This is a genomic window from Fictibacillus halophilus (assembly GCF_016401385.1).
GTDB classification, from domain to species: Bacteria; Bacillota; Bacilli; order Bacillales; family Fictibacillaceae; genus Fictibacillus; species Fictibacillus halophilus.
This window is the reverse complement of record NZ_JAEACF010000003.1, coordinates 1-57671: the sequence shown is the minus strand read 5'-3', so window position 1 is coordinate 57671 and position 57671 is coordinate 1. Positions and strand designations below refer to the sequence as shown.

The window sequence follows — 57671 nt, the reverse complement described above, 5'->3', positions numbered from 1 at the left end:
GACGACTCCTATGTCCAACTGGTCAAATTCTGGGACATCACTGAGTAGTAGCGTCTGCTGCATGCTCGCGGCAACTTCAATCTCTGATTCAAGCTGTTGTTGCTTATCACGTAAACTCTGATGCTCACGATAAGCAAATCCGTAGCCGATCATCGCTTCGAGCAGAAAGTCAAAAGAGTCTCTCATTTCTTCAGACATATCCGGAAACAGCTGATCCATCACTTGGATGTGTAAGCTGACAAGATCTTCTGGTGAGATTTGCTGTTCTAATAACTTTCTGCTGAATTGTTGTCCTTTATAGAGGGTCGTCTCTGTTTTGGCTTTTAGATAGACCGATAATAAATCTTGGTAACGTTCCGTTAGTGCGTCTTTTGCGGTCAAGAGCTCTCCTCCTAACGAAGCCATTTAGTAGCTGATATCTCCGTTCCCACATCAACCGTGGATTCAATTGAGAATTCATCCATTAAACGCTTCACGCCTGGTAATCCAGCTCCTAATCCGCCAGAAGTGGTATATCCATCTTCCATAACTTTTCGGATCTCTCGAATTCCAGGACCATTATCTAAGGCTACGATTCGCAGTCCTTTTCTTCCTAATTGATCAATTGGTTCGATGCAAATCTTACCTCGTCCTGCGTATAAATAAATATTACGGGCGAGTTCAGATATCGCTGTTGTTATTCTTGCTTGATCAACGTTTCCGAAACCTAGCTCTTTCGCCATGTTTCTTCCGAGTTGACGGGCACTTACGATGTCCCACTCGTTGCGTACTTCCACACAGGATTGGATGTCCATAATCATCCCTCCAGTTCCAGACGCAATTTATCAAGCCCCTGTTCTAAGTCAAGTGCTGTCGAAACTTCCCTCATTGAAATTCCAAGATCAATTAAAGTAATAGCAACTGCTGGTTGTATTCCTGTTAATACAACTTGAGCTCCCATTAATTTTGACATCCTCACCACATCTCCAAGAACTTTAGCTATAAAGGAGTCGATCATATCTACTGACGTTAAGTCAATAACAACTCCTTTCGCACCTGTATCGTGAATTTTATTTAGCAAGTCTTCTTGAAATTGAAGAGCTGTCTGATCATCCATTTCAACTTGGATGGTGATCAATAAATATTCGTGCAATTTCAAAATAGGAATTCTCATTTTTTTACTCTCACTCCCTATTTATTGCTAATTAACTGCTGGTTTGTAATTTCAAGAGCGTTTTCCATACCCTTTTGAAGCGTACTTTTCGTAGGGAACAAGCTTAGATCGATTCCTAAGCTTACGATTGTTTGAGCGATTTCAGGACGTATTCCTACTAGGATACACGTAGAACCTAATAAACGCACAGCATCTGCTGCTTGAATAATATGATGAGCTACCATCGTATCCACGACCGGTACACCCGTTATGTCAATGAGTACTACTTCTGAGCGGTATTTAATCACTCCGTTCAAAAGGTTTTCCATAATCAGTTTCGCGCGTTCTGTATCAATGGATCCGATAAGAGGCATAACACTAATGTTTTTGAAAACTGGAATCAATGGAGCGGAAAGCTCTAATAATGCTGTCTTTTGTACGGAAACCGTTCTCTCCCAAATCTGAGATGAGTTTTCTACAACACGATTCAGAATCGGGTCTAACCAGCGATCGATCTCGCGGTAAACAGCCGCTACTTTCTCTTTGTCGTTTTCCGTCTCGACTAAAAGATTTAACACGACACGACGTGCCGCTTGAAGTCCTTGCGTTAAATAACTTAATGGTAAACCTGTATGAAGAACTTGATCAAAAAAATCATCAAGTGTTCCGTCTTTAGAAATATCGTGAAAATTGATGTGCTTGATTAACATAGCAAAAAACTGTTGGTCCGTTTCTTCACTAAACTTTAAAGTTGTTCCAATCAGTTCTTTTTCTTTAAAGAGCTTAACTTCATTAAGCCAATTATTTTTTAGGGTTTCTTGATTTTCATTGATCATCTGTACAATCAAGTTGTCCAATTTTTCTTGCACCCCCACTACATGTAGTCTCAATTTCTATTATTTCACTTCTGAATATATTGTGCAATGTTTACTCTTTTACTAACTTTGGATATATAACCCAAGATTCAAATAGTTAAACATGAATTTTTTTACAAAAATATTTAAATAAGTATTCGTATACTTGTTCCCATTAAAAGGGGTTGAATGTCTTGCTGAATGGCAAATGGGAAATATAAAGCTTAAAACTGAAAAAATCCCCTTCTTTCATTAAATACCTGATCATGCTCTATAAACCTCATAAAGCCTTTCTGTGTATTAGGGTAAAATATACCTATTCTTCCATCTATCCTTCTAAATCCTGAAATAAAATAAAAAACCGCCAGACATCCCCGTCAGACAGTTTCCTAAATGATGTTATAAAATTAAAAATCAACCAGACCAGTACTGATCTGCAATGCGTCGTCTACCCTGCGCATCATGTCTTCATCCAGTTGTGTTATTTTATCTGTTAATCTTTGCTTGTCAATCGTCCTGATCTGTTCAAGCAAAATAACTGAATCCCGTTCAAAGCCGTATTTTTTCGAATCTATTTCAACGTGTGTTGGAAGCTTAGCTTTCTGAATTTGAGCTGTGATTGCTGCTACGATAACAGTAGGGCTAAAACGGTTCCCGATATCATTCTGAATGATCAGGACAGGCCGAATTCCGCCTTGTTCTGATCCAACTACCGGTGAAAGATCTGCAAAGTAAACGTCTCCGCGTTTGACTATCAAGGACTACACCCCGCTAACTAAGCGGTCCAAGGTATGATCGGCTTCCTCCTCTAACATAAATGCTTCTGAAGCAATCGTTAGATTGATCTTAGCCATTTCCATGTAACCCTGTTTCATCTCATCACGAAACTGACGCTTATTCTTCCGCTCACGAAGAAACATCTCAGTAGCTTGATGGATAAATTCGCTGCGGTCCAAATTCTCTTTTTTTATGACGCGATCTACCTCACTAAGTAATTTCTGAGGAAGACTAATCACTATTCGTTTTGTGTTCAATTCGGACACAACATACACCTCCAGCGCAAAGCTATACTACGATCAAATTCCTTTTAACCACATTTAATCTTATCACTTCAATAATCCATTTGCAAAGCGATTTCAAAGTATTTATTCTACAAAATTTTCAATAGTCCTTCTAATATTCTGCTAAAAATTTAGAATTACATTCATATTTTCTAAAATTCGACCCTTTTTCTTATAAACTCTCGGCACTCGAGCAGAAATGAGGCACGGAATTTCATAATTTATCGTTTTCGCGATACGCGCGATCTCATCCATTTCTATTGTTTCTGTCTGCTGATTTCCTATTAAAGTAGCAACTTCACCAACATCCATTCTCTTTGGCAGCCTAACCATGCATTGATCCATACAGATTCTGCCGATGATTGGCATCCGTTCGCCCTTTATAAGCACCGAGGCTCCTGGAGAAAATCTTCTTTGCCAGCCGTCCGCATAGCCGATTGGAAGTGTACCTACCCACTCTTCTTCTGTTGCTGTATAAGTAGCTCCATAGCTTACAGTATCCCCAGGCATCAGTTTTTTAACATGAATGACCCTGGAATGAAGGCTGAACGCCTCTTCTAGAGAAAAAGGCAAGTCTTGTTTTAATTCAGTAGATGGCGCCAAACCGTACATGCTGATTCCTAGGCGAACAAGATTGAATGGCCCTTTCACTTTCCTGAGAGCTGCTGCGCTATTGGCACTGTGAACGAGAGGTGGATTCAATCCCCATGATTGCAGCAAGTCTATATATTTATCAAACCTTTTTCTCTGTTTCTCAAAAAGTTCTGATTCCCATTCATCAGCTGTTGCAAAATGGGTAAATACCCCTTCTGCTTCAAAGAGAGAAGATTGTTTGATGAAGTGCGCTACTTCTTGCAGCTCACTTTCTTCTCTAAATCCAACTCGCCCCATACCCGTGTCGATCTTCAGATGAACCTTTACACGTTGATTTGTTTCTTTCACATATGATTCTGCCTCAATCAACCATTCTTTTTGAAAGACTGTAAGGCTTATTTCATTTTCTGCCGCAAGATTAGCATATTCCGGACGTACCCGGTTCATAACTAAAATCGGTGCTGTGATTCCTTGTTTACGCAGAGCTAATCCTTCATCAAGCATCGCAACAGCTAGCCACTCTGCTCCTGATTTTAATGCCTCTTCTGCAACTTGAAAAGCTCCATGGCCGTATCCGTTCGCTTTTACGACAGCCATAATTTTTTGTTCAGGGAGATGTCTCTTAAAAGATTTTATATTTTGACTGATCTTGTCTAGGTCGATTTCCGCCCAAGTGTCTCGATAATAATGATGTTTATCCATGATGATGGCCTCCCTGGTTTAGATTACTGCCTTCTATTTTAACCTCTTACCGCCATTTATGTAAGCATCCTATCGCTTCAATCCATAAATTTGTGTGTGCAATCCAAAAGTTTTAAGAGTCTATCCACGAGTTTTCGTTCTTATTCCAAAAGTTTTGGCATTTTATCCACGAGTCTACAATTCTCGACAATTTACGGACGTGTTAAATCCATCATACCCGCTTTCAAAACAAAACAGGCTAGCGTCTTCGCCAGCCTGCTCTATCAATTCTATATATATATAATGTAGAAATTATTTAATCGCCTCTCCGCTCACAGAGCGCGCAATCGCCATCAACTCTTCTTGACCGAGATTATTAGAGACAAGCAAATAATCTACACCGTTGAAATTCCATGTGATCGATTGATCTGTCATCGCGCCTACGGTAAAGCCGAGATCAACCGGTTCTCCACTTGACATCGTTAGGCGGGAAGCTGTTTCTACCGCTGTGTTCTTCTGCTGCATGAGTGTAAATGATTTATCTTCGTTGGCATAGTTCAATACCACTTTGGAATCATCTTCGCCTTCTGCGACTTCTCTTTCATTTACAATGTTTAAGTTAGCAGTATAAGTCGGATACAGCACTTCGAACTCTTCGCCAGCACCTGAGAACGTAGGAACCTCAAATTGAGCACTGCTCATGTTCGACTCCATATCGAAAGAGTTCTTATCGAATTTCGCGTTAAACTTAACTTTTGAGAAATCCAGTCTAACAAGCTCTTTTTGGTCTTGATCCATAATTCGTACTTGTTGCGGATCAAGATCTTTATTTAATGTAATCTCTTGTTGATATAGATTTTTGTTTTGATAATTTGTTTTTGTATGGAAAACATAGCTTTTCTCTTTTGACTTAAACCCTCGATCTGTATCATTTAAAATATCTGAAATGAGCGATTGGAACAAATAGACTTGGCTGTTGTTCTCTGGCCAGTCGCTTTGGAATCGAAAACTTTTATTCAGAGCTGGCGTCAGAACGAAAACTCCGTCTTTGTTACGCAGTATCATCTGACTTTGATCTTTTTCAGCATTTTTTAAGCTAACTCGGTAAAAATCTGGCTTCTTGTGCCAAATTTCTAAATCGTAAGTCAGTGGCTTCTCTCCTGTGCTCAATGTCATCTTGGCTTCCGCTTTATAGCCCGTCATGGATTCCATTCTTTCTTCTAATGAATCCAAAACATCGTTCTGGCTTTGTGCACCACAAGCCGACAGAACCAACACGATCATGAACGCCATCAACATCATTGACAGTGTTTTCTTCATTTTTTGCCATCCCCTTTGTCCCAAAGTAATTTCGACATTGAAGGGGGACCAACTCTCTGCATCTTGCAAAGGACTACCCCTTCTACCGCATTACAATATATGAGACAACCCTGGACAATATGCAGACTAGCTTGACGAGCTTTCTAAAACCACTTGTGCGATCGCGTATTCCTTCGTATGAGTGATAGAAAGATGACATAGATATGGATAAGGGGAAGTAAGAAATGGCTTACCTTTTTCATCAGATTTAATTTCCATGTCCTGCCACGAAAGTTCAGCGCCGATTCCAACACCGAGCGCTTTAGCCATTGCTTCTTTTGCGGCAAAACGTCCGGCAAGATATTCATATCTTCTGTTCCCATTTAAAGAATGAAATCTTTTTTGTTCGAACGGTGTTAACACCCGTTCTAGAAAACGAGGTTGATGGGAAACAACCTTTTTGATTCGTTTTAGTTCGATCATATCGATGCCTGTTCCTACAATCATTAATAAAAGCTCCTTTGCAGCTATATCTTTCGCCCTATCTACCAACACATGGTAAACTTAATAAAGATGAATGAGTTTAGTTAAAACTTTGGCTGTTTTTTAAAAACTTTGTTGCTCTTCTATGAAGTTGATTTCGTTTTTGGCACCTCGCTTTCCGCGGGGCAGTCGTTAACTACATTCAACGAAAAAACAGCCTACACTTTATTTAAAAAGGGTGATATTATTCGATGTTTATAAGAGATGAAAGCTTTCAGACCTTTATCAGGCGCTATCCTATCGTTACTTTTTTAGTAGCTGCACATATTATCGTGTTTCTTCTTATTAATTTTACCCCTTTTTCTACCTCTTTGTATCATTTTATGGTCGGGTCAAATTACTACATCACCGCTGGAGAGTATTGGCGTTTATTTACTCCTATTATTACTCACGAAGCTGCAGGTCATCTGATCTTCAACTCGTTCTCACTTGTGTTGTTCGGTCCTGCACTCGAAGGGATCCTTGGAAAAGCAAGATTTATTATCGGGTATGTAGGTGCTGGGCTGATAGCCAATATTGCGACGTTAATGCTGCTTCCCCTTTCATATGCTCATATCGGTGCATCCGGTGCTATTTTCGGTTTGTTCGGTATTTACGTTTACATGCTTTACAACCACCGTCAATATATTGACCAAGCAAACACACAGATCCTTCTCGTTGTGCTAGGTATAAGCTTAGTAACCACGTTTATGAATGCTCGGATCAACGTCATGGGTCACCTGTTTGGATTGATTGGTGGCGCGGCCCTTGCTCCGATCATTTTTGCTTCCCTTCATCGTAAGAAAAAACGCTGGTAAACCAAAAAGCACCTCACGATTGAGGTGCTTTTCCTATTTGAAGATGCTCGATCAGTACATCTTTTAATGAAGTTTCAAAATAGACTGGCCAATCCACATCCAGAGCGGTCAGCTGCCTTGCATGTTTCGGCTTTACTCCAATAATTTTGACTGGTTTCCCATTCATATATTGAAGCATACGGAAAAGCTCACTTAACTTTTGCACGCCACCTTCATCAATTTCTCCTGTAGCAGATAAATCAAAGAAAATTTCTTCAAATTGACCTTCGTACGCTGCTTTTAATGCATTACCTGTAACGGTAATCATTTTGCTCTCATTTACGTCACCGAACAGGGGGACAAACGCCATTTTTTCAGAGATCGGAATGAACGGTCCAGACAATTCATCGAGACGTTTCATCGCTTCTTCTAAGGCTTCTTTCTTCTCAAACAACTCAAAATCTGTTGAAGATAATCTAAGTCTAAGTTCTAAAAGCTTTTCTTCAAGCCCCTGAACGTGTTTTCCAATCGGAATAAATACAATGTGCGCAAATTCGCCTTCCCAACAAATAGAGATGTCACACAGCAAGAAGGGCTGATTTTTCGCTTTGATGTTTGCTTCAAATGTCTTTTCTCCTTCAAAAGGCATCATAAATTTCATTAACTTGTTATGACTTTCTTCATCAAAACAATCCCGAATCGTTTCAGTCTGCAAGTCCAACAACTCAATGGCTTTTGAAGATCTATTGAGAATAACTCCATGTTTGTCTATCTTTACGTATGGTACGGGTAGGACACAGCTCATTTGTAGGCGTTAATCCTCTCTTCGGTATATTCATCCAGCCATTTTTCTGCTTGTTGGAGGTTTTTAATAATAATTCCTTGTTTATTTACGTATGGTTCAAGATCGTATTTTTCGGTAAGTCTTCCGCCTACTAATATATCAGGCTTATTTGGTAGAGCAGCTAAAGCCCGAACATAATTTTTTAGCACCGGTAGATTATAAACGATGGAAACGGATAATCCGATGACTTCTGGCTTCCATTGGAGTGCTGATTTCAATGCATATTCCAGCGGCAGACTTGCTCCATAATATTTTGTTTCCCAACCTTTTTCTTCAAAGATACTGTTGATCATCTTTATTCCTAGGTAATGCTGTTCACCCTGCAAGCACAAAAACATGGCTTTCTTTTTATTACGTGTTGTTTCATCTGCTGATACTTGAAACAGCCTAGAAAGAACAAAGTCACAAACTCCCGTCGCTAGATGTTCATCTGCGACTGAAATCTCATTATTTTCCCAGAGGTCTCCGATCATATACATTGCAGGAGTAAACAGGTCTCTAAACAAAACCATTCGATTTTGATCTGGCTGCTGTTTAATGAAACGTAATGCCTCAGCATGATTACCTTCTAAAAACAGACGCGCCAGTTTTTCAGCTTCTGAAATAGCCATGGATGGGACCTCTCCTTTATTCTAGTGTGATTCTACTTTACTCCGTAGAACATCCTTCGCTTGTTCCAAATAATCGATATAATTACCGACACGGGTATTTTCTATCGTTTGCTTTTCTTGTTCTTCTAAAAGAACTTCTATAATGAAGTCGAAATTATCTAATAAAAGCTGTGTATCCATCCCAAACTTTTGTAAGATACCATCTAACCAGATCGCATAGTCAATAAAAAACGCGCTATTTTCAAGATCATATGCTGTTTCTAAATGTTTAAAATGATGATGGTTATCTTCAATACACTTTACTCTTCCCTTGTCACCATACCTTTCGACAAGGGAAGGATCTTTTTGGTAAATTTTTTCTGTTACTCTTTCTACCATAACATTTATGTTAAATTCCGTCATTTGGCAACCACCTTATATTGCTTTACAGTGGGTATGACAGCTGCTAATTCTTGATCAGGATACTTCTTTTCTAGATCATGGATCTTCTTAAACTCCTCACTTCTTACCCACTTTAAATAAGCGTCTTTAGAATCAAAAAGGAGTTGAACGGTCAGCTCACCCGCCCGTTTATCATTCTGAAGCAATAAAAAGTCAACAAAACCATCGGCTTTATCTACTGATCTAGAACGGTTCTTATATATATTTATAACTTCGTCAGCTTTTTCATTTGGAACGTCAAACGTAGAAAAGACGGTATACATGAAACATCACCTCTTGGATGTAATTTAAACGACAAAATGTTTATTTCATAAAAGATTCAATAAAGACTCTATTTTTCCTGCTAGCCAATTCCGCTTACAGCATCTTTTTAAATAGAACCACTCATGATACAGGAAATTTGGACAGAAGTCGAATCTTAGTGACAAAACACCTAGAGGAAAAAGCTCATCAATAATAAAAACATTAAGGTAGCAGAACGTTTACACATAGAAAAAAGGATAGACCCACCTCGATTTACAGTTGGTTCTATCCTTTGGCTTTTTACTTTAGTATAAATCAAACATATTCACATCGTGATTAGTCTGTTTTAGATAAGTAAACAACTGCCCACGGTGATGATAACTATGGGTGACAATTTCAACTAGCCATTTTGCTTGAGTAGCACCCTTCTCAGCATAAAACGCCTTCGTTTCTTTCTTTAAAAAATCTTCCTCGGAAAGAGACAAAAAATAAGATTTAGCTAAATGGTAACCTTCTTCTAATACATGAGTTAATTCTGTTACATTCTCAGCAGCTAACTTCTTTTCGAGCTGACGAATTTCTTGCTCCGATTTTTCCTGTAAAATCGCTAAGTCGATATGAGGAATCTGAACCAAATGATTAGCTAGTTCTAAAAAAGAACGCATGTTTTCAACGGGACGAAAATCGTAAACAGAAGAATCTGCTTTTTTTAATAATTGATTGGTCGTACGAACCACAACATACAATTCTTCGAGTAAAGTCTCTGTTAAGGAAGCCGTTGCATTCATCTTTTCTTTCCTCCTGCTATGTATAATAATTACTTGTATTATCTTCTTCGTCTTAGCTGTTTTTTCCTCCGTTTAATCCAGAAGCAATCTCCTTATGTGAGGAGTTCCCCATCCATATATTTTCTGAATGGTCTTCACAGATCAAAAGCATATCGTAATATGCGCGCATAAACACTTCCACGATAAATGGATCATACATTTTTCCTGATTGGTTCTCGATCTCTTTCTTTGCTTCCCAAGGCGTCATACCTTGACGATACGCACGGTTACTCGTCATCGCGTCAAAAGAATCGGCAACGGCTAAGATACGAGAATAGATGGGGATATCCTTTCCTTTCAAACGGTGTGGATAGCCTAGACCATCGTATCTTTCATGATGATGAAGAATTCCTGTTAAGACACGGTCTGAGTATCCGAAAGATTTTGCTAACATCATCCCATCAACAGGATGCTTTTTCATAATTTCGTACTCTTCTTGTGTTAATTTTCCGTTCTTTAACAGGACAGCATCTGGTGTAGAAATCTTTCCGATATCATGAATAAGAGCTGTCAACTCTAGCTCTTCCCATTCTATATTCTTGAATTGACCATGTTTGGCAAGAATCATGGCGTAAAGTGCTACTCTCTTCGAATGACCTTGTGTATAAACGTCTTTCGCTTCAACAGCTAACGAAAATGCTTTTACACCTTGCTGAATCGCTTCTTTTTCTGCAACCGATTGATAAACAATACGTTGAGCCATGAACAAAAGGGAACAGAAAATCACATAGATCGAGATAAACGCCAAGTAGTCTTTCAATGGTTCGTTTGATAACAAGAGATATGAAATCAAGCCACCTATACTTGACACATAATATAACCTCTTATCATTTAAAAGAAGTGCAGATACAGGCAAAAAGAAGTATGCGGCCTGCACGATTGGATAGGTAACGAAAAAGTAGGAAATCGAAACGACATATACACTGCACAAAACAAAAGCTAATTTTGTGTATTGTTCTTGTATACGGTGGATTCCCCAAGCAGGAAGAAACCCAATCAAAAATAAGAAAAGAAAGGGGTAGAAGCTTTCTAGTGGTTCTATAAAAAAATGATGGAGAGCCTGAATGAAGGCACTCCCCACAATAAATATTTGAGCAAGCTTAATATTACGTATCATGAATGAAACTCCGATTGTCGAATTTTGTAATTTAATGCAATTATATACTATGAAGGCTTTTTATCCTATAGTTTGTTGGTATTTAAAATAGGTTGCTAAACCATGTCTATTTTTAACCAAACAAAAAAACCGCCAAAAAAGACGGTTTTATTTCACGTAACTGCGAGCAACTTGTCTCATTTTTTTATGCTTGTGTTTTTGACTGCGCATTCTTAAAATGACTAGAAATGCGAGCAATAGAAGCAATCCACTGTATAAAAATATTCCTGCTTTCACAACAGATTGCATAAAGGTTGAATCTACTTCTTCTACCGACTTACTGTCGACCGTAGTTGTAGCTTCTTTTTCTTTCTCCTTAAAAAGAGTATGAGTGAGTAGAACATTACCATTAGCGTCTTTTAATTGAAGTTCCCCATCTGAATTCACTTCCTGAACCGGTTCTTCTCCTTTTGGCAAAGTAACGGCCAAGTCCTCTTTTAGCGGGTAAGTGTCTCCGTTTAACGCTTCGATCTCTGTACCAGCAGTCAGTGTTTTTCGTTCGAAGTTTGCAAAGCCATAGTCACCGAGCGCCATTGTGTCCCAATAAGCCGCTCGACTCGTGGGAGCTTTCAGTGTAACGATGATCACATCCATATTATCACGCGATACAGCTGTAACTAAAGTGTGCTTGGATTCATCCACATATCCGTTCTTAACACCAATCGTACCCGGATAATCCCACAAAAGCTGATGGTGATTTCTTAACGTTGTTTCCCAGCCTTCTCCAACCCAAGGCAATTCTTTTGTTGATACGATCTCACGAAATTCTTCATTCTGCATCGCGTATTGAGTTATTTTCGCCATGTCTTCGGCTGTTGTATAATGTTCTTCATCAAAAAGTCCGTTCGGATTAACAAAATGAGTGTTTTCTGCTCCTACTTTCTCCGCGAACGCATTCATTTCGTCAGCAAAGGAATCCACATCCCCTGCCAAGTATTCTGCAATCGCAACAGCTGCATCATTACCTGAGTTAATTAAAAGGCCTTGAACAAGTTTTTTCAAAGGTACTTGCTCGCCTTCCATCAAATAGACGCGTGTCCCCTCAGCTCTCACTGCGTCGCTGCTGATTACAACAGATTCATCCAACTTGCCTGATTCAATAGCCAGAATCCCTGTAATGATCTTTGTAATACTAGCTGGATACATTTGTTCTGAGCTATTTTTTTGATATAAAATATCTCCTGTTTTCGCATCAATCATTACAGCGCTTTCGCTTTTAATTTCTGGTGTGTTCTCCCCCGTTGCTTGAACAAACTTTGTGTTTACAAGCATAACTAGTGAAAAAACAAGAATTAGGCTAAGTTTTTTCATTTATTTCCGCTCCCGTTGGTCATTTAATCTTCATATCTCTTCGTTAGATTTTTCAGTTCTTTTATGGTTGAAATCAAAATGAAATCTAGTAATATTCGCCATAAAAAAACAAGCGTTTTATCAATTGATACCGTTCGACAAAATTCGCTTGTTTCCTTTTATATATCGTTCATATTTTTAGTTTATTTAGTCAAAATGTTTTTTGTTTTTCTTCCCTCTTAATAAATCTCCCGTCCAACCTTTCATTTTTAACCAGATATAGACACCTATTGTAGAACCTACAATTAATAACATGGCGTAAAGATAACCAAGCTTCCAATCGAGCTCAGGCATATTCTTGAAGTTCATACCCCAGATTGCGCCTAAGCCCATTGCGGGAGTAAAAATTACGGTAAACACGGTTAACGTCTTCATGATTTCATTTCCACGATGAGAAGAAAGAACTTCTTCAAGGTTTAACAAAGTATCGATGTCTTGTCTGTAATGAGAGAGCAGTGAAGTCGTTCGATCGATTCTAGTTTCAATTCGCTTATACGCTCGCGTTTCGGTGATCTCATCAAGGAATGCTTCCTTAATTGCCATCTGCGTTTCATGAACAGGGAGTGTTAAATCACTCCAGTTGATCAGCTCGATTCGTCGATCATAGATGCTGTTCAATAAATTAGTGTGATTGTTTCTTTGAACATCACGTTGAAGCTCTTTAAGCTTCACTTCTAATGCATCAATTCCATCCAAGAAATAATTAATTAATTCACCCAGTAATATGATAAAACCTTCCACAGGTGTCTTTTCTTCCAAAATTAAATGATCACAAGCTTCACGGTTATCTCCTTGGATACGTGAAAGGTCTAATCCAACTGTGATTAAAGATTTGGGTCGGATATAAAAGTGAAACACTTCAAAATCAGATTGATTATCCGGATCTTGTTTATACGTAAGCGATCCGCGAACAATTTGATCTCCGTCACTGTCTTTTTCAATTCTTAAGTAATTAACCTTGTCTTCCTTAATATTACTCAGCCAATTTTTGCAGCCTTTCGTATCTGCGATCAAATCATGAATCGTTTCTTCGTGACACTCATGACGGTGCCACTTCCAACCATAAACACTCGTTTCTTCCATAGAATCATCCATCCTTTATAGTAATTGTCTCAAATAACGGTATATTCTTTAGCACCCTGTTTTCTTAACCATTTTAATGAGAATTGCATGATATTTGGGTGACTCTTATAATCTTTATACTTGGAGTAAATCCAGATGTAGCCCTTCTTCTCTGTTTCCTGTACCTTTAATAAGACGATTGCCACCATTTTGTGTTTATCTTCAACGATCACGACGGCAGTATCATCACGATCCTCTATATATGAAGAGAGTTTCTTCTGATATTCCGGAACGTCACTACACCAATCCAACAAACGGTTAAGATCTTCCTTCTCTGCGAATATCGGTTTCACTGCCATCCTCCTCAATTAGAGTTCCCTTATAAAAATAGGAACAAACCCTAGATTATTTTTTCTGATGGTGATAAATAGCTTTGTAAAAGCTCTCGGTCTTCTGGAAAGGATAAGGTTAGCGTCTCTAACTCTTTCAAGGATACCCACCTTATATCGTGAATTAAACCATCCGGATCTTGGATGACAGAAGAACCGCTCACCAACTCTGTTAAAAAATAGTGGACTTTAAAATGAATGTTCTGTGAGATTCCTTCTTTAATATGTAGTTTTTCATTTACCTTTACGACATAACCCGTTTCTTCCCACACTTCACGCATACCGCATTCCTCAAGACTCTCGTTGCCCTCTCTGCCTCCAGAAGGAATACTCCACTTCTTCTCCTCATTAGCAGTTCCTTGTAAAACCATTAATAACTTCCCCTCGTTCACACAAATACAGCTGGCACCTTCCCACTTCATAGCCATTCCCCCTTTACAGCTACTTTCTGGACATGAAAAAAAAGTCCTGCACTTAAGGCACAGGACTTTTTACAATTATATGACTATGAATTTTTAAAGCTAGATGACTTGTGTTTGATCGGCAACTTTTTGAGTATTCACGATTCTGCATTTGCAATGATCCCACGTGTAGAGCGTCTTGCTGTTTTGTTCTAATAAGGACAGCGAGTCATCTGTACATTCTACGATCTTTGAATGAGGAATATCATGTTCCTTTTGTTCGCCAGTCTTCATATCAATGTATACGATTCGTTCGCTCTTACCCGTTGCAAGATCTAGCTCATAGACGAGCAGTTGATCGTCTACTTGATAGAGAGCACGGGGAGAAATGGATAGCTTATATTCTGTAACCACTTTGTCTTTATCATTCAACACCATGATTTTCTTTGGATCACCGTTAAGAACTGGCGCACCTGACACGTATACAAGATCTTCATGACATAAAATATCAGTAGGTGCCATGTTGCTTCCTAGGTTTACCCGTTTTTTCTTACCGTTACGGATAATGTAGAGAACCGCTTGATCTTCTTCAACGATATAAGAAGAAATGTAGAGAACATCTTGGTTCATCTCTACTTCCCAAAGGAACCCATTCACTTTCCACTCTTTTACGAGTTCTGGGCCATCTTTTGAAAAGATTAAGACTGAGCCTTTTGAACCATCACCCTCACAAGCAACTACAACACTCGATTCAAATTCATAAAAGTTTGGTTGTCCTTTAATAATTTGAGATTTTAAGCAGCCGTTTTTATGGTCAAAGATGAAGAGCTTGTGGTCTCTAGACTGATCATCTACCTTCTTGGAAAACCAGTAATTCTTCTGTTTGTCCATGAATACTTCGGAGTAGGCAAAAGCGCCTTCCTCATTTCTTACTATACTTCCGGCCACTTCAGGATCACGTGAGACATACAGCGATTGATTCTTCTCTGCAGTTCGTGATGATAATTGGTACATTTTAGCCATAGTACTCTCTCCCTTCAAATTTGACGCCGGCTCGGTGCTGACATAGGATTTATGTAAAACGTTCTTTTCAAAATTATCAATTTCTAGCAAAAACTTTGTATTTTCTGTTATATTTATCTTATCAAACAATCCATTTATTCTGTATTGGGAAAAATAGTAGGATAGATACTTGTTTAGTGGGGGTTCTGCATGACAATTTTCCCAAGTTCTGAAAGGGGGATTTTATGGTCGGTCAACGAATAAGATATTATAGAAAAACCAAAGGCCTAACCCAGGAAGAGCTGGCACAGGGAATTTGTTCTGTCTCATACTTGAGTAAGATTGAGAAAGGGGACGCCAAATCAAGCGAAGAAGTCATTAATCTGCTTTGCGATCGTCTAGGTATTTCGCCGGAGGAAGTGGACGAAAGTAAGATCCTTGAGATGTTGAATGAGTGGAATTTGATGATGGTTGATCGTCAGTTTGAGGAAGCGGGAAATACTTTCATTGAGATAAAGGAGAAAATGGAAGGTATTACTGATCCAAGTTTACGATTAAGATATGAACTATTCTATTCAAGATATCTAATGGTTATTGAACCACCTTTGTTAGATGAAACGAAGGAAAAATTAGAGGGTATTGAGAAACTATTAGACCATCTCTCTAACGATTTAAAGTTCTATTACTATATGTTTTGGGGTATGTACTACAACTTTAATAAGAAATATAACGAAGCACTAAACTATCTTCATAAAGCAGAGAAGCAATTTAATCAAACTTCAAATATTCAAGATTCAGAAGCCGCTGTTAACTATTACCTTTTAGCGTTGACCTATAGTTTTTTAATGCGTGTAACTTCTATTACTACTTACACGTTTAAAGCTATATATATATTTGATAGAGATTATAATTATAGCAGAAGTGCAGATTGCCAAATCTTATTAGGAATAAGTTATAGACGAGCAAAGCAATATGACTTAGCTGAAACACATCTAAAAAACGCTTTAAAGTATTCCACAATGTTCAAAGATGAAACACTTAACGGGATTATATACCACAATTTAGGATACATTTCTTCGTGTAAAAAAGAGCATTTAAAAGCAATAGACCGCTATGAGAAAAGCCTAGGTTTTAAACAAAGTCAATCCCCTCAAAATATGGCTAATACCATTTATCTATTAGCATCAGAACATTATGAATTAGGAAACTTTGAAAAAGTAAAAGCATTGATTAAATCCGGTTTAGACCTTGTAGATGAGGAACAGGAATCTTACTATAATTTAATACTTCTTCAATATAAGATGGATGGAATTGAGTCTGAAGAATATATTCAATACCTTAGAAAAAAAGCTATACCTTTTTTCGAACAAAAAGGAATATGGGAATATGTTTCTAACTATGCCGAATTATTAGCAGATATGTTCTTTAATCAGGGGCATTACAAAAAAGCAAGTGAATATTACAGAGTTGCAAATAATGCAAGAAAAAACATCTTTTAATTTAGGAGGATAGATTCATGAAAAAACTAATGATTTTAGTAATCATAGGACTCTTTACAATCTCTTCTTTACATTTTTATAACCTTCAAACTTCAGATAACAACCCTAGTATTAAAAGTTTAAAAATTGCGAGTGATAATAACCCCAGCATTAAAAAAGGATATTTTGCTTCTGATAACAACCCTAGTATTAAAAATTTTATACTTACAGCTGATAGCATTAGTAAAAACTTCTTAGCTTCTGATAACAATCCAGGTATTAAAAGTTTTATACTTGCAGCTGATAATAACCCTAGTATAAAAAGAGTATTTATAGCATCTGATAATAATCCAAGTATAAAAAATTTAAAAATTGCAGCTGATAATAACGCCAGTATTAAAAGTGCATAGCAGAACGTAAAAAGCTCTCAACCTGAGAGCTTTTTTTCATGCCCTAATAACCACCTTCGTCCCAATCGGTACAATCTTAGATAATTCTAAAACATGATTATTATGCATCCGTACACAGCCTTTGGATACGTTCTTGCCGATGGATGATGGTGTATCTGTGCCATGTATGCCGTAATGAGGACGTGAGAGTCCCATCCACATGACTCCGAACGGTCCACCTGGATTTGGTGCTTTATTAATTATGGTATAGGTTCCGGTTGGAGTAGGTGTTAGCATTTTTCCAACGCCTATCGGATAGCGTTTGATTACTTTCCCATCTTTTACGAGGGCTAGTCTTTTTCTTGTTGTTGAAATATAGATCTCATAAGGCATTATCATACCTCCCGCTTTAGCTTATGCAGGACAACTATGAAATGACTCTACTTGGATACCATGAAGCACTGTTCACTGTGTGACGCTTGTATGCGACCCGTAGCTTCTAAAAAGCTCTCTGCCGTTGTTAAACCAACGTGCTTAAATGTCTTTTTCAACATTTTTTGCTTTTCCGCTGTTTCATGTGGTAGTTGCTTTAAAAACTCTTCGAAGCTGCCAAACTCTTTTACAAGATCGTGGACTCTCTTTGCGTTTTCAATCGTCGCTTCAATCTTTTTTCTATGTCTGACGATCCCAGCATCAGCTAGTAAAGCTTCAATCTCTTTTTCGCCAAACTGCATGACCTTTTCATACTCAAACTGTGCAAACGCATTTCTGAAGTTTTCTCTTTTGTGAAGAATGGTCTTCCAGCTTAAACCCGATTGAAACAGCTCCAGTGTTAAGCACTCGAATAACCTATTGTCTCCCACCACATACTGACCCCATTCATTATCATGATACTGCTGCAGCATCTCACTCTCTTCACTCCACTTGCATCGGTTCATCTCACATACTCCTTTTTAAAAAAATAAAAGCGCAGCCAGGCTGCACTTTTGTTATTGGGTTGCACGCATTTCAGAAAATGGATAGATTACGACTTCTGAACGACCTTCAATTGCTTTTGTTTCGATCAAACCTAGTCCGTTTCGTGAATCCATGCTATTTAGACGGTTGTCGCCCATTACGAAAACTTTCCCTTTTGGAACTTTAAGTGGTCCGAAGTCTTCTGTTAAGTACACACCTAAATTTTTCGCTTCAGATTTATTTTCTTGAAGATAAGATTCCTTCACTTTTTTATTATTTACATATAGGTCGTCACTCTTCATTTGAATAACGTCACCTTCTAATCCTATCACTCGTTTTACATACCGCTTATCGTCACCTTTAATGATTACGATATCCCCTTTTTGTGGCTCAGAAAACGCGTAAACAATTTTATTAACATAAAGCTTTTCTTGATCGTGAAGAGTTGGTGACATAGATGCACCTTCAACCATATATGGAGCAAAGAAATAGGCTTTTGTGATAAATACAAAGACTAAAGCAAAGCCAATCGCCTTTAACCAGCTAACCCATTCACTTTTTTGCTTTGTTTCTTTTTCTTGTTCTATCATATCTTCATTCACCTCGGCGCAACGATTTCAATTTTTAATCGATCTGGATCTTCAAAGAATAAAGCATAATGATTTTCTCCTCCTGCAAAAGGAAACTTGTCCTCGTACAAAAAGGAAATATTTTTCTTCTTTAATTGTACACGAAGGTGCTCTATTTGCGCACGTGATTTAGCCCAAAAGGCCAGGTGATTAAGTCCTGGTCGCTTTCTGTGAAAAGGTATGTCATTGTAAGAATTCTCCGTTTGTACAAAAACAAGATATAGTGATTCCATTTTGTAGCTAAAACCTTTTTCCCATTCCTGAAAAAGAGAAAAACCTAACTCTGGCAGTAGCCATTCATAAAAAGCTTTCGTTTTGTCTAGATTCTGCACGTTTATTTCTATATGATGCAAGCCTTGTGGTAATGTCATGGTTTCTCTATTTCTCCCTCTACTTAAAAAAAGGTCCTCTATCACTTTTAATCTTTCGAGAAATAGCCTACAATGGTAAAGATTTCCGTTTCATTACAGGAGGGTTATACCTATGAATGCTAAAACAAAACACGCAGCAATCTTCCTGGCTATTTCTTTGCTTTGGTTGAAAACCTATATTGTTTATAAAGTTTCATTTACGCTGCCTATCGATCATTTCCTGCAAGAAATTTTATTATTTTTAAATCCGTTAAGTTTTCTCGTACTCTATTTTTGTTTAGCAAACCTTGCTCCACCTGCTAAAAGAAGACGAGTCATCCTATGGCTTTCCTTCATTTATAGCTTTATATTGTATGCGAACGTCGTCTATTATCGATTCTTTACCGACTTCCTTACGATTCCGGTATTGTTTCAAACGAAGAATGTTGGAGATATTGGAAACAGTGTTTATGAACTGATCTATATCACTGACATTTTCTTTTTTGTTGATCTGCTTCTATTAGCTTATCTATTAAAGCAGACGAGATGGAAGTCTAATCATCTATTAAAGCCGGTAGACCGAAGAAAATTATTTTTATGCGGTGTTGCCATATTGTCTGTTCATTTAATTCTTGCAGAAATAAACCGGCCGCAGCTTTTGACCCGTACATTTGACAGGGAAATTCTTGTGAAAAGCTTAGGAACGTTCAATTATCATCTGTACGATATCATGCTTCAATCCAAGTCTTCTATGCAAAAAGCACTAGCAAGCAATATGGATGCAGAGGAAATTTTAAAGGATATAAAAAAAGAAACGGTTAACAACCCTGAGCTCTATGGAATTGCAAAAGGAAAAAACTTAATCATGGTATCTCTAGAATCTACCCAAAATTTTGTACTGAATTACAAAATCAACGGAGAAGAAGTTACACCTTTCTTAAACGAACTTGCTGAATCTAGCTATTATTTTAATAACTTTTATCATCAAACCGGACAAGGAAAGACATCCGATTCTGAGTTTTTGATCGATAATTCCCTATATCCATTGCCAAGGGGTGCTGTTTTTCAAACACATCCGTTGAACGAATACAACGCTATGCCTGAAATTTTAAAATCAAACGGCTATTATTCTGCTGTTTTTCACGGTAATAATAAAAGCTTCTGGAACCGCGACGTCATCTATAAGACGATGGGGTATGACAAGTTTTATAGTGAAGAATATTATAACGTTACAGAAGAAAATTCAATTAACTATGGACTTAAAGATATACCTTTCTTTAAGCAGTCCATGCCGTATTTAACGAAGCTGCCGCAGCCTTTTTATGCTCGTTTTATTACGCTTACTAACCATCATCCTTATTTGATCAATGAAAAAGAACAGTGGATTGAGCCTTATCCTGTAGATGATGGAACAGTTAGTCGCTATTTTACAACCGTTCGCTACGCGGACGAAGCATTGCGCCAGTTTTTTGAAGACCTGAAGAGCTCAGGATTATATGAGAACTCAGTCGTAGTCGTTTATGGGGACCATTACGGCATATCAGAACGGCATCAAGAAGCGATGGCCGATGTGTTAAGCAAAGCAACGCTTACTGCTTACAATCAAGTGGAACTGCAGCAAGTACCTTTATTCATTCACGTTCCAGGGAAAAAAGGCAAGCAGCTTGATACGGTTGGTGGACAGATCGATCTCAAACCTACTCTGTTACACTTGCTTGGAATTGGATCGAGTGATGACGTTCATTTTGGGACGGATCTTTTTTCAAAAGAACATCATGAATTAACGGTGCTCCGTAACGGCTCTTTCGTTACAGACGACTATATTTATACAAATGAGACGTGTTATGTAAAACCATTTGGAGCACCTGTTGAAGAAGAAAAGTGTAAGCCATACATCGAACAGGCAAAAGAGGAACTCGATCAGTCAGATCAAATCATTTATGGTGATCTGCTACGATTTTTAAAATAAACTTAGCCCCTTATGAGGGCTTTTTTATTTAAACCCGTCTTTTACTTCTTTTGATATTCTAATTATCGAGCTAAGCCCTATAATTAAGGACGAAATAAGATAAATGCTGTTCCATTCGCCTATGAAGATTAAGTACAAAATGCTTAAAAATGCAGCTAAAGAAACGCATATATCCAGAATAAAACCTAACTTTACTTTCATTATCTACTCCTCCTAAAATTGGTAGTTAAGGAGTTAGCTTTATTTTATAGGCTATTTTCTAAAAGATTGTTGCTTTTATATCTTTGTAATTACCTCTTTGACTGTTGATTGGAGTGGAAGGTGCGTGCCAACTACATGAGATGCTTCTCGCAAGAACATGCGACGAGGAAGCTAACTGCGATAGCATTAACTTGTAGACGCAGGAGCAAGAATACTTCTATGAAACGGGTCAGGTGAGACACTTAAGAGTGAAACGTACGAATGTGGCTCACCGCCTGTCCCGTGGAAAGTGAGCAGTCTGGAACGGAAATCAACACTTCCAAAAGCAACAAAGCTTACGAAAACACCCTTTTATTATAAAAGATGACTAGTTAAAGGTGGCGATAATTTGAAACCTCTATTTGCTTATTTTACAGATATTCATGGGAATATTGATGCGCTCCAAGCTGTTATTGATGACGCTACAGGTATGGGAATCTCCCGGTTTATTAGTGGCGGTGACATGATTGGGATTGGTCCTTTTACAAATGAGGTACTCCAACGCTTATTTAACTTGCCATCTATTAAGATGGTTACTGGTAATCACGATGAAGCTGTCCTTGCATTAAAATATGGTCTGTCTCACCCTAAGAGTCACAGTCATGCGAGGCAACATCATCAATGGATTGCCGATCAGCTAATAGATACATATGCTCATGCATTGAGCGCACTTCCCCGAGAGCTTGTATTTGAAGAGGAGGGTTTCCGCTTTCTCATCACACACTACCCTTACAAGGAAGGCAAAAAGGAATCCTCAATATCTGAAGATCCCTTTATGCCGATTATAAGTGAACCTGATTCTTTAGTGATGAAAGAGCTTTTTAAACATTCACTTACGCATGATTTTATAGGATTTGGTCATCATCATATCCTTCATGATTTCAAAGTAGATCAAACTCATATCGTGAATCCTGGTGCACTAGGCTGTAATAAGGTTGCCGAAGCACGATATGCTATTGTTTATATTACAGATGAACAGGAACTAAGAATCGAATTTAAATCGATACCGTACGACCAGACAAACTTGTTTAAGACATACAGAGATCTTGAAGTTCCCGATGGTCCATTTCTGATGAAAGCTTTTCATAGTTAAAGGTTTAGCTCTTTATTTGTAGGAACGTAGGTGGTGTATTTGAAAAAGCGCTAATTTATTTTGTTTTATTCCATTCTTCTAGTGTCATCATCTTAAATTCTTCTTCAAAATCCAATCTTAACGGAGCAATTAACTCAATGCTATTTCCATCTGGATCCTTAAAATAGATTGCTGCATGAGCTTGTGGGTTATTAGGTAACACTAATGGTTGTTTTTCAGGTGGAAATCCAAAATTAGTAGAGACTTCTATTTCTCTTTCTTCTAACCATTCTTTAATGCTTAACATATTATCTCTATCAATTTGAAAAGCGATATGTCTTAACGATGGGTGATAGGGTGTTTTAACCTTGTCTGTTTCCCATAATCCCAACCAACTTTTTCCTTTCTCAATCCAGAAAAACACTAAATTTTCTTGTTGATAAGCGATTTCTAAATCTAGTTTTTTATAAAACTCAATAGATTTCTTAAGATTACTGACAGGCAAATGTGCTTCGTAAAGCCCTTTAATCATTTGATTTCTCCTTTTATCTGTTCTTTAATTTTTTTCTATTATTATTTAGAGTGACAATCTATATCAGTGAGGGGTCCTCGTCTGTATAAATTCAATCTCTTCTCCATCTGGACCTTCGTAAAAAACAGTTCTCCAACCGTTCGGAAGATCATACGGCCCTTCTGTTAAAAGAATTTCCTCTTGGTATAGTTCTTCTATTTTCTCCGTAACAGAGGCCACGCTAAATGCGATATGACTGCATGCAGCGTGATCTGCTGAATTAGGCAACAATTCAAGCTGAAATCCTTCCCCTATTAAAAAAACGAGCTCTGTATCGTTCCACATGAAACTTTCTTTCTTTTGAATAGGTAGGATTCTTTCATAGAATTCACACGACTTTTTCATATCACTTACATAGAGACCGATATGATGCAGCATCTTATTCTCCTTACTTAAAGAATTAGATTCATATCGCCAAACTCGTGCCAGAGGTAGCGCTTCTGAATCGCATCGTTATAAGCGTTATATAATTTGGTTCGATCTACGAATGCAGAAAGCAGTTGCAGATGACTCGCCTCCGGTTCATGCATCCCTGTGATCAGTCCATCACATACTACGAGTTTCGTATTTTCAGTAATATATAGATTTGTCCATCCGCTAGCTGCCTGAACCTTTCCATTTAGCTGAGCGACTGTTTCAAGCGTCCTTACGACTGTAGTACCCACTGCGATTACTCGACCTCCACTATTTTTCGTTTCAGAAATGAGGTCAGCCGTTTCTTTCGGTACATGATAGTTTTCAAAGTTCTTATCTGGGCCTTTGTGCCACTTATCATCAAGCAAATAACTAAGTCCCGTATGAAGCGTGATATAAGCGATTCTTACGCCTTTTTTCTGTAGTCGGAACAGAAGCTCCCAACTGAATGCCCTTCCCGCAGAGGGCATCTCAACAGAACCTGGAATGGTTGCGAAAACCGTTTGATAGTAATCCAGATTCCAAGGCTTCTGGATGTACTCGTACCTGACAGGTTCTCCTAAGTCATAGATCTGGTTAAAAAGCGATGAGCAGCATAGATTAAAAGCTAATGAAACAAAAGGTGTATCTTCTGACTGTTCGGTAATAGTAGCTGTTAATGTCGATGAAAAGCAGATGATATCGCCTTTCTTGACGTTTCCGCTAACGGGAAGTGCTTCCCAGTTGGATGCATTCTTTCTATGAGCAAGTCGAATCTCTACTTCTGTACCATCTGCTTCTTTCCGACTTTTTAATACCGCAGGAACAGTCCGGCTCGCGTTAAGTACAAGCAAGTCACCTTTTTTCAAATAACGGTCCAGTTGGTAGAACTGTGTATGATTGGTCTTCCCTGTATTTTTGTCGAGCACCATCATTTTTACATAATCTCGACGTAACCCTCTGCGTTCGGGTGGTTCTTTTGCATTTAATTCATCAGGAACCTCAAACTTCATCGCTGTTTCCATTAGAATTCACTCCCCTCAAGCTGAAACTTCTGTGCTTCAAATCGCTTTCCGGTAACGAGTGAAGATGCATCTGATGCCAAATATCCAAAAACAGCCGTCAGATCTTCAGGCTTAGCAAGCTCATAATCACATTCTGGTACAGCTAGTTCATGCATTTCTGTATCCATCTCACCAGGATCAACCATGTTCACACGTACACCAGATTCACTTACTTCATCTGCCCACGTTTCAGTTAGTCCTTCAAGGGCAAATTTTGAGATTCCATATGCTCCCCAGCCCGCATAACCGGTTGCACCCGCTTCTGATGTAATGTTAATGATACTTCCTTGTTGTTTTTGAAGCATGATTGGTAACACCCTTCTTGTAACTAAAAATGGTCCGATCGTATTGACGCGAAGAACTTCTTCGAAATCTTGTTCTGGATAATCAAGCAAATAAGGAATCGGACTAGGACCGATGATGGATGCGTTGTTAATTAGCACATCTATTCGTCCAAAATGCTCTTCTGTCAAAGCTACAAATCGCTCTACATCTTTTGATTTTGACATGTCTGCTTCTATCGCGAGAACCTCTACTCCAAGCTGAATCGCTGCTTTCTTTACACGTTGAAGTGCATCTCCGTTTCTTGCACATATCGCCAAGTTATAACCTTCACCGGCAAAGTATAGAGAAAGCGCTTTACCCAATCCTTTTGAAGCTCCTGTAATCATCATTACTTTTTTCATCATTTTTTCCTCCTAAGAAACTTTGTAATTATCATTATTATACTTTTTATACATTTTTGTTTACTAAGTATTTTAATTATAGTTACACTTCTTTTCATTCGTCAACGATAAAGTTTACAAATTTTTCGACAAATTTCCCGGAAAATAAAAAACCTCTGCCGTAGCAAAGGTTTTACTTCAGACGAAAAGATGCTCCATCTAGAACTTCCACATCTTTTCTTTCTTTTATTTCTTTCATAAGCTGAAAAAGGGCTAAATCTTTTTTCTTGGATTCGATCATACAATCTATTTTATCTACACTTCCTTTTACTTGGTTTAAAAAATCGAAAAACATATTTACATCAACATAGTCTGCATGATTCCTAAATTGCTTTTCGTTCTTTGGACTCGAGATATGCATCTTCAATGGCAACGGTGAAGTTTTCCATGACTCTATTACTCGTGGCCAATGCTGAATCCAGTTCTCATCATGATGATATGCGAGGTGATGGTGGTAATCGAATACGAGAGGAATTTGCAGCTTTTCACATAGGTACAGTGCATCCGCCATAGTAAAAGAAGTATCATCATTCTCAAGCATAATCATCTTTTGTATCGATAACGGAACGCTTCCCCAATTCTGCACAAATCGTTCAAGCGCTACATCCGTTTCTTTATAGTTTCCACCTACATGCATCACACATCGATGTTCTGTATCGATTCCTATATTTTTTAGTAATTTGTAGTGCAGCTGTAGCGTCTTAAGAGAATTTTTAAGTATCTCTTTCTTTGGCGAATTGATCAAAACAAAATGGTCAGGATGAAAGTCTAGCCTCATATTATGTTGCTTGGCATATTGCCCTATTTCGTGTAGTGAATCTCTTAAAGGACTGATATAATCCCAATCTAAAAGTTCACTGTGGTTGGCTAGCGGAATGATTCTGGAGGTCATTCGGTAAAACCGTACATCGTTAGCCACAGCATGCTTTAACACTCTTAGCGTATTGGTTATATTGGCATGCGATATACGCTCAAGCTTTCTCAATCCCGCTTCTCTATTCTGCAGCTGGCTAAATTGTTTATAGGTCATCGTTTTGGACGGAGAAGCATTTTTCAGTTCCATACTCATCGCTACAAAACCAAGTTTAATTATGGTCATCTGTGCCACCTCATTTTCATCATTAACAGTATGACCCTATTGCTTTCTCTTTTAACCAAAATGGTGTTATCGATTAGTGAAAAAAAACTGCCCTCACGATCGAGGACAGTCATACTATCTTAAGGTAAATATCTTTTTGCTCCGACATACGTACCCTTCCAATATTTAGCGTCTAGTGATTGTATGCGTACTCCTTTGGAAGTAGCTGCGATAAACTCTTTATTCCCCATATAGATGCCTACAAACGAAACACTTTTGCCATTTGTTTTAAAGAATACGAGGTCTCCTAATTTTTCTTTGCCCTTTGCAACAGGTGTGCCGCCTTTATATTGATCAGCGGACGTTCTTGGCAAACTTTTGTTTACTACTGTTGTTTTGAATATATATGTGGTAAACCCTGATGCATCAAATCCTTTTGGTGTTGTGCCGCCCCATTTAAACGGAGTTCCTTTGTAGAGTTTAGCCGTTTCTGTTACTTCTTGATCATAAGATGGAGATGCTTTTGCTGCAGATACACCGCCTAATATCAACAGAGCTGCGAGTCCTAATGAAACTACTGCGACGAGTAAACGTTTCATGTTTAACATCCTCTCTTTATTGAACTCTTTCACTTCATTAGTCGAAGATCACACGACTTAAGTTACTTTCTTTCGATAGAAAAAAGACTGCAAATTGCAGCCTTTTTCGACAACTTTTTTTTATAGATTATTGATAGAAATTTGAGCCCGTCACTCCTTCAATCTCTTCATCAAGCTGATAAGGACCGATCGAATCGAGTTTCGTATTATTAAACTTCACGGACTCAAAACCGTAGCTTTCAGCTGTTAATAGAATAGCATCAATCATCATCAGGTCTTCTGTGTCATTTGCTGATAACTTTATAGAATCAGGAAATGTAATCTCTACATCATCCTTGCTTATTACGTTTACACCTAGCACCGTGTTTTTCGGTAACAATGGTTGAAGCCCACGCTCTTGCTCATCATCCATCATCTCAAGAGCATCTGTAAACTCCTTTGGTATCGAATCAGCGTCTACCCCCGTAGAAAACAGACTTACAATAAATGAATCTGTTGATGGAGCGTCATAACGGAAGTGAGGAGCTCCCGGAACCTGAAGATTCCACTCTGAAACCGTACCGAATCGCGGAAATTCATAGCCATTTTTACCGTTCATGCGAAGTTCCACTTTCGCCTTCTGTCCTTCATTGGCAAAAGTCATCGATATGAGTGCTTGTAACAATGGTTCTTCTGCTTCGTTAATCGAATCCTTCGGGAAATCAACAACGACCGTCTCTTCTTCTTCCGTAATTGTGGCTTTTTCTAAAGGACTATCCGTTAACCCAACATCGCTCGGATTGAATGCTTTAAGTTCTTTATTCACTTTATTGACGTAATAATCTTCATCTGTTAAAAAACTTACAGGTATGACAAGCTGTGCTTGTTCATCCAAATAGCCAACAGTCACCCAGTCTTTTTTCATTGCTTTTAAATTTTTATCCAAATAAGGTGCGTGATAAGCAATAGAAGGTTCAGCTTTCATGATTCCAGCTGAGTTTTGATCCTTATCTGCTGAGCCATCTAACGATTTTTCTTCCATCTTATCCGAATTCTGAGCGACTTTGGAGTTTTCCATCTGTACGCCGTTCTTCATTAAATCTGGAGCGAAAACACCAAAGATGACAAGCGCACAAGCTGTAGCGAGTGCCGGGAGACTCCATGTAGGAAGCCTCTTCCATTTATTATCCTTATAATTAATATTTGCCTGAACCTTTAAGAAAAGCTCCTGCTTAGATCGGCGGTCTCTTATAGGGGGCAAATGCTTAAGATGCTGTTCAATTTTTTCGTCATTCCACTTAATTGGTTCCATCTTTCAATTCCTCCTCCAGGCCCGGTTGCTGATCCAGCCATTTGCGCAATTCCTTTATAGCCCGGTGCTGGGTGGTCTTCACTTTACTTTCCGTCCAACTTAATATTTGCGCAGTTTCTGAGATCGATAATGATTGAATGTACCGAAGTACAAGCACTTGCTGCTGATCGAGTGAACAACGTTTCATCATTGTATATAAATCTCTGTAAGACTCTTTTTTTGCAACTAATTCTTCTGGAAGGGGATCTCCATCACGCAATACATTTTCACTTTCTTTTATATCGAAGAATAGGAACCTTTTGTTGCGTCTGGATTGTTTTCTAAGCCAGTCAATGGCCACGTGCCTGGCAATGGAATACAACCATGTTTTCTCTGAACTCTTGCCTTCGAAACTTTCGTAAGCGTTTAATACCCGGATATAAACCTCTTGCACAAGATCTTCTGCCGATTCTCGATTTCGTACCATATAGAATATGAATTGAAATAATGCCGTATGGTACTCATCGTAAAGTCGGTCGAACGTTTCTTTCACTTCGGATGGCCCCCTATCTCTATGTATTTATGTAGTCGAATATCCTTATAGAAAGTTACATTACAAATATGTTACTTCTAAGTCTACTCTTTTTTATAGCATCTCGATAGGACCATTTGGTCGATAATTCCCAACAAAAGTGGAACTCCTTAGACAAAACTAGTCAGTAAATACATCTTGAATAGGACGTGGGCTGTTTGGCTAAAGAAAGCCAGCTATCATCCATACCTCGTAGGGTATTTCCGTTGATTATTCAAGAAATAATTATGATAATCCCTGAAATTATGAATTTATTCCCGCGAGTTTGGAGCATAATCCCGGCAGGTTTTGCTCATATATCCGCGAGTCGACTTATCTCGACATGTACAAATGTTCATATACCCTCACTAAAATAGAATCTATTAACACAAATAAAAAAGACACCATTAATCCTGGTGCCCACTCTTTATTTCGTTTTTCACATAGCTCAAAAACATCTCTTCAATGGTATCCCAAGCGATTCGATACTGCTCTTCTTCTCCTAGAAAAGAATAGTGAAGCACGTTGCCATCACGAAGAGCCCAAAAAATACGTGAAATGTTTTGCGGATCCAACTCTTTTTTGATTTCTCCTGATTCCTGACCCTCTTTAATGATCTTCACAATATAATCGATAAACCGATTATATCGTGCTGCAAGAATAGACTTTAAATCTTCTTGTCTTGACCCATAAAGCCAGAATTCAATGTATACACGCATTGTCTGCTGATCATCTTCTTTTAACTCTTGCTTTTTCCAGCGTTTGAAAAGATTTTCAAGCTTTTTGCCAGCACTTGTGAGAGAAGCGTTCTCTTGTTCCATATCTTCAAAAAACTCATCTGTCCGCTTTTTTAACAGTTGCAGATAGATCTCTTCTTTACTAGCAAAATAGTTATAGATCGCACCTTTACTAATATTTGAATCTTTAACGATGTCGTCAATAATCGTAGCTTGATATCCCTTTTCACTGAAGCATTTTAAGGCGCTCTCAAGAATGTGGTTGCGTTTCTCTTCTTTGTACTCAGCTGAAACTTTAGGCATGATGCTTCCTCCATTTATGACACGTCTTATATAAGTATAACAGAGTTTTCAGTCTATTTCGGAAAAAGTTTTCACGGCTTGAGAGTCGTTTGTTTGTCTGATTATTCGTTCCATGTGTACTTGTTCAACATACGTCGTAAACCCTGTTTCACGCAGCAGTTTGTTTAAGTAGTCCTCCTTTTTAGGTATATTTATTGTCATTCTTTTTACAGATCCTTCAGCTGGCGCAAATACCCTTTTTACTAATTCTCTAACTGTATCCTCTTGTAAGTCATTCTGTTCGTTGGTCACACATTGATAGAGTAGAATAGCCGAAAGCTCTCCTGTTTCTTTATGCATTTTCTTATACACGGCGTATCCGAGTGGAATCTCGTCTTTCATTCCCATCACACAAATAAAATCTTTTAAACTCTGAAATTGAGTCTGCCATGGGGTAGTAGGCTTGAATAAGGATAGGCGTTGTATATCGTGCATAGATACTTCCTTGATTTGTATCTCTGTATTTGCATCAATCCAAGTGGTAATGACTCCTTCATGCTGAAGATACGTCAGCTCTTCGAACGTCACATACCCCATGCTTTTATAAAGTTTTATTGCCGCTTCATTTTCTTTGATGGCTTCGAGCCTTGCGACCTCAACCTTCTCTTCTTCATATATATTTAGACAGACGGATATGAGCTTCTTACCTACACCCATCCCTCTAAATGCTGGAGCGATTGCGGTTCCCCCGTTCCATACATATCGTCTGCCGTTAATCGTTCGAAAACTGTTCAGTACAAACCCTGCTAACTTGTCATCGTAAACAGCCACGACTGACTTTTCTAAAGAAATTCCTTCACTAGCAATCTTTAGTATGAATCGATTAAGGTCCATGGTCATATCAGAGAAATAATGCTTCCACGATTCGTTCCATAACGAAATCGCTTCTTGAAACGTTAACTCACTAAATCGTTTAATGACTAACACGACAATCACTCCTCTATTTTCGCTGTAAAACGACTGGTCGTTTTATTTAATTTTATAAAAAATGAAAACGTATGACCAACATAATCGTTCGACAAAATCATGATCTCCTTCCTCTTAACTAAAAAAAACTGATACCCAAGAGAAATCCCTCTTAGATAGCAGCTTCCTACATTTTTATGATCTCTCTTCTTCAAAAAGCATCTTAAAATGATCGTAATACTCTTCTACTTTTTGATCTTCTTGTTTCAGGTAATCGTTTAATTGCTGTTCTGATGATAATTGAAGAGCCCTCTCTCCAAATTCACTCATATCATCTAAAACACCAGAAGTTTTCTCTCCGATCTCAACATCTTCTTTTAATAGTTGAGCGACTTCTGTTAATTTATTGAGCTGTTCCTCACTTACGGTTTTGTTTTGATGAATATCTTCCAACATGGAGTAAATGATCTGAGCTCTTTCTTTCGTCTGTGTTTTCATAGAATCACTCCTCTATTTAATCCTTCCCCCATCAAGTCTCTTTATAAACTGTTTTATATTTACAAGTATTGGGTAAATCAGGAGTAGTAACTTAGAGAAAGGAAGAGTGCTGTGGCGAAAAGATCTGTACTTCGTCAGAAAAGAAAACGATCACTTTGGATTCGGCGAACAGCTATTATTACATTCATTCTTTTCTTATCCAGCGTGACATTTGGAGGCGCTATGATCTATGCATACGTGAACGGTACTCCAAAGCTTACTGCTGACGACTTGAAAGATCCTCAATCATCGATGATCTATGATATGAACGATGAGTTCATCACTTATGTAACAGGCTCTGAACGACGAGAATATATCAAGATTGATGACATACCAGAACTCGTCCAACAAGCATTCATTTCTACAGAAGACGTTCGGTTTAAAGATCACATGGGAATTGATGTGAAGCGAATTGTCGGAGCCGCCGTTGCAAATGTACAAGACGGTTTTGGTGCTGAAGGGGCAAGCACGATCACACAGCAAGTAGTTAAGAACTCTGTCCTTTCTTCAGACAAAACACTCGAACGAAAAGTACAAGAAGCCTACCTTGCTATTCAGTTAGAACAAAAGTACACAAAGAATCAAATCTTAGAGATATACCTTAACAAAATATACTTTGGAAGCGGTGCATATGGTGTCGCGACTGCTTCAAAGACTTATTTTAATAAACCATTGAAAGAATTATCACCGGCAGAAGCCGCTCTCTTAGCTGGTCTGCCACAACGACCAAGCAGCTATGATCCTTTTCTTCACCCTAAAGTGGCAGAAGAAAGACGAAATACCGTATTGCAGCTTATGTACAAAAATGGCGCAATAACTAAACAACAAAAAGAAGAAGCCATGAACACCTCCGTAACAGACTCGCTCTCAAAAGAAAAAACAAAGCAATTAAAATACGATGCCTTTATTCAGCAAGTGATTAAGGAATTAAAAGAAAAAGGGGTTTCTGAACGAGCTATTTACGAGGGTGGTTTAAAGATTTATACAACGCTTGATCCAAAAGCTCAAGCTCATACCGAAAAAGTGCTATCCACTGAAGAATATGTCAACTATCCAAATGACAAATTCAAGGCCGGTGTCGCGCTGCTCGATACAAAGACTGGTGTTGTTCGAGCATTAGGTGGCAACCGAACAAGTGGTGAGCAAAATATTGAAAAAGGATTCAACTATGCGACTGATATTACACGTCAGCCAGGTTCGACCATTAAACCAATCTTGGATTATGGTCCAGCTATAGAAAAGTTTAAATGGTCTACGTATAAACAGATTAAAGATGAAGAGTTAGAGATCAACGGTTGGGAAGCCGGAAACTGGGATGATGAATTTCATGGAGATGTTTCCATGCGAGAAGCACTCGTTCATTCCTACAATATTCCTGCTATTAAAACCTTTATGGAAGTTGGCTCAGAAGATGCTGTAAGCTTTGCCAAACAGCTAGGCATTCCGATTAAGACTGCTCATCCCGCCTATGCCATTGGTGGATTTGGTAAGGGTCCTTCACCACTTGAACTAGCTGGCGCTTATACGGCATTCGGAAATCAAGGTGTCTATCATAAACCGACCACTCTTCGTAGTGTGAAATATCCGGATGGCTATGAAACGAAGTACGAATCTAAGCCTGTTGCAGCGATGCATGATTACACCGCATATATGATTACAGATATGCTTAAAGATGTAGTTACACGAGGAACGGGTACGTTAGCCGCTATACCTGGATTAGAAGTTGCAGGCAAAACGGGAACGACGAATATGCCGGACGGTCTTGATCATATTGAGAAGGGCTCTAGTGATTCATGGTTCGCAGGTTATACAACGAATTACACAGCCGCTGTGTGGACAGGATACGACAAAACAACAGCTGAGAGTTATCTAACACCTGAAGACCAAAAGATTGCGAAATACATTTTTAAATCCATTGTCTCAGAAGTTTCAAAGGATAAAAAGACAGCTGGATTTTCTAAGCCGAAGTCAGTTGAGGAAGTATATATTAACAAAGATACTGGATATGTAACAAAAGAGGATAGCGGCTCTAACGTGACAAAAGAACTTATCGTAAAAGGTACATCACTAAAAGAGATGACAGCTCCCACTAAAACAAGAAAGACCGAAAAGAAAGAACGAGCAAAGAGAAACATGAACGATGAAGATAAGAATCAGGATGATGAAAAGAAAGAATCAGATAAGCCTAAAGAAGACGAGAAAAAGAAAGAAGAAGAAAAACAAACAGAGCCGCCTCCCACAAAACCAGAGGATGAGGCAGATCCACCACCACCCGAAGATGACAATCCGGATGATCCTGGTACAGATCCTGAACCTGAGGATCCACCAACAGTACCAGATCCACCTCCAACGGAACCGCCACCTACAACAGACCCGCCACCGACTGATCCACCACCAGCTGACGATGGTGAAGGTACCGGGACAGGAGCAGGCGCTGGAACATCTGGAACAACCACTACACCGTAATCAAAAAAAGTAACCCGCTAAATTTAGCGGGTTACTTTTCTATAAACTCATACAAAAAGGATTCTCCATTACGATAAAACCGAGGATCATAGATCCCGAGCTTCTCCTCTTCTTCAACCACCACAACGAATGGAGACCAATCGTAAAGGGTTTTTGCTCGTGGGTTTTCTTCAAACAGGGGCTGTAAATCAGCTTCATCACTTGAAACCAATCGATGCTCAACCTCAGGCTCAATAAAAATACTATCTTTTACAATCTCAACTTCACTATCTTTTTTCCCGATCACTTGAAACTGTGTAGGAAGAAAGCCTGCAGCTAGTGCGACCTCATCATACTTTTCTTTTGCTTCACTATAGATCATATACCCTTGAATGGATTGAACCGCAACATGAGCAACCATTAAGATCCATACCACTCGGAAAACTTTAAAACGATTTGATGGTTCTTTTTTTCTTGATACGATAAAACCAGCAAGCATCAAGAACCAAAATACAAAATCTACGATTGAAATCGTACCAAATGTGACTCGATAGCTAGAGAAAGGCTCAAGATATCCTGTTCCCCACGTATTAAAGAGATCACTCGTATTATGAATAAACACGGCTAAGAGCGCCCAGTAGAATAGCCTTCGATCTTTCACCTTAAATAAAACCCTGCTAAGAAGATAGATGATGATGCCCCAAACAGGAACGAGGAAAAAAGAGTGTGTTAATCCTCTATGCCACATCTGTTGCATGATACGGCCCGTTTCTGTAAGGTTTACGACCACATCAATATCAGGAATCTGACTGCCGACCACTGTTGTAAACAACAAAGCTCTCTTGTGTGACTTGTCCATATTCATTTTATTCGCAGCGCCATACAACGTTAAACCAAACAATGTGTGAGTTACTGTATCCATAGGTCCTCTTATCATTCGTTTTTCTTTTATGTTAACGAAAAAAAGAACTTCTGTCTTGATAGAAGCTCATTCAAAGGTTACCATTATTTCCTAAGATAATTTCCGGGGAAATTCGACTTTATTTCCTACTTGTCTACACTTCTTGTTTGTACATCTCTATCCCTTTGTTCAGTAGGAATTTCTCAATCTGCTGTTTATGATGATTGTCGTGTTCAACCATTCCCTTGATATATTCACATAATGTAATCCATGTATTACCCATTTGAATTTTTTCTTCCCATATAGCACTTGGCACTTCTTGAAGTTTCCTTTCCAAGACAAGGCGGCATTCAATCACTTCATCGATTAATGCATTTTTAGAGATACCCAATCTTGCTTCATGGGCAGCATTTCGGTTTATTTCTTCTACATCCCCTTTTTTAGGCGGAAGGTCAGATTTCTTTAAAAAATAGGAAAACCTTTCATCCCACACGAAGATATCCCATGCTTTTAGATGGGCGATGATTTCACCTGTAGACCACTTACCTTACCAATATTCTTCAGGCATTCGTTTTAGTTCCTGAAGCCAATTTACTAAACTGCTATACTGCTTGATCACTTCACTCATTAGCATGTCCTCCTATCATTCCATGAAACTTTTTCAAATTCATTAGGATTTTGTCCATGTCACTCCTTCTTCTGGGACATACACTAAGATGAAAGCATAAGGCACAAGAAAGAAGGAGGACTTACAGCATGTTTGGAAAAAGACAAAAACAACAACGTAATTGGGGCTATCCAGGTTACGGATATGGTTGCTACACCCCATGCGGTTACGGATATGGCGGTTACGGCGGCGGAAGCGGCGTTTTCGCTTTAATTGTCGTGCTATTTATCCTTCTCATCATCATCGGTGCGACGTTGAGATAGTAGTTTGTTAAAAAGGCAAGAGTCTATGCTCTTTGCCTTTTTAATTTGAAGTCATATGCTGGTTCAACCTGTCTTCTTTTGTGATAAAAATACAAATGACTTATTTTCTACCAAGCTAATGTTCGGCTTTCGTTCATCTTTGCTTTTCACCGTTTTGGGGATAGGCAGCTTGTTCGCCGATCGTTTGATGCCCTCTGCTATAAAATTAAAGGCTAAAATGACAGCGGCAAAACTGAACACCGGAAAGAATACAAGCCATGGCGCAAGACGTAGTTGATAATAGTAGCCTCCAATTAGCCCTGACCATTCGTTGGAGTCTGATGTAGGTATTTCATATTCCAGCACAAATTCTCTCATCGTTGTTCCACCAAAGAACACACCTAATATTCCAAGGTGAGCTAACAGTAACAGGACGGCAATCACTTGTTGTACATAGATCAACAACAGCTTTGGCCATAGATGTGGCAATATGTGTTTTGATAGAATTCTTAATCTTGAACCACCCATTAATTTAGCACTTGTGATAAACTCTTCTTTTTCAATCAGGTTGATCTCTTCTTTTATAAGAATAGAAGTGTTCGGCACCGCTATAGCTATGATCAACAGCATCTCAAAAAACGCTTTTTCCCAAAATGTGTAGTTTTCTAACTGTATAATCGGACCTACAACAAAAAAGATTAGAAGCGCTGACGGGATGTAATAGAACGATTGAGACAATCCTTTTATAAAAGGCATCACTCTTCCCGCTCTCCACAATAGAAACGATCCGAGGAATGATAGACCGACCCTGAGCAAGCTGACGACTAGCGCGATACCAAGTGTGTACTTGGCTCCAGATATAATTTGAGAGAACAGATCTGCTCCCATACGGTCACTGCCAAACCAGTAATGACTTGACGGTTCAAATGGCGCCTTTTCTTTCGGCATTCCCTCTTCATCGTAAATATACTGTTCTTCATATATCTCATTATCAAGAACGATTAGATGATAAAAACTAGCCACCAGAAGACCAAACACAAACAAAAATCCTACAATAAATAAGAGATCTTTCCATATGTTCTTAATCATTTTTCACCAACCCATTTAAACGTGATCACTCGTAACAATGTGAAAAAAAGAAACATCGGAACAAATAGTAACAGCATGGAAATCGTAAAAACTGCCGGATTTCCACTAGTCCTGATCAGTGATGTAATGCCATAAATATTAAACAGAAATTCAATCATCAGCAGGTTGGATAGCATGAACCATAATATATTTCGTGACTGGTGAAATACGCTTAGCAACGTATTTGGCAGGACATGGCGCCACAAGATCCGAAAGCTTCCCATTCCTTTACTTCTCGCCGTATCTACATAAAGCTTTTCATACTCTTCTTCGATATTTAATAATAGAATGCGCAAAATAAGAAAGGTCGGTAAAATCGTTAAGCATAAAATAGGAACAAAATACGTCTTCTGATCGTACAGAGATACAACCTGAAATAATAAGATGTTCGTTTTCTTGAAGAACCATACGATAAAGAATTGTATACCGATCGCGATTAATACATCTGGAATTGACTCAAAAACAAAAGAAAATACTCTTATTCTATTCTTTAAGCCTGATGGGAGCATGAATATGAATAGAGCAAACATTAACGCTACGATAATTGCTATAAAGAATGCAGCAAACAAAATAGTAACCGAGTATCCATAGATTCCCCACATGCTTGGAAAGAGCGGGTATGGACCGCTATCTGCAAAGTACATGATTTCTTCAGGGTTCAGCATGACTCTGAACATTTCAGTTATTCCATCCAAATAACCGATTGTGTTAAATGTCATCCCACTGAACATATATGGCACAGACCCTAGCAGAATAATCCCAATGACAGACAGAATCATGGAGAGGAAACTATCTTTTAAAATATATGGCATGACAAACCCCTATTCCTTACTTTTATAGTCCGCTTTGGCTAGGTTAAAATCTCTTGGTCCAAATGGAGCGACTAATAGAGTAGAAACTTCTCCTTTGCATCCATCTACCATCAAGTTTTGATTGGAATCCAAAATATAGCTACATTCAATTTCACCAGTAGGCATACCGAATGTTTTGTTGTTGTTCTTAAAAATTGTTTTATCTTTATTCACATAGTGCAATTCACTCGTTGTCGGCTCTCCTTTTTTCGAAAAAACCGTTATCTGCAGCTTACTTTCTTTCTCTGCTTTTACATCATCTAAAAAAGCGAACATTGGAACAAGATGCTCGGTTTTGGTCGCCCCTGTCATTAGTTCTATTTCTTTTTCAGATAGGTTTTGAATGACCACATGATTCTTTTTAATTGCATCTTTAACCGTGAACTTCGATTCCTTTTCAGCTTCTTTTTCAGAGCAGCCTGTAAGAAGAACCCCTAAAATAAATAAAGCACCCCATTTTTTCAAAAAGTAACCCCCTTGTTATTACAATTACTTTCCTTTCAAGAATTTAGACGTACAAAGGCCCCTCTTTTATTCAAAAGAGAGGCCTTTATTTTTATAATTCTAATGTTTGTGGTTCGTGTTCACCGTCATTCATAAGTCGAATCAAGCTTGGTTTGATTTCAAGCAAGATATAGTTGGGGTCATTCGGACCTTCAAAATAGTGTTTCATTTGTTCGTTCCAAAATTTTTCTTTTAACCCTGGATCATCTCGAATGGTAGCTGTACCTTCAATTTCAAGATAAGGATCGTTGTATCCTTCACCATCATAGCCGACTAGTACGTGAACATTTGGGTTATCTTGAATTTCATCGGCTTTATGAGTCTCGATACTTGTTGGCGTGTAAAACGTAAGTTCGTCGTGGAAGAAGGTCATATAGCGAGAATGCGGCTTGTTCTTCTTTACCGTTGCCAGCACGCCCGTCTGTTTTTTGTCTACTACTTCAAATACTTTATTTTTCATCTGCTCTTTATCCATGTCATCCACTCCTTAAAAGTTTGGCTCTATTATATCTACCTTTTAGGATGGAAAATAAAACATCATGTTATACATAGATTAAACAATGAGTTTATTTATTTCAAAGTCGCATTCGTTAGACTTTCTCTTTCAACTGGATGAACCAACTCATCCAAATTGCGCTGCATGTAAACGGCTATAAATTCCTTTTGATGCTAACAAATCGTGATGATTGCCTTCCTCAGCAATGCCTTCATTTGTAACAACCATTATTCGATCTGCATTTTTTATTGTTGCAAGTCTATGTGCAATAACGAGTGTCGTTCTTCCTTCTGTTAATTCTTCTAATGCTTTTTGAATCGCAACTTCTGTTTCCGTATCTAAAGCAGATGTGGCCTCGTCCAGGATCAAGATCGGCGGGTTTTTCAAAAACATACGAGCAATGGCTAGTCTCTGTTTTTGTCCTCCGGAAAGCTTTACCCCTCTTTCACCAATCACTGCCTGGAGTCCTTCAGGTTGATCTTGAATAAAGTCATCCAATCGAGCTCTCTTTGCTGCTTCCATAATGTCAGCATCTGTAGCATCTAAGTCACCGTACGTAATATTTTCTTTAATCGTGCCTGAAAAAAGAAAAACATCTTGCTGCACGATACCGATCTGTTTTCGTAATGATTCTAGCTTCATCTCTTGGATGTTGATACCATCAATTGTGATCGATCCACTTTGAACATCATAAAAACGAGGCAACAGACTGCATAGCGTTGTCTTTCCTGCTCCAGATGGTCCTACGAATGCGACTGTTTCACCAGAGCGAATGGATAGATCTATGTTATTCAAAACTGTTCGATGACCTTCATACCCAAAACTCACATCCTGATAGTGAATCGTACCTTTTAAATCGACTTCTATGGCATCTTCTGAATCTGCTATGTCTGGCTCTGTGTCCATGATTTCAACGAACCGCTTAAAACCAGCGATTCCTTTAGGATAGCTTTCAATCACAGCATTTATTTTTTGAATGGGTCCGATCAGAATGTTTGATAACAAAATAAATGCAACAAATTGTCCATACGTTAGTTCACCTGAAATGACAAAGTACGTTCCAAACAATAAAGTGAAAAGGGTAACTAACCTCATTAACACATAGTTTGACATAACGTTTTGAGCCATGATCTTATAGGATTGAAGCTTTGTAAGACGATAATTCTTATTGTTTTCTCTAAACTTTTCCTGCTCATATCTTTCGTTCGCAAATGCTTGAACAACACGTATCCCACCGATGCTGTCCTCTACTCTGGCATTGATCTCCGCTACATCCTGAAACATTTTTCTAAACGTCATCGTCATTTTTTTATTGAAATAGATAGCTAAAATAATTAAAAGCGGAATGACGATAAAAGACAAAACTGCGAGCTTCCAATTGATCGTTAACATGAGTCCAAACGATCCAATCAATGTCATAACGGCCACAAACACATCTTCTGGACCGTGGTGAGCAACTTCCCCGATCTCTTCTAAGTCTTTCGTAAGCCGAGAGATACTGTGACCTGTCTTATTGTTATCATAATAACCGAACGAGAGTTTCTGCATATGTGTGAACAGCTGTTGACGCATATCTGTCTCAATATTGATCCCAAGCTTGTGCCCCCAGTACGTGACCACAAAATGAAGAAACGTATTTAAAAGGTAGACGAGCAGCAAACCTAGACAAGCTAAAGAGATAACTTCCCAGTTTCCATCAGGAAGAAGTTTATCGATCACTTGGTTTACAGCTAACGGAAAGGCCAATTCCAAAATCCCAACAAGAATAGCACATGAAAAATCAAGAATGAACAACCACTTATAGGGTCTATAATAAGCAAAAAAGCGAGCTAACACGTATAGACCTCCTTTTCTGTATAATTGAAATACAACTAATTGAAATCCATTCTCAATTATACAGAATAAAGGATTTTCTTACAATTTTAAATGACTGAACCGTTGTATGCTCTTTGAAAGTGGTTGCTTTACGCTCCAGGTTGCTCGCTTTCCACGGCCTAGTTGCAGTGACTAGTCCCTCGAGGTCAAAAGTTAAACGGTCAAAAAGGCAAAGTGCGCCTTCATACCCATTCAACTTTTGCTTGTCGGGACTGGAAGAGCCACTTCCACATTTTGGACTGACCGCTCGTCCCGTAGGAGTCGACAACCTTACGCTACAATCAACTTGCATAAGAAGTAAAAAGAAACCGTAAAGTAATCACTTTTTATAAAAGATTTTTTTATCATGAAAAAACCTCCCGTATCGCTACAGGAGGTTTTGCTTTATAAAAAAGTTTGATTAAAACGACATTCTTTTATCTTCTAATGATTTGTACTGTTCCAATTGAATTTCTATTGCATCTCTAGTATATGACTGTATTTTAACATATGCATATTCATTAGGATTTAAATTCATTTTTCTAATTGATAACTTAGCAAAATCGGAATCATGAGTACTAATTAAGATTTGTCTGTTTTCTAATGATATTAAGTTAGCCATAACATCTATGAACGAATATGCATTAATATCATCTAGGTTTTGAAAAGGATCATCAATTCCAATTAGGTTTAATTTACTCCAATTTTGAGATTTATTTAAAGCTAAAAATATGCTCATAGCTAATATAGTCGACTGTGCTGCACTTAAAGTAAGACTAGCGTTTACACTATCATCTATATTTTCTTCGATATCATCATTTTCGAATTGATTATCTTTTAAAAGTACGAATAATTCGTTTTTCCTTGTTACTAAATTAATATAATTAAAATACGAATGAGGTGAAATCTGTCTAAAATAATTATTTATCGTTAAAGATAATCCATTCAAATATTCATTCACTAAAGAACTCTGCTCTTGTGTATGGTATGCAAGTAAATTTTTCAATTGATTATCCATCGTTAAATATTGATGAATCTGCTTTTGTAAGATTAAATTTTTTTGGTTAAAACTTTTTATTTTTATCTGTAGTTCTCTTAACTCAATGTCATTTAAATAATCTCCTATTGTCACTAAAAGATTTCTAGCTTCAAATTTCCTCTTCTCAAATAAACTAATATTTTCTATAATTACGTTTAAAATTTCTTTACTATCTAAATTCAGCTTATAATTAAGCGAATTTTCCAGTTCATTTTTAATTTTATTTAATAACTGTATTTCTCTCTCCATATCTTGAATATGTTGTCTAAATTCATATGTTTTCTTATTGTATTCTTGAACCTTTAAATGAGCTAAGGACAGATAGCTATCGATTTTATTAAATTTTAATTGTAACTTATTTTCTTTTCTTACAAAGTCCTTATAACTCCTGTGTTGGTTAATTGCGTTTTCTTCCTCTTCATAAATTCCCTTTCTTTTAAACTTTAAATTATTTAATTCTACTAATATTTTATTAATTTCTATAAAGCCTTTATATTTATTTTGATTATTATTTTTATACTTTTGTGCCTTTACAATCTCCTTTCGTATTAACTGTGGATCCTCTAAACTAATTGAATTTTGAAGACGCATATTTACAGTTTTATCTTTTAAGTTTACAAGTTCATTATTTAAATTATTTAATTTTTCTTGTGTAACCATAGATTCTTGTTTTGCTACATCCAATTTAATATTCAATTCATTTTTAGAAACTTTATATTTATTTATTTTCTTTTCAAACCCATTTAATAATTCATTTGAATTATCTAACTGAATGCGAATAGAATTTTTTAATTCTTCACTATTATTATAAGAACCTCCACATACTAAACATTTTTGTTCATTACTATTTATTAGATGGATCTGAACCTCATGTATCAAAGCATATATTTGAGAATCTAAATTAGTTTTTTTCTGTTTAGTTAAATTAAAAATATCATTTTCAGTATCTTCAATTCCTTTTTCTAAATCTTTTATTAGCTGAATGTTCTTGTCATTCTGCTCCCTAATAATTCTCTTCTCTTTAATTAAGTTAAATTCCCTATTCTCATTTTCCAAAATTAAAGATTTCTCTAATAGACTATCTAATAACGTACTATTTTCCCTAAATTCCTCAATAAAATCCGTAATTTTTTTTAAGACTAAACTTGCATAATCTATTTCTAAATTTTTGGAAATAACTTTTAATTTTTCTATGAGATTTTTTATATCTATATCTATTTTTTCCTTTTCAATTTTTTTAATATCTAAATAAGCATTAGTTTGAGCAATTTTATTTAATTTTTCTTTTATTGAATTCGCCTTCTCAATACCGCCTTCACGTTTAACTTTTTCAATTTGAAGAATACTTATCTCATTATGTAAATTAGCTATCTTTTTATTAAATTCTATATCATTTATATTTATTTCTTTTTGTTGAATTTCGAACTTCAAATCAACAAGCCTCTTTAATTTATCATCTATCTCTTCAATATATTTCTTTAAAACTTCATATTCATTTATAGTAATCTCGAAAAATTCTTCATTTTTATTAAGCTGTTCGAAAGACTCCATTGAACTACTAAAAAATGTATTTAATTCATCTATAATCTTTGATTCTGGCTTATTTCCATTTCTTTCATTTTGAAGGCTTTTTTGTTTATATTGTACATTTAATAATTCTTGCTCATGTTTTATATTTTTCTCTTTTAAAAGAATATCGTCATATTGTGTCAAACACTCTTTTTTTAAAACTTGCAAATAATCCTTGAAATCTTGACCATACCTTGTTAAACCTAGGATTTGTTCTAATTTAGAGTATCGTTGAGTAGGTTTATTACCTCGAACAAACTCTTCTAAGTTTTCCTGTGATAGAATCAATGTTGATTCTATAAATGAAGGTAAATCAATAGAGTCAAATAAATTAGTATCATTGATTACCTTTTCATTAACTAATAATCTTACTATTTCTTTTTGTCCATCTCTAATTCCAAACCTATGACCATTAATAAATAGTTTAGTGGAACCATTCGCTTTAACAGTTCGTTTTATAACGACTTCCTCTTGATTATTAAAATATATTTCAACCGATGCTTCATCCAAACCAAGTGAATAAGCATCACTATTTATAATGTAATTAAATTGTTGATGTTCAGATGAACCAACATATCTAGAAATCTTTCCAGAAATAACCCAATTAATCGCATCAAAAATTGTACTTTTCCCATGTCCATTTGGGCCTTCTACCACAACTACTTTTTTATAAGAAAAATCAAATTCATGTCTTCCTCTAAAAATACGAAAGTTATCTAATATTATTTTCTGAATAAACATCTTACTCTCCCATTCCTACTAAATCCTCTATCTTAACTTTAAAGTCTTGCTTATTATCCAAATAATTATTGAAGTAATCAGCCATCAACTCTTCTATATTAAAATATCTATCTCCATCCATCTCTTCTTTAAATTTCATAATTCTCTCTTTGAATTTTTTGTCAAAAGAAAATGTATCACTTTCTATTACTACATTCATTAAAAATGGAATTCTATTTAAATCTTCTTTATTTTTTAAAATGTATTTCTTACAAATTAATTCATTTTTCTCTATCTTATTTATTTCTAGTCTTAAATCAACTTCATCAGAATTAAAATCTAAAACCATAAAAAAGTATAAATTGTTAATATACTTTTTCGGAACATACTGTAATATACTTGCGATGCACACCTGATCTTCATTTTTCCATTCTAGTAAAGAATTTTCCGTTCTATATTCTTTCAACATTACTAACTTTGAATCACTTGACCATATATCTATATTCAGTTCTTCAAGTTGATTCATAACATATGATTCAAATTGATATTGTGCAAATTTTTTTTTTTGTAACAAATTAATTACTCTTTCAGCTTTCAATATAAGTCACCCTCATTTTGTTTACTATTCCATCTAAGTAATCTTTCCAATGTGGTAATAGCACATTTTGTTTAAAACTATCTAAAACAATTCCTTCATCCTTAAATCCCTCAAAAAAATCTTCTATCTCATCAGCATCAACAAACCTCATATTATCAGGTACATCTGTGATTTTATGTGAAGAATCAGGTTCGTTTGTTACTTTAAACATAGCTGCAATGCCTGATGCAGTTGAATTTATAGAATCTTTTTTTGTTCCTATAAGCAAGCAGTATAAATCTAGTGTGATTTGTCTAGAAATATGGCATTCGTTTAAACAAGATTTAATTTTCTCCATCGATGTTACTTTATTTAAATTATTTCTTGCATGATATAATGTAAAAAGAATGTTATCAATTACACTTGATTTCCCTTCGTGGAATAACATTTTAGCGGTACTGTATACTTCTAAATGGTTTTCGTAAAAGACAATAAAATATACAATAAATCTTATTGATTCTTTTAAATTCCTTTCAACATCACCATGTTCAAAATCCCACATGGAAAGACTATTATTACCATAAAATATTTTATTAAGAATTGTTACACAATAAGTGCTATTTCCTATGTTACTCTCTGTAATATGTGCATTGATCCATTGCAACGCTTTAAGCAATTCTCCTTTTAAATTGTCATTAGCAAATTGTGCCTTGAATTCTATTTCTAATTCTGATATAGATCTGTTAAAGATAGCCCAAGCACTGTCGTAATAAGAACTTTCACTAATTAACTCTTTTGCTTCAGTAACCCACCCCGCTACTAGATGCTTGATTTGTAATTTAGTTACTAATAACTCATCTTTCTTTAGGCGATCCTCATTATCTACATGACTATTGGATATAACAAATGCAAACATCCTTTTGAAGATATACTCAGCTATAGATTTACCTCTAATATCAGTAATTAAAATAGTTTCTTCGATCATGTCCAAAATATCATCATAAAGTTCTCTGGTTGAACCAAATTTATTTATATAGAGTCTCTTTAAATAGTAATCAATATCTTTTCGAGCATACTCTTCAAACCTTAAATTTAAACCATCAATTGGTTTCATAATTGCATTTTTAAATGGATCTTCGTCAGTTATAACATGTTCGACATTTCCATCCTTATCTATTACATCTTTAATTTCAAAATCAACATTTCCTGAATAATGTTTTAAAGTCGATAAACTACTCTGCTTAGTATTTGTTACTATTTCAAACTGCGGATTATAAACACTTTTATCAACATCGTTGATTACATTAGATTCTAAAAAATAATCATAATTTAATAAGTTTTTTTCTATCCAGCTATTAAAATACTCCCTTTCATTTTCAGGATTATTTAATGATTTTCTTTTATAAAAATCATTAGGCTGATGATTTTTATTTCCACCTTCTTTTACGGTTTTTACTTGTATAAATCGAATTTTATCTTCGCCAATAAGAGTAATATCATCAAAATATTCCAACACCACAGATTTCCACCAATTATTACGCTTCGGATATATCATGGATACCATATAAAACATCGATACATAGTACTGGTACACAAACCCCCTCATAGCTGTTAATCCTCCTAAATCTCTGAACTCACCAGCCATTAGACTATTAACAATTTGCTCTTTATTCTGTTGGATTTCTTGTTTTTCCTGAGCTGCCAGATCTATTATATAATCGTCCAAAGTACTTTCAATTTTTTCTCTTAAATTATTTATTATTACCGTCATAGTATTTTCCTCTGAATTTCATATTATTTTATTTAGTAAAAAAGGGCTGTGCCTTCAACTTTATCATCAAGCGTAAATTCATTTTGCTAGCTACCACTTCTGCTATGCAACGATACTTTTGTGCCTCTCCAGACATCTCGGTTTGTACGATTTCAGGGTGAGTAAATGAAATCACATTATAGAGAAAATACTTATTCTTAAAATACGTAATTCTACTAGTTCTTTTTTTATTCATTTCGACATCTTCCGATAATTTCCTTTTATTCGTTTTGAAATCAACCCCTAGTTGTCCAGCAATGGTTCTTATACTTAAACCAATTTTTTTAACTAGTTGATCTAATTTCCTTTGCCAAACGTGTCCAAATTTCGTATAAACAGTATCTTAAGAAGGTGTAATCTATTTAGAAGGTTACGCATTAATTATTGGTAGAATAAAGGCTATTGCGTGTAAATAGAAATTAATGGATAATTATTATGGTATACGAAAAATAAAATAATAGAAATAAGACTTTGTTAGGGGAAAAGATTTATGTATGATTTTATGCTTGAGTTTAAGCAACACAGAAATAAGAGAGTATATTCAGTAGTGAAGATAAAGAATCTGGATGAAGAATTAAGGAAAGAAATCAAAAAAATAGAAGAGAATAGAGAAAATAATCTTTTGAATATCTTACACAAAAAAGAAGAGAAAATTATTGTGTATCGTACTATTTTTGATACTGATGAAAAATACGGCATATTTTTTATAGACCTAAAAGTAATTAATAAAAGAGGTATTGTATTGAACCGTATTCGTTTAAGCGCCAATTACAGTAGTGAGGAACATATTGAACTTTGTGATATAGAAGTCTTTGGTGAAAATTCAGGCAGAGGGTATGGTTCCATTTTACTTAATTCATTAATTCAGTTTGCAAAAGAAAACAAAGTTAAGAAGATTACGGGTTGGATCTCATACGCGGACCTAAATCATTTTGACAAGCTAGATTTATTTTATAAAAAAAATAATTTTAATGTACTTTGGCTCGATAATACTAACAAATCGCATAAAGCAGCAGATATTTATTGGAACAACTTTTGATGAGTGTAACTGTGGGACTAGGATAATTAATTAGAAGAACAAGAAGAGGCAAGATGTGTGTTATTTAAACCCCATTTTAAAAAACAAAAAAACTCTCTTGTGGATATCATATCCTAAGAGAGTTTTTTAAATCAAACTTATTCAAAATTATCAAACTTTGCTTTAAAAAATCAAACATTTTTGTAAAAGTATTATTTAATAGTCTATTCTACTGTTACTGACTTCGCAAGGTTACGCGGCTTATCTACGTCACAGTCGCGGTGAAGCGCTGCGTAGTATGAGATCAGCTGCATTGGAAGTACAGATACTAACGGCGTCAAGTAAGGGTGGATCTTCGGAAGAACGACGCGGTCGCCTTCTTCTTGCAGACCATCCATAGAAATCACGCATGTGTAAGCGCCACGTGCCGCTACTTCTTTCACGTTACCACGGATGCTTAAGTTAACATGCTCTTGAGTTGCAAGAGCGATAACTGGTGTACCGTCTTCGATCAATGCGATCGTACCGTGCTTCAATTCTCCTCCAGCAAAACCTTCTGCTTGGATGTAAGAGATTTCTTTTAATTTTAGTGCAGCTTCTAAACATACGTAGAAGTCAGCAGCACGCCCGATGAAGAATGCGTTACGAGTTACAGCTAAGAACTCACGAGCGATCTTCTCCATCTCTTCTTTTTGGTCACAAAGAACTTCCATCGCGTTTGCCACGATCGCAAGCTCTTGTAGCGGATTGAAGTCTAACTCGATGCCTTTTGCACGAGCAGAGTCAACTGCTAAGATCGCAAGTACGGCGATTTGAGCTGTGTATGCTTTCGTTGATGCTACTGCGATCTCAGGACCAGCATACAAGTTAAGCGTGTAGTTTGCTTCACGAGAAAGTGTAGATCCCGGAACGTTCGTAATTGTTAATGCTTTGTGTCCAAGTCTCTTCACTTCAACCAATACGGCACGGCTGTCTGCAGTCTCACCGGATTGTGAGATGAAAATGAACAACGGCTTTTGTGATAAAAGCGGCATGTTGTAAACAAACTCACTCGCGATGTGTGCTTCAACAGGAATATTAGCGATGTTTTCAATCAGCTGTTTCCCAACAAGACCTGCATGGTAGCTCGTTCCGCAAGCGATAATATATACGCGGTCCGCTTCTTTCATCGCGGCACGGATATCATCATCTAGCTTAAGATCACCATTTTCATTTTGGTATTGATTGATGATGTTACGCATTACGAAAGGCTGCTCATCGATTTCTTTTAACATGAAATGAGGGTACGTGCCTTTTTCGATGTCGCTTGCATCTAATTCAGCTGTGTATGGTGCACGTTCAACAACTGTACCGTCAAGAGTCTTGATCGTATAGCTGTCACGTGTCACGATTACGATTTCTTTATCCATTAATTCAACGTATTGGTCTGTTTGAGAAAGCATAGCCATTGCGTCACTCGCAATAACGTTAAAGCCTTCACCTTTACCTACCAATAACGGGCTCTTGTTCTTACCAACATAGATGGTTTCAGGGTTTTGGTTGTCGATTAGTCCGATCGCATAAGAACCTTTTAACTCAGACAACGTACGGCGGAATGCTTCTTCTACTTCCATGCCTTCGTTTACAAAGTATTCTACAAGCTGAACGATAACTTCTGTATCTGTTTCAGACAACAATTCAACACCTGAGATGTATTGTTTCTTCACCTGTTCATAGTTCTCGATTACACCGTTGTGTACAAGTGTAAAACGCTCTGTTGAACTTTGGTGTGGATGAGAGTTAACTCGGCTCGGAACTCCGTGTGTTGCCCAGCGTGTATGTCCGATTCCAACGGATGCTTCTACTCCAAGATCTACGTTTTCACGCAGATTTGCAATACGTCCTTTTTCCTTGAACACATGAACTCCGTCTTCATTCAGTACAGCGATACCAGCTGAGTCATATCCGCGGTATTCTAATTTTTCTAATCCGCGTAAAAGGATTTCCTTCGCATCATTATTCCCAATATATCCAACGATTCCACACATAAATAAACGTCCTCCTTAAAGCCATCACACTCTGCTGACGGCTTTCATAAGGGGGCCGTGAGCGGGGCTCACAACCCCACCTATGTTCTCTATTTTTATTTTTTTTCACTTGCTTTCGTCTTTGTACAGGAAGTCACCTTACCTGGTTTGAACAAAAGCTTACGGAAGTGATGTTCCGAGAGGCATCCGCCGAAATATCGATGAACCTCTTCCTCGTCAACTGCTCATTTTCCGGTCAGCAGTTCAGGCGCTTTGGATGAATGATTAACTGTTAACTCCTTCCTTTTATTTGAAGTAAACAAAAATAATCATACACGGGTTTTTCAAAACCGTCAATTATTATTCTTTCCCGATTTTAGAAAAACTTGAAACATAATGTTCCATATTATAAAAATATGCATACACAGCTCTTCCGGTGAGCCGCATATGCATATGTTTCGTGCCCTTTTTTATTTTATGAGGGAGGGTTTCTTATTAATTTATACGAGCTCAGCCTTTACTACTTCTACGATTTTATCCGCATGCTCTTGGCAGAGTTCTTCTGTTGGAGCTTCAACCATTACACGCACGAGTGGCTCCGTTCCAGAAGGACGAACGAGAACTCGGCCGTTTCCTTCAAGCTCTGTTTCTACTTTGTCGATGGCAGCTTTGATCGCATCGTTGCCGTTTAATTTAGACTTATCCGCAACCTTCACATTGATAAGAAGCTGCGGAAATTTTGTCATCTCACCTGCAAGCTCTGATAATGGCTTTCCAGTTGCTTTTAAGATTGAAGCAAGCTGAATGCCAGATAGAAGTCCGTCTCCAGTCGTTGTGTAATCTAAGAAGATGATATGACCAGACTGTTCTCCACCTAGATTAAAGTCGTTCTTGCGCATCTCTTCCATTACGTAACGGTCACCTACTGCCGTTTGCGCCGATTTCATCTCGTTTGCTTCTACAGCTTTATAGAAGCCTAAGTTACTCATTACGGTTGAAACGACTGTATCTTGCTTCAAACGCCCTTGCTCTTTCAGGTGCTTCGCACAGATGAACATGATTTGGTCTCCATCGACAATGTTTCCTTTTTCATCGATCGCGATCAAACGGTCTCCATCTCCGTCAAATGCAAGTCCCATGTCGCAGCCTTTTTCCTTTACAAGTTCAGCAAGCTTTTCAGGATGTGTACTTCCTACACCTTCATTGATGTTTAAGCCGTTCGGACTTGTACCCATCGTTGAGATGTCTGCTTCAAGATCAGCAAACAGATGCGGTGCATGTGACGATGTCGCTCCGTGCGCACAGTCTAAAGCGATATGAAGACCAGAAAAATCTCCAGGAATCGTTTGTTTCAGATAATGCATATACTTTTGTCCGCCTTCAAAATAATCGCTGACTGAACCTAAGTCGCCGCCTACAGGACGTGGAAGTTCATCCGTTTCATTATCTAAAAGGGCTTCAATCTCATTTTCTTGCTCATCTAACAGTTTAAAACCGTCTGCTCCAAAGAATTTGATGCCGTTATCCGCTACAGGGTTATGTGACGCTGAGATCATTACACCCGCTTGTGCGCCTAAAGCTTTTGTTAAGAAAGCAACTCCAGGAGTCGAGATTACGCCTAAACGCATCACTTCTGCACCAATGGATAGAAGACCTGCCACAAGAGCACCTTCTAGCATTTGTCCCGAAATACGCGTGTCACGTCCGATTAAGATTTTAGGTCTTTCTGTATTTTTTGTAAGAACATACCCTCCAAAGCGTCCTAATTTAAATGCTAATTCAGGCGTAAGCTCTGTATTTGCAACTCCTCTAACTCCGTCAGTACCAAAATATTTTCCCATTATTGCTCTCTCCTTCAACTATTGACTGCTAGTCTCTGTTTGAATTTCCACACTGGCTTCCTGAACTGTACCTGTAAGTTCAACATCCCCTGGATTTTTCCAATCTATCTTCACGTTATGTGTTCCTTGATCAAGTGAACTCACATCTACGATTCCCTGCAGATCTGACTTTTTAAGAGAATTGAGCACACTCTTTTTTCCTCTTACCGTTACATCTACAACACCATCTGCTGGATCTAATATCGTTGCTTGTTTGTCAGCATCGCTTCCGAGCAGTGTTAATGGAACATCACTGAATGTTTTTGTCGTCTCTTGATCGACTTCTGGTTCTGTTTCTGGTTCATTGCCCGCTTCTGTTTCCGTTTCTGCTTCAGTACCTGTTTCTTCAACGTTCACTTCTACTTTTACTTCTTCTAATGAAACGTCGTCGATCCCATCTGGTACTGGGACATCAACGGTCAGTGTCGTATCTTTTTTGATCTCGCTTAAATCTATCGTTATCTCTTTAAATGAATCAATTTTATCCAAAGAAGTTGTTGTACCAGTTAATGTAATCTCACTTGGATCAGATGTGATCGATTGAAGGGAAAGTCCCTCATCTAATTCCCCTTTCGTTTCGATAGATATCGGTACCGTTTTCTTCGGTTTCTTGATCGGTACGGATACTTCAGCTACTCCTGGGTTGATCTGAACATCAATTAAATCTCCTTGTTGATTGTATGCACGCAGAGGAACTTTTGTTTGAATCGCTTCATCTGCATCCGTTACATCAACGAACCCTGTAATGAATGAAATCTGTTCGATCATCCCTTCAGCACCTGTCACATCGACCGTTCTCGGTGAGAACTCAACTTCACCTGCTGTATATCCTTCAGGCATTTTTCTTTTGTTTTTCAAGTCCACATTAACGTTCATCTCTTTTGTTACTTTTTTATGCAGAATAACATCCACGTAATCAGGGTTAATCTTGGCCTTAACACCCTCAGGCAGACCTTGAACTTGAACTTTAACCCGCTTGTTTCCAGGTTTCATATTGGTTAGGTCAATATAGACTTCGAATTCTTTATCCACTTTTGTCGCCTTTGTAATCAAACGGCTGGATCCTGTTAATGTAAGGTCGACCGATGATGGCATATCGGTAAGAACATATTGATTGTCATCAAAGTACGGTTTGATCTGTACGTTCTCGATCGTCTCACTTTCTGTATACATTTTTGAGAATATCGAATTGTTCGCTGCTTCTTCCTGCGTCTCCATCGTTACGATCGTATACATCATGAGGGCAAGGAGGAAAGCAATAATTTTTACAAACCATGAACTACTAAGGAGTTTGTCCATTTTTCTTTCCCCTCCAATTCCAGCGAGTTGAGGAAGTGGACTTGTTGGCAATAATCAATTCTGCGTTTAACAAATTTCTTAATGACTCTTCGTCCAGGTTACGATAGATTTCTCCATTCTTCGTAAGAGAGATCGTACCTGTTTCCTCAGAAACGATAACCGTTATGGCATCTGTTACTTCACTGATCCCTAGTGCCGCTCTATGTCTTGTTCCAAGCTCTTTTGAAACAAACGGACTTTCCGTTAATGGTAAGTAGCAACCTGCTGCATAGATCTGACTTTGTTTAATGATGACAGCTCCATCATGTAACGGCGTGTTCGGTACAAATATATTCGTCAATAATTCGGAAGAGAGATGCGCTTTAATCGGAATACCTGTTTCCACGTACTCACTTAATCCTGTTTCTCGCTCAATTGACATAATTGCTCCTATACGTCGCTTAGACATATAGTTCGTCGACTTACAGATCGCTGCAATGGCTTTTTCCGTTTCTTCTTCCTCAGGCAGTCCGGTACGAGAAAAGAACTTTCCACGTCCAAGTTGCTCTAACGCTCGTCTTAACTCTGGTTGGAAAATGATGATGATGGCAAGAAGACCGTATGTAATCACTTTATCCATCAGCCAAGACATCGTTCTAAGATCAAACGAACTGCTAAGGAACCAAACCACAATGATTACGGTTATCCCTTTTAACAATTGAACGGCTTTCGTTCCACGTATCAACATGATCAGCTTATAGATCACATACGTCACTAACAAGATATCTATGATCTGTGTAATGTAATTGAATATATTAAAATCTGCGATTGGTAACATAAATTCCCTCCCAACCCGGTTTGTCTTCCAAGTTGAAGTATTTAGTGGTTATAAATTATTATTGAAAACCTCATATGAAGTAGTATTCTTTTAAACACTCTGAAATAATTTTAACCTACTTATTATAGCATACCTCAATGTAAAGAAAACTTGGCATGACACTCACATGTTTTACTAATGATGGTTGGCTGATATTTTTAGTTTAGTGAAATTGAACAAGAAAAAAAGCCGTATGGACACGGCTTTCCTTATGAGTATCATTCATTGCTTCATTATTCGTACTAACCAAAGATTTTAACTTATACCATACCCATTCGACCACTTGACCAATTTCCTGACTGTGGCCCGTTACTTCTCCAGCTGATGCAAGATATTGATCGCCTTTTATGACCGTTACGTCACCTTCAACTCTGCCTTCTATTCGAACATCTGCATTCTCTACAACTAAGTCGCCTTTAATGGTTTCACCAGCAGGAACGACTACTACTCGCTCATTCTTTTTAATCTGCAGGTTACCTTCGCCTTTTACAACGGCTAGGTCTTGTTGATTATAGCTCGTGAACACGGATGCTGCCATAAAGAACACAAAAATCGCTGCAGCTGTTAGAGCAGGATGGCTCTTCATCCAACGCATCCACTTTACTTGTTGCCTCTCTTTAGGCAGTTTAGCCATCACAGCCTCTGTAAAGCCATCTGGTGCCTTGATATGGGATTGCAGCTGCAATTCCTTCAATGTAACCGTCAGCAGCTCAAACTCTTCTCTACACGTCTCACAATCCTTAAGATGATTGTGAAAGTTTTGTTCTTCTTCTTTCGTCGCATCACCATCAAGTACTTTATTCATTAATTCATCATATACGGAAGCTTCACAATGCATTTTTATCACCTCGTTTTTACAACCATTTGAAATACTTTCTTCAACGCTTCCCGACCTCGATGTATACGAGTTTTTACTGTTGGAACGGGTATGTCCATAATCTTGCTGATCTCTTCTAACGAGAGATCTTCAACGTATTTTAAAAGAATAGCTGTCCTGTATTTTTCAGGAAGCTTCATAATTTCTGCCTGGAGTTCATTCCACTCTTCATTCTCAGTAACCACTTCTTCAGGTAGGGGCTCTTCACTAGAAAGTTGACTATACATAGTAGCACCTTCTGTACCTGGTACTTCTGCATCCAGATAATAATCCGGTTTCTTCTTCCTTAACCTGTCGATACAGAGATTTGTAGCGATACGAAAAATCCAGGTTGAAAATTTGTATTCACTATTGTACTTACCTATATTACGGTAAGCTCTTAAAAAAGTTTCTTGTGCTAGATCTTCTGCTTCATGTCCATTGCCGACCATCCGGAAACAATGCCGGTATATTTTATCTTTAAACAGGTCCACAATGCCTTCAAACGCTTCTTGGTCCCCTTTTTTTACTTGGGTCACCATATTCGCTATTAAGGCGTCCATTATTTTATCACCACTCGGATTTTATTTACGTACCAGCGTTTCATTAGTTTCAAATCTTTTCATATTTTTTTATTTTATCATGTTGCAGAATTTGACGAAATAAAAAGGTATTTTTTTCTAAATAATGCGTTTCAAACAAATCAGCCCTGGGAATATTAATCATATAAAATATTATGCTGAGGCAGAAAGGGGTAGTTTGTATGCACAGAGATTTATTAATCGAACAGATCGAACACTCCAGACAGCAAATGAATGAACTCTCAAAACACCTTCCACTAATCGCACAAGAAGTAGTTGAGCTCTCACAAGAGATTGATCACCTGCTTAACCAATATCAGCGCATAAATGAAAAAGAACAGTTGCATCTATAAAGAGGCAACTGTTTTTATTTTTTCTAAGTCTATTATAGTAGCTTTTCTCCAAATAAAGAACCCATTAGAGCTACAGCAACCGTCGCTGTTTTGTTCTTTTCATCTAAAATAGGATTAACCTCTACAAATTCTGCTGAAGTAATAACCTCTGCTTCAGCAAGCATTTCCATCGCCAAGTGACTCTCTCTATAGCTGATTCCTCCGAGTACTGGCGTTCCAACACCAGGTGCATCATGTGGATCAAGACCATCTAAATCAAGACTCAAGTGAACACCATCTGTATGTGCTAAGTATTCAATCGTCTCTTCCATAACTTTCGCCATCCCAAGACGATCAACTTCATGCATCGTATATACTTTAATTCCTTTTTCTTTAATCAGCTCACGTTCTCCTTCATCTAAAGAACGAGCTCCAATAATCACTATATTTTCAGGTTTAATCTTTGGTGTGTAATCGCTTATGTTTGTAAGTCTCTCATGACCAATACCAATACTAACAGCAAGAGGCATCCCATGGATGTTTCCACTCGGAGATGTATCCGCTGTATTTAAATCCCCATGTGCATCATACCAGATAACACCTAAATTCTCGTAGTGCTTAGAAACCCCAGCTAAGGTACCGATCGCAATACTATGGTCTCCCCCTAAAACAAGTGGAAATTTCTTGTTGGAGATTACAGTTGAAACAGTTTGTGAGAGCTTTTCACTCGCTTCAATTACACCCTTTAAATTTTTTAGATTGCCTTCGTTTTCATTACTTTGTTTTTCTGGACGAGCAATATCTATATCACCAAAATCTTCTACACGATAATCCAGGTTTTCAAGGCGTTCAACAACACCTGCATATCGAATCGCACTCGGCCCCATATCCACACCGCGGCGCATTTGTCCTAAATCCATCGGTACACCGATTACTGTAATATCTTTCAACATTTTTTCTTCCTCCCTTATGAAAAACACAAAAAACTAAAGAATCACTACCTCTATTGTAGCTGTAAGGGATTTCATGGTTCAACTGGACAAAATCTTGCATAGATATACCGAAAAGAAAGCGCTTTCGACCTTAAGTTACATATTTATAAGGTTTGGGTTAAGAAAGGATAAAAAGAAGATGGCTTCGAGCCATCTTCTTTCCGTTTTTTCTTAATGAGCAGAACTCTGTTTTAACTTGTCAGTACTGAAATGGGGATTCTTTAGAAGGTGCCGTTACATGAGTTGAAAAATAGACCGCTAAAGCAATACCATTCGGGGTATTTGTGGAGCTAATTCTAGAAATATCAGCAATAATTCTAGATATTTCGCAGATAATACGGCGATTTTCGGCTATAATTCGGCGAGTTTTGCTCCTATATCGGCGAGTCGTCATAGTTCGACAATACTTATAAGCCACATACCCTTAACCCTACTCCAAAACTGACTCAAGTATACGTTTACGTGATCACACTATATACTAGCAGCCGAAAAGTTAATATTTCTATCAAACGTGAAATATTTAAAAGTCTCCTAAAACAACAAAAAAACTCCAGGCATCGCCTGAAGTATAATGATTATGTATATGGTGGAGCTTAGCGGGATCGAACCGCTGACCTCCTGCGTGCAAGGCAGGCGCTCTCCCAGCTGAGCTAAAGCCCCGAAGAAATAAATGGAGCGGGTGATGAGAATCGAACTCACGACCAGAGCTTGGAAGGCTCTTGTTTTACCACTAAACTACACCCGCGTATTCAATTAGTATCGTCTAACTTTTGAATCGTTAAACATAAGATGGTGGAGGGGGACGGATTCGAACCGCCGAACCCGGAGGGAGCGGATTTACAGTCCGCCGCGTTTAGCCACTTCGCTACCCCTCCACATAAAAAAAGAGACGTTACTCTTCAAGCACCAATATGTGCTTTTGTGTCTACTATCATAGTAAGTAAACATGGTGCCGGCTAGAGGACTTGAACCCCCAACCTACTGATTACAAGTCAGTTGCTCTACCAATTGAGCTAAACCGGCAAGCAAAAAAAATGGTGGAGGATGACGGGTTCGAACCGCCGACCCCCTGCTTGTAAGGCAGGTGCTCTCCCAGCTGAGCTAATCCTCCAAAGTGTTTATAAGAAATGGTGACCCGTACGGGATTCGAACCCGTGTTACCGCCGTGAAAGGGCGGTGTCTTAACCGCTTGACCAACGGGCCATAACTGTTTGTTTTGTTTAAGTATATGATATGGAGCTTCCAACCGGGCTCGAACCGGTGACCTCTTCCTTACCATGGAAGCACTCTACCTGCTGAGCTATGGAAGCAAGTAAAAATGGCTCCACAGGCAGGACTCGAACCTGCGACCGATCGGTTAACAGCCGATAGCTCTACCACTGAGCTACTGTGGAATAATGTAATGAAAATCCACAACTAAGTTGGAATTTTGAGATTTTAGCCCAGCGACGTCCTACTCTAACAGGGGGAAACCCCCAACTACCATCGGCGCTGAAGAGCTTAACTTCCGTGTTCGGTATGGGAACGGGTGTGACCTCTTCGCCATCATCACTGGACCTTGTTACTTATGTAACACTCTCAAAATCATTTATCCTGTTGGGACAAGATAAATTTTATTATATTTTAAAGCATTTTGCAAGAGATTTTTTAATGATTTTCATCATTTTTTTATGTTCTCTCAAAACTAGATACGACGTTTCCAAACGTTATGCTTTTTAAGGATAAGCCCTCGACCGATTAGTATCTGTCAGCTCCACGTGTCACCACGCTTCCACACCAGACCTATCAACCTCATCATCTCTAAGGGGTCTTACTCACTTGCGTGATGGGAAATCTCATCTTGAGGGGGGCTTCATGCTTAGATGCTTTCAGCACTTATCCCGTCCACACGTAGCTACCCAGCTA

The 57671-nt window shown here is 37.7% G+C and carries 61 protein-coding genes, 8 tRNA genes and 2 rRNA genes (1 of these 71 running past the window's edge); 9 read left to right on the top strand and 62 right to left on the bottom strand.

Annotated elements, in window-relative coordinates; all coding sequences use genetic code 11:
- The 9 genes from I5J82_RS18945 to acpS all read right to left on the bottom strand — a co-directional run.
- On the bottom strand, window positions 1–381 hold the start of the coding sequence (locus tag I5J82_RS18945; protein ID WP_198769338.1) for a PP2C family protein-serine/threonine phosphatase. 627 nt of this gene lie to the left of the window's left edge; 381 of the gene's 1008 nt are visible here — the first part of the coding sequence; it begins with the start codon at window positions 379–381; its stop codon lies beyond the left edge, outside the window.
- A gap of 11 nt (window positions 382–392) precedes the next feature.
- Window positions 393–794, bottom strand: coding sequence for an anti-sigma regulatory factor (locus I5J82_RS18940; protein ID WP_066285716.1), 402 nt, complete (start codon window positions 792–794; stop codon window positions 393–395).
- 2 nt (window positions 795–796) lie between these two features.
- Window positions 797–1153 carry an STAS domain-containing protein gene (locus I5J82_RS18935; protein ID WP_066239455.1) on the bottom strand — a complete coding sequence of 119 codons (357 nt, stop codon included), beginning with the start codon at window positions 1151–1153 and terminating at the stop codon, window positions 797–799.
- A 17-nt stretch (window positions 1154–1170) separates the two neighbouring features.
- Window positions 1171–1989, bottom strand: coding sequence for an STAS domain-containing protein (locus I5J82_RS20570; RefSeq protein WP_269819611.1), 819 nt, complete (start codon window positions 1987–1989; stop codon window positions 1171–1173).
- A 404-nt stretch (window positions 1990–2393) separates the two neighbouring features.
- A complete protein-coding gene (locus tag I5J82_RS18925; RefSeq protein ID WP_066239453.1) occupies window positions 2394–2744 on the bottom strand; it encodes a type II toxin-antitoxin system PemK/MazF family toxin in 351 nt (116 codons plus the stop codon).
- A 3-nt stretch (window positions 2745–2747) separates the two neighbouring features.
- On the bottom strand, window positions 2748–3029 hold the full coding sequence (locus I5J82_RS18920; RefSeq protein WP_066390801.1) for a CopG family ribbon-helix-helix protein: 282 nt from the start codon (window positions 3027–3029) through the stop codon (window positions 2748–2750).
- A 141-nt stretch (window positions 3030–3170) separates the two neighbouring features.
- On the bottom strand, window positions 3171–4343 hold the full coding sequence (gene alr / locus I5J82_RS18915; RefSeq protein ID WP_198769337.1) for an alanine racemase: 1173 nt from the start codon (window positions 4341–4343) through the stop codon (window positions 3171–3173).
- A 291-nt stretch (window positions 4344–4634) separates the two neighbouring features.
- Window positions 4635–5642 carry a LolA family protein gene (locus I5J82_RS18910; protein ID WP_198769336.1) on the bottom strand — a complete coding sequence of 336 codons (1008 nt, stop codon included), beginning with the start codon at window positions 5640–5642 and terminating at the stop codon, window positions 4635–4637.
- A 126-nt stretch (window positions 5643–5768) separates the two neighbouring features.
- Window positions 5769–6128: a holo-ACP synthase gene (acpS, locus tag I5J82_RS18905; RefSeq protein WP_198769335.1), complete on the bottom strand. Its 360-nt coding sequence runs from the start codon at window positions 6126–6128 to the stop codon at window positions 5769–5771.
- Between the two features lie 227 nt (window positions 6129–6355).
- On the opposite strand from acpS, the gene I5J82_RS18900 reads away from it, so the two are divergent.
- Window positions 6356–6961, top strand: a complete 606-nt coding sequence (locus I5J82_RS18900; protein WP_198769334.1) for a rhomboid family intramembrane serine protease — start codon at window positions 6356–6358, stop codon at window positions 6959–6961.
- A 13-nt stretch (window positions 6962–6974) separates the two neighbouring features.
- Here I5J82_RS18900 and I5J82_RS18895 read toward each other — a convergent pair whose 3' ends face one another.
- The 11 genes from I5J82_RS18895 to I5J82_RS18845 all read right to left on the bottom strand — a co-directional run bounded on the left by I5J82_RS18895 (window position 6975) and on the right by I5J82_RS18845 (window position 15287).
- Entirely contained in the window at window positions 6975–7745 is a 771-nt protein-coding gene (locus tag I5J82_RS18895) for an STAS domain-containing protein (protein ID WP_198769333.1), read from the bottom strand.
- The gene (locus I5J82_RS18890) at window positions 7742–8395 is read right to left on the bottom strand and encodes a cobalamin B12-binding domain-containing protein (protein WP_233096696.1); all 654 of its coding nucleotides are present in this window, start codon (window positions 8393–8395) and stop codon (window positions 7742–7744) included. Before I5J82_RS18890 ends, I5J82_RS18895 begins: the two co-directional genes overlap by 4 nt.
- 21 nt (window positions 8396–8416) lie before the next feature.
- Complete coding sequence (locus I5J82_RS18885; protein WP_198769332.1) at window positions 8417–8797, bottom strand: hypothetical protein; 381 nt, start codon at window positions 8795–8797, stop codon at window positions 8417–8419.
- On the bottom strand, window positions 8794–9099 hold the full coding sequence (locus I5J82_RS18880; RefSeq protein ID WP_198769331.1) for an antibiotic biosynthesis monooxygenase family protein: 306 nt from the start codon (window positions 9097–9099) through the stop codon (window positions 8794–8796). Before I5J82_RS18880 ends, I5J82_RS18885 begins: the two co-directional genes overlap by 4 nt.
- Window positions 9100–9384: 285 nt before the next feature.
- The gene (locus tag I5J82_RS18875) at window positions 9385–9867 is read right to left on the bottom strand and encodes a DinB family protein (RefSeq protein WP_198769330.1); all 483 of its coding nucleotides are present in this window, start codon (window positions 9865–9867) and stop codon (window positions 9385–9387) included.
- A 52-nt stretch (window positions 9868–9919) separates the two neighbouring features.
- Window positions 9920–11023, bottom strand: coding sequence for an HD-GYP domain-containing protein (locus I5J82_RS18870; protein WP_198769329.1), 1104 nt, complete (start codon window positions 11021–11023; stop codon window positions 9920–9922).
- 147 nt (window positions 11024–11170) lie between these two features.
- Entirely contained in the window at window positions 11171–12373 is a 1203-nt protein-coding gene (locus I5J82_RS18865) for a D-alanyl-D-alanine carboxypeptidase family protein (protein ID WP_198769328.1), read from the bottom strand.
- A 186-nt stretch (window positions 12374–12559) separates the two neighbouring features.
- Window positions 12560–13495 (bottom strand): magnesium transporter CorA family protein, encoded by a 936-nt coding sequence (locus I5J82_RS18860; protein WP_198769327.1) that lies wholly within the window; start codon window positions 13493–13495, stop codon window positions 12560–12562.
- 29 nt (window positions 13496–13524) lie between these two features.
- Window positions 13525–13827, bottom strand: coding sequence for a hypothetical protein (locus I5J82_RS18855; protein WP_198769326.1), 303 nt, complete (start codon window positions 13825–13827; stop codon window positions 13525–13527).
- Window positions 13828–13874: 47 nt separating this feature from the next.
- Complete coding sequence (locus I5J82_RS18850) at window positions 13875–14285, bottom strand: NUDIX hydrolase (protein ID WP_408610424.1); 411 nt, start codon at window positions 14283–14285, stop codon at window positions 13875–13877.
- A gap of 99 nt (window positions 14286–14384) precedes the next feature.
- On the bottom strand, window positions 14385–15287 hold the full coding sequence (locus tag I5J82_RS18845) for a hypothetical protein (RefSeq protein WP_198769324.1): 903 nt from the start codon (window positions 15285–15287) through the stop codon (window positions 14385–14387).
- A 224-nt stretch (window positions 15288–15511) separates the two neighbouring features.
- Here I5J82_RS18845 and I5J82_RS18840 point away from each other — a divergent pair, with 224 nt between their 5' ends.
- Both I5J82_RS18840 and I5J82_RS18835 read left to right on the top strand, forming a co-directional pair.
- Window positions 15512–16765 carry a helix-turn-helix domain-containing protein gene (locus tag I5J82_RS18840; RefSeq protein WP_198769323.1) on the top strand — a complete coding sequence of 418 codons (1254 nt, stop codon included), beginning with the start codon at window positions 15512–15514 and terminating at the stop codon, window positions 16763–16765.
- A 17-nt stretch (window positions 16766–16782) separates the two neighbouring features.
- The gene (locus I5J82_RS18835; RefSeq protein WP_198769322.1) at window positions 16783–17154 is read left to right on the top strand and encodes a hypothetical protein; all 372 of its coding nucleotides are present in this window, start codon (window positions 16783–16785) and stop codon (window positions 17152–17154) included.
- A 36-nt stretch (window positions 17155–17190) separates the two neighbouring features.
- Here the strand turns inward: I5J82_RS18835 and I5J82_RS18830 are convergent, their stop codons facing one another.
- From I5J82_RS18830 to I5J82_RS18815, 4 genes are read right to left on the bottom strand one after another with little or no spacing between them, the layout of a single operon-like run.
- Window positions 17191–17526, bottom strand: a complete 336-nt coding sequence (locus I5J82_RS18830) for a L,D-transpeptidase (protein ID WP_144704774.1) — start codon at window positions 17524–17526, stop codon at window positions 17191–17193.
- 47 nt (window positions 17527–17573) lie between these two features.
- Window positions 17574–18071, bottom strand: a complete 498-nt coding sequence (locus tag I5J82_RS18825; RefSeq protein WP_198769321.1) for a DNA-3-methyladenine glycosylase I — start codon at window positions 18069–18071, stop codon at window positions 17574–17576.
- Between the two features lie 51 nt (window positions 18072–18122).
- Window positions 18123–18680 (bottom strand): signal peptidase I, encoded by a 558-nt coding sequence (gene lepB, locus I5J82_RS18820; RefSeq protein WP_198769320.1) that lies wholly within the window; start codon window positions 18678–18680, stop codon window positions 18123–18125.
- Window positions 18681–18688: 8 nt separating this feature from the next.
- Window positions 18689–19090, bottom strand: coding sequence for a VOC family protein (locus I5J82_RS18815; protein WP_198769319.1), 402 nt, complete (start codon window positions 19088–19090; stop codon window positions 18689–18691).
- Between the two features lie 112 nt (window positions 19091–19202).
- Between I5J82_RS18815 and I5J82_RS18810 the strand changes: the two genes are divergently transcribed.
- Window positions 19203–21038: an LTA synthase family protein gene (locus I5J82_RS18810; protein WP_198769318.1), complete on the top strand. Its 1836-nt coding sequence runs from the start codon at window positions 19203–19205 to the stop codon at window positions 21036–21038.
- A 589-nt stretch (window positions 21039–21627) separates the two neighbouring features.
- Window positions 21628–22371 carry a metallophosphoesterase family protein gene (locus I5J82_RS18805; protein WP_198769317.1) on the top strand — a complete coding sequence of 248 codons (744 nt, stop codon included), beginning with the start codon at window positions 21628–21630 and terminating at the stop codon, window positions 22369–22371.
- 55 nt (window positions 22372–22426) lie between these two features.
- On the opposite strand, the gene I5J82_RS18800 is transcribed toward I5J82_RS18805, so the two are convergent.
- The 11 genes from I5J82_RS18800 to I5J82_RS18750 all read right to left on the bottom strand — a co-directional run bounded on the left by I5J82_RS18800 (window position 22427) and on the right by I5J82_RS18750 (window position 31104).
- Entirely contained in the window at window positions 22427–22882 is a 456-nt protein-coding gene (locus tag I5J82_RS18800) for a VOC family protein (RefSeq protein WP_198769316.1), read from the bottom strand.
- Between the two features lie 63 nt (window positions 22883–22945).
- A complete protein-coding gene (locus I5J82_RS18795) occupies window positions 22946–23299 on the bottom strand; it encodes a VOC family protein (protein WP_198769315.1) in 354 nt (117 codons plus the stop codon).
- A 14-nt stretch (window positions 23300–23313) separates the two neighbouring features.
- Window positions 23314–24339 (bottom strand): S-adenosylmethionine:tRNA ribosyltransferase-isomerase, encoded by a 1026-nt coding sequence (locus I5J82_RS18790; protein ID WP_198769314.1) that lies wholly within the window; start codon window positions 24337–24339, stop codon window positions 23314–23316.
- Window positions 24339–25067 (bottom strand): SDR family NAD(P)-dependent oxidoreductase, encoded by a 729-nt coding sequence (locus I5J82_RS18785; protein WP_198769313.1) that lies wholly within the window; start codon window positions 25065–25067, stop codon window positions 24339–24341. The genes I5J82_RS18790 and I5J82_RS18785 overlap by 1 nt, the downstream gene beginning before the upstream one ends.
- Window positions 25068–25236: 169 nt before the next feature.
- Complete coding sequence (uvsE, locus tag I5J82_RS18780; RefSeq protein WP_198769312.1) at window positions 25237–26202, bottom strand: UV DNA damage repair endonuclease UvsE; 966 nt, start codon at window positions 26200–26202, stop codon at window positions 25237–25239.
- 119 nt (window positions 26203–26321) lie between these two features.
- The gene (locus tag I5J82_RS18775; protein WP_198769311.1) at window positions 26322–26780 is read right to left on the bottom strand and encodes a C40 family peptidase; all 459 of its coding nucleotides are present in this window, start codon (window positions 26778–26780) and stop codon (window positions 26322–26324) included.
- Window positions 26781–26907: 127 nt separating this feature from the next.
- Entirely contained in the window at window positions 26908–28071 is a 1164-nt protein-coding gene (locus I5J82_RS18770; protein WP_198769310.1) for a GerMN domain-containing protein, read from the bottom strand.
- Window positions 28058–28603, bottom strand: a complete 546-nt coding sequence (gene sigX / locus I5J82_RS18765) for an RNA polymerase sigma factor SigX (protein ID WP_198769309.1) — start codon at window positions 28601–28603, stop codon at window positions 28058–28060. The genes I5J82_RS18770 and sigX overlap by 14 nt, the downstream gene beginning before the upstream one ends.
- Window positions 28604–29028: 425 nt before the next feature.
- Window positions 29029–29661, bottom strand: a complete 633-nt coding sequence (locus I5J82_RS18760) for a TetR/AcrR family transcriptional regulator (RefSeq protein ID WP_198769308.1) — start codon at window positions 29659–29661, stop codon at window positions 29029–29031.
- 48 nt (window positions 29662–29709) lie between these two features.
- The gene (locus I5J82_RS18755) at window positions 29710–30627 is read right to left on the bottom strand and encodes a GNAT family N-acetyltransferase (protein WP_198769307.1); all 918 of its coding nucleotides are present in this window, start codon (window positions 30625–30627) and stop codon (window positions 29710–29712) included.
- Window positions 30628–30801: 174 nt separating this feature from the next.
- Entirely contained in the window at window positions 30802–31104 is a 303-nt protein-coding gene (locus tag I5J82_RS18750) for a hypothetical protein (RefSeq protein WP_198769306.1), read from the bottom strand.
- Window positions 31105–31215: 111 nt separating this feature from the next.
- On the opposite strand from I5J82_RS18750, the gene I5J82_RS18745 reads away from it, so the two are divergent.
- Window positions 31216–33609, top strand: coding sequence for a transglycosylase domain-containing protein (locus I5J82_RS18745; RefSeq protein WP_198769305.1), 2394 nt, complete (start codon window positions 31216–31218; stop codon window positions 33607–33609).
- 31 nt (window positions 33610–33640) lie between these two features.
- On the opposite strand, the gene I5J82_RS18740 is transcribed toward I5J82_RS18745, so the two are convergent.
- Together I5J82_RS18740 and I5J82_RS18735 are read right to left on the bottom strand one after the other, a co-directional pair.
- Complete coding sequence (locus I5J82_RS18740; protein ID WP_198769304.1) at window positions 33641–34510, bottom strand: metal-dependent hydrolase; 870 nt, start codon at window positions 34508–34510, stop codon at window positions 33641–33643.
- Between the two features lie 133 nt (window positions 34511–34643).
- Window positions 34644–34982, bottom strand: coding sequence for a hypothetical protein (locus I5J82_RS18735; protein ID WP_198769303.1), 339 nt, complete (start codon window positions 34980–34982; stop codon window positions 34644–34646).
- A gap of 263 nt (window positions 34983–35245) precedes the next feature.
- Between I5J82_RS18735 and I5J82_RS18730 the strand changes: the two genes are divergently transcribed.
- Window positions 35246–35419 (top strand): YjcZ family sporulation protein, encoded by a 174-nt coding sequence (locus I5J82_RS18730; RefSeq protein WP_198769302.1) that lies wholly within the window; start codon window positions 35246–35248, stop codon window positions 35417–35419.
- Between the two features lie 63 nt (window positions 35420–35482).
- Here I5J82_RS18730 and I5J82_RS18725 read toward each other — a convergent pair whose 3' ends face one another.
- From I5J82_RS18725 to I5J82_RS18690, 8 genes are all read right to left on the bottom strand, one after another.
- A complete protein-coding gene (locus I5J82_RS18725) occupies window positions 35483–36487 on the bottom strand; it encodes an ABC transporter permease (protein ID WP_198769301.1) in 1005 nt (334 codons plus the stop codon).
- The gene (locus I5J82_RS18720) at window positions 36484–37338 is read right to left on the bottom strand and encodes an ABC transporter permease subunit (RefSeq protein WP_198769300.1); all 855 of its coding nucleotides are present in this window, start codon (window positions 37336–37338) and stop codon (window positions 36484–36486) included. The genes I5J82_RS18725 and I5J82_RS18720 overlap by 4 nt, the downstream gene beginning before the upstream one ends.
- Window positions 37339–37347: 9 nt before the next feature.
- Complete coding sequence (locus I5J82_RS18715) at window positions 37348–37842, bottom strand: hypothetical protein (RefSeq protein WP_198769299.1); 495 nt, start codon at window positions 37840–37842, stop codon at window positions 37348–37350.
- A 91-nt stretch (window positions 37843–37933) separates the two neighbouring features.
- Window positions 37934–38356: a pyridoxamine 5'-phosphate oxidase family protein gene (locus I5J82_RS18710; protein WP_198769298.1), complete on the bottom strand. Its 423-nt coding sequence runs from the start codon at window positions 38354–38356 to the stop codon at window positions 37934–37936.
- A 147-nt stretch (window positions 38357–38503) separates the two neighbouring features.
- On the bottom strand, window positions 38504–40213 hold the full coding sequence (locus tag I5J82_RS18705; RefSeq protein ID WP_198769297.1) for an ABC transporter ATP-binding protein: 1710 nt from the start codon (window positions 40211–40213) through the stop codon (window positions 38504–38506).
- Between the two features lie 439 nt (window positions 40214–40652).
- Window positions 40653–43580, bottom strand: a complete 2928-nt coding sequence (locus I5J82_RS18700; protein ID WP_198769296.1) for an AAA family ATPase — start codon at window positions 43578–43580, stop codon at window positions 40653–40655.
- A 1-nt stretch (window position 43581) separates the two neighbouring features.
- Window positions 43582–44157, bottom strand: a complete 576-nt coding sequence (locus tag I5J82_RS18695; protein WP_198769295.1) for an ABC-three component system middle component 1 — start codon at window positions 44155–44157, stop codon at window positions 43582–43584.
- Entirely contained in the window at window positions 44147–45907 is a 1761-nt protein-coding gene (locus I5J82_RS18690) for a dsDNA nuclease domain-containing protein (protein WP_198769294.1), read from the bottom strand. Before I5J82_RS18690 ends, I5J82_RS18695 begins: the two co-directional genes overlap by 11 nt.
- A gap of 529 nt (window positions 45908–46436) precedes the next feature.
- On the opposite strand from I5J82_RS18690, the gene I5J82_RS18685 reads away from it, so the two are divergent.
- A complete protein-coding gene (locus I5J82_RS18685; protein WP_198769293.1) occupies window positions 46437–46985 on the top strand; it encodes a GNAT family N-acetyltransferase in 549 nt (182 codons plus the stop codon).
- Window positions 46986–47188: 203 nt separating this feature from the next.
- On the opposite strand, the gene glmS is transcribed toward I5J82_RS18685, so the two are convergent.
- From glmS to sigW, 6 genes are all read right to left on the bottom strand, one after another.
- Window positions 47189–48991: a glutamine--fructose-6-phosphate transaminase (isomerizing) gene (gene glmS, locus I5J82_RS18680; RefSeq protein WP_144704642.1), complete on the bottom strand. Its 1803-nt coding sequence runs from the start codon at window positions 48989–48991 to the stop codon at window positions 47189–47191.
- A 479-nt stretch (window positions 48992–49470) separates the two neighbouring features.
- Complete coding sequence (glmM, locus tag I5J82_RS18675; protein ID WP_144704639.1) at window positions 49471–50811, bottom strand: phosphoglucosamine mutase; 1341 nt, start codon at window positions 50809–50811, stop codon at window positions 49471–49473.
- 18 nt (window positions 50812–50829) lie between these two features.
- Entirely contained in the window at window positions 50830–52149 is a 1320-nt protein-coding gene (locus I5J82_RS18670; RefSeq protein ID WP_198769292.1) for a CdaR family protein, read from the bottom strand.
- A complete protein-coding gene (cdaA, locus tag I5J82_RS18665; RefSeq protein ID WP_191755167.1) occupies window positions 52133–52966 on the bottom strand; it encodes a diadenylate cyclase CdaA in 834 nt (277 codons plus the stop codon). Before cdaA ends, I5J82_RS18670 begins: the two co-directional genes overlap by 17 nt.
- Window positions 52967–53168: 202 nt before the next feature.
- Window positions 53169–53843 carry an anti-sigma factor family protein gene (locus tag I5J82_RS18660; protein ID WP_198769291.1) on the bottom strand — a complete coding sequence of 225 codons (675 nt, stop codon included), beginning with the start codon at window positions 53841–53843 and terminating at the stop codon, window positions 53169–53171.
- A 5-nt stretch (window positions 53844–53848) separates the two neighbouring features.
- Window positions 53849–54424 (bottom strand): RNA polymerase sigma factor SigW, encoded by a 576-nt coding sequence (gene sigW, locus I5J82_RS18655; RefSeq protein ID WP_198769290.1) that lies wholly within the window; start codon window positions 54422–54424, stop codon window positions 53849–53851.
- A gap of 200 nt (window positions 54425–54624) precedes the next feature.
- Between sigW and I5J82_RS18650 the strand changes: the two genes are divergently transcribed.
- Window positions 54625–54795: an aspartyl-phosphate phosphatase Spo0E family protein gene (locus tag I5J82_RS18650; protein ID WP_171005666.1), complete on the top strand. Its 171-nt coding sequence runs from the start codon at window positions 54625–54627 to the stop codon at window positions 54793–54795.
- A gap of 32 nt (window positions 54796–54827) precedes the next feature.
- On the opposite strand, the gene rocF is transcribed toward I5J82_RS18650, so the two are convergent.
- The 11 genes from rocF to I5J82_RS18595 all read right to left on the bottom strand — a co-directional run.
- On the bottom strand, window positions 54828–55727 hold the full coding sequence (rocF, locus tag I5J82_RS18645; protein WP_198769289.1) for an arginase: 900 nt from the start codon (window positions 55725–55727) through the stop codon (window positions 54828–54830).
- Window positions 55728–56350: 623 nt separating this feature from the next.
- Window positions 56351–56426: transfer RNA gene (locus I5J82_RS18640), tRNA-Ala, on the bottom strand.
- A gap of 11 nt (window positions 56427–56437) precedes the next feature.
- Window positions 56438–56511: transfer RNA gene (locus I5J82_RS18635), tRNA-Gly, on the bottom strand.
- 45 nt (window positions 56512–56556) lie between these two features.
- A tRNA-Tyr gene (locus I5J82_RS18630) sits at window positions 56557–56641 on the bottom strand.
- A 72-nt stretch (window positions 56642–56713) separates the two neighbouring features.
- A tRNA-Thr gene (locus I5J82_RS18625) sits at window positions 56714–56789 on the bottom strand.
- Between the two features lie 12 nt (window positions 56790–56801).
- A tRNA-Val gene (locus I5J82_RS18620) sits at window positions 56802–56877 on the bottom strand.
- Window positions 56878–56894: 17 nt separating this feature from the next.
- Window positions 56895–56969: transfer RNA gene (locus tag I5J82_RS18615), tRNA-Glu, on the bottom strand.
- A gap of 31 nt (window positions 56970–57000) precedes the next feature.
- Window positions 57001–57076: transfer RNA gene (locus tag I5J82_RS18610), tRNA-Thr, on the bottom strand.
- 9 nt (window positions 57077–57085) lie between these two features.
- Window positions 57086–57160, bottom strand: a tRNA-Asn gene (locus tag I5J82_RS18605).
- Window positions 57161–57206: 46 nt separating this feature from the next.
- Window positions 57207–57322, bottom strand: a 5S ribosomal RNA gene (gene rrf, locus I5J82_RS18600).
- Between the two features lie 161 nt (window positions 57323–57483).
- A 23S ribosomal RNA gene (locus tag I5J82_RS18595) occupies window positions 57484–57671 on the bottom strand; the annotation flags it as partial.

Excerpts from the sequence above, each read along its gene's own strand:
- I5J82_RS18940 (WP_066285716.1), bottom strand. The coding sequence starts at position 794 with ATGGACATCCAATCCTGTGTGGAAGTACGCAACGAGTGGGACATCGTA.
- I5J82_RS18935 (WP_066239455.1), bottom strand. The coding sequence starts at position 1,153 with ATGAGAATTCCTATTTTGAAATTGCACGAATATTTATTGATCACCATC.
- alr (WP_198769337.1), bottom strand. The coding sequence starts at position 4,343 with ATGGATAAACATCATTATTATCGAGACACTTGGGCGGAAATCGACCTA.
- I5J82_RS18910 (WP_198769336.1), bottom strand. The coding sequence starts at position 5,642 with ATGAAGAAAACACTGTCAATGATGTTGATGGCGTTCATGATCGTGTTG.
- acpS (WP_198769335.1), bottom strand. The coding sequence starts at position 6,128 with ATGATTGTAGGAACAGGCATCGATATGATCGAACTAAAACGAATCAAA.
- I5J82_RS18900 (WP_198769334.1), top strand. The coding sequence starts at position 6,356 with ATGTTTATAAGAGATGAAAGCTTTCAGACCTTTATCAGGCGCTATCCT.
- I5J82_RS18895 (WP_198769333.1), bottom strand. The coding sequence starts at position 7,745 with ATGAGCTGTGTCCTACCCGTACCATACGTAAAGATAGACAAACATGGA.
- I5J82_RS18890 (WP_233096696.1), bottom strand. The coding sequence starts at position 8,395 with ATGGCTATTTCAGAAGCTGAAAAACTGGCGCGTCTGTTTTTAGAAGGT.
- I5J82_RS18885 (WP_198769332.1), bottom strand. The coding sequence starts at position 8,797 with ATGACGGAATTTAACATAAATGTTATGGTAGAAAGAGTAACAGAAAAA.
- I5J82_RS18880 (WP_198769331.1), bottom strand. The coding sequence starts at position 9,099 with ATGTATACCGTCTTTTCTACGTTTGACGTTCCAAATGAAAAAGCTGAC.
- I5J82_RS18875 (WP_198769330.1), bottom strand. The coding sequence starts at position 9,867 with ATGAATGCAACGGCTTCCTTAACAGAGACTTTACTCGAAGAATTGTAT.
- I5J82_RS18870 (WP_198769329.1), bottom strand. The coding sequence starts at position 11,023 with ATGATACGTAATATTAAGCTTGCTCAAATATTTATTGTGGGGAGTGCC.
- I5J82_RS18865 (WP_198769328.1), bottom strand. The coding sequence starts at position 12,373 with ATGAAAAAACTTAGCCTAATTCTTGTTTTTTCACTAGTTATGCTTGTA.
- I5J82_RS18860 (WP_198769327.1), bottom strand. The coding sequence starts at position 13,495 with ATGGAAGAAACGAGTGTTTATGGTTGGAAGTGGCACCGTCATGAGTGT.
- I5J82_RS18850 (WP_408610424.1), bottom strand. The coding sequence starts at position 14,285 with ATGAAGTGGGAAGGTGCCAGCTGTATTTGTGTGAACGAGGGGAAGTTA.
- I5J82_RS18845 (WP_198769324.1), bottom strand. The coding sequence starts at position 15,287 with ATGGCTAAAATGTACCAATTATCATCACGAACTGCAGAGAAGAATCAA.
- I5J82_RS18840 (WP_198769323.1), top strand. The coding sequence starts at position 15,512 with ATGGTCGGTCAACGAATAAGATATTATAGAAAAACCAAAGGCCTAACC.
- I5J82_RS18835 (WP_198769322.1), top strand. The coding sequence starts at position 16,783 with ATGAAAAAACTAATGATTTTAGTAATCATAGGACTCTTTACAATCTCT.
- I5J82_RS18830 (WP_144704774.1), bottom strand. The coding sequence starts at position 17,526 with ATGCCTTATGAGATCTATATTTCAACAACAAGAAAAAGACTAGCCCTC.
- I5J82_RS18825 (WP_198769321.1), bottom strand. The coding sequence starts at position 18,071 with ATGAACCGATGCAAGTGGAGTGAAGAGAGTGAGATGCTGCAGCAGTAT.
- lepB (WP_198769320.1), bottom strand. The coding sequence starts at position 18,680 with ATGATAGAACAAGAAAAAGAAACAAAGCAAAAAAGTGAATGGGTTAGC.
- I5J82_RS18815 (WP_198769319.1), bottom strand. The coding sequence starts at position 19,090 with ATGACATTACCACAAGGCTTGCATCATATAGAAATAAACGTGCAGAAT.
- I5J82_RS18810 (WP_198769318.1), top strand. The coding sequence starts at position 19,203 with ATGAATGCTAAAACAAAACACGCAGCAATCTTCCTGGCTATTTCTTTG.
- I5J82_RS18800 (WP_198769316.1), bottom strand. The coding sequence starts at position 22,882 with ATGATTAAAGGGCTTTACGAAGCACATTTGCCTGTCAGTAATCTTAAG.
- I5J82_RS18795 (WP_198769315.1), bottom strand. The coding sequence starts at position 23,299 with ATGCTGCATCATATCGGTCTCTATGTAAGTGATATGAAAAAGTCGTGT.
- I5J82_RS18790 (WP_198769314.1), bottom strand. The coding sequence starts at position 24,339 with ATGGAAACAGCGATGAAGTTTGAGGTTCCTGATGAATTAAATGCAAAA.
- I5J82_RS18785 (WP_198769313.1), bottom strand. The coding sequence starts at position 25,067 with ATGATGAAAAAAGTAATGATGATTACAGGAGCTTCAAAAGGATTGGGT.
- uvsE (WP_198769312.1), bottom strand. The coding sequence starts at position 26,202 with ATGACCATAATTAAACTTGGTTTTGTAGCGATGAGTATGGAACTGAAA.
- I5J82_RS18775 (WP_198769311.1), bottom strand. The coding sequence starts at position 26,780 with ATGAAACGTTTACTCGTCGCAGTAGTTTCATTAGGACTCGCAGCTCTG.
- I5J82_RS18770 (WP_198769310.1), bottom strand. The coding sequence starts at position 28,071 with ATGGAACCAATTAAGTGGAATGACGAAAAAATTGAACAGCATCTTAAG.
- I5J82_RS18760 (WP_198769308.1), bottom strand. The coding sequence starts at position 29,661 with ATGCCTAAAGTTTCAGCTGAGTACAAAGAAGAGAAACGCAACCACATT.
- I5J82_RS18750 (WP_198769306.1), bottom strand. The coding sequence starts at position 31,104 with ATGAAAACACAGACGAAAGAAAGAGCTCAGATCATTTACTCCATGTTG.
- I5J82_RS18740 (WP_198769304.1), bottom strand. The coding sequence starts at position 34,510 with ATGGATACAGTAACTCACACATTGTTTGGTTTAACGTTGTATGGCGCT.
- I5J82_RS18730 (WP_198769302.1), top strand. The coding sequence starts at position 35,246 with ATGTTTGGAAAAAGACAAAAACAACAACGTAATTGGGGCTATCCAGGT.
- I5J82_RS18725 (WP_198769301.1), bottom strand. The coding sequence starts at position 36,487 with ATGATTAAGAACATATGGAAAGATCTCTTATTTATTGTAGGATTTTTG.
- I5J82_RS18720 (WP_198769300.1), bottom strand. The coding sequence starts at position 37,338 with ATGCCATATATTTTAAAAGATAGTTTCCTCTCCATGATTCTGTCTGTC.
- I5J82_RS18710 (WP_198769298.1), bottom strand. The coding sequence starts at position 38,356 with ATGGATAAAGAGCAGATGAAAAATAAAGTATTTGAAGTAGTAGACAAA.
- I5J82_RS18700 (WP_198769296.1), bottom strand. The coding sequence starts at position 43,580 with ATGTTTATTCAGAAAATAATATTAGATAACTTTCGTATTTTTAGAGGA.
- I5J82_RS18690 (WP_198769294.1), bottom strand. The coding sequence starts at position 45,907 with ATGACGGTAATAATAAATAATTTAAGAGAAAAAATTGAAAGTACTTTG.
- I5J82_RS18685 (WP_198769293.1), top strand. The coding sequence starts at position 46,437 with ATGTATGATTTTATGCTTGAGTTTAAGCAACACAGAAATAAGAGAGTA.
- glmS (WP_144704642.1), bottom strand. The coding sequence starts at position 48,991 with ATGTGTGGAATCGTTGGATATATTGGGAATAATGATGCGAAGGAAATC.
- glmM (WP_144704639.1), bottom strand. The coding sequence starts at position 50,811 with ATGGGAAAATATTTTGGTACTGACGGAGTTAGAGGAGTTGCAAATACA.
- I5J82_RS18670 (WP_198769292.1), bottom strand. The coding sequence starts at position 52,149 with ATGGACAAACTCCTTAGTAGTTCATGGTTTGTAAAAATTATTGCTTTC.
- cdaA (WP_191755167.1), bottom strand. The coding sequence starts at position 52,966 with ATGTTACCAATCGCAGATTTTAATATATTCAATTACATTACACAGATC.
- I5J82_RS18660 (WP_198769291.1), bottom strand. The coding sequence starts at position 53,843 with ATGCATTGTGAAGCTTCCGTATATGATGAATTAATGAATAAAGTACTT.
- sigW (WP_198769290.1), bottom strand. The coding sequence starts at position 54,424 with ATGGACGCCTTAATAGCGAATATGGTGACCCAAGTAAAAAAAGGGGAC.
- I5J82_RS18650 (WP_171005666.1), top strand. The coding sequence starts at position 54,625 with ATGCACAGAGATTTATTAATCGAACAGATCGAACACTCCAGACAGCAA.
- rocF (WP_198769289.1), bottom strand. The coding sequence starts at position 55,727 with ATGTTGAAAGATATTACAGTAATCGGTGTACCGATGGATTTAGGACAA.